The following is a 56543-nucleotide window of genomic DNA, read 5'->3' as shown; positions in this document are numbered from 1 at the left end:
CTCGTCGGCGGCGGAAACGGACTCCCCAGGCCCGGCGCGGTCTCCCTCGCACACCGAGGGATCCTCTTCCTCGACGAAGCCCCCGAATTCTCGGGCAAAGCGCTCGACGCGCTCCGCCAGCCCCTCGAATCCGGGCACGTCGTCATCGCCCGCGCCGCCGGCGTCGTCCGCCTCCCGGCCCGGTTCCTCCTGGCCCTCGCCGCCAATCCCTGCCCCTGCGGACGGCACACCCTGCACGGCGCCGGCTGCGAATGCCCGCCGTCGCTCGTCCGCCGCTACCAGGCGCGGCTCTCCGGGCCCCTGCTCGACCGGGTCGACCTCCGCGTCGAGGCCGAGCCCGTCACCCGCGCCGACCTCCTCGGGCAGGGCGGCAGGGGAGAGGCCACCGCCACCGTCGCCGCACGCGTCCGCGAGGCCCGCGACCGGGCCGCCGCCCGTCTCGCCGACACCCCCTGGAGGGTCAACAGCGAGATCCCCGGCCACGAGCTCCGCACCCGCTACCACACCGCGCCCGGAGCCCTCGCCGAAGCCGAACGCGACATCGAACGCGGACTCCTCACCGCCCGAGGCCTCGACCGCGTCCTGCGCGTCGCCTGGACCGTCGCCGACCTGGCGGGCCACGACCGGCCCGACGGCCGGGACGTCGCCCTCGCCCTGGAACTACGCACCGGCGTCACCCGAGGCGTACCGGTCGGAACGGGGGACCGCGCATGACCTCCACCGACCCCGCCACTCCCGTCACCCCCGCCACCTCTGTCGCCCCTACCGCTTCCACGGCCTCCACGGACGAGCGGCTCGCCCGTGTCGCCCTCACCCGCATCGTCGAGCCCGGCGACGAGCACGCCGGTCGCTGGATCCGTCGCTACGGGGCCGTCGGCTTCCTCGAACGGCTCCTTCGGCCCGACAGCGCCTCCGCCGCCTCTCCGGGTTCGCCGGGGTCGTCGGGCCCTCCCGGGGAAGAGCCCTTTCCCGGTACCGGCCGTAAGCGCGTCGCCTCCTGGCGGTTGCGCGCCACCGCCGCCGAACCCGCCCGCGACCTCGACGCCGTCCACGCCCTCGGCGGCCGCTTCCTCATCCCCGGCGACACCGAATGGCCCCGGCAGCTCGACGACCTCGGAGACGCCCGCCCCCTCGGCCTCTGGCTCCGGGGCCCCGCCGACCTGCGCACCTGGGCCCTGCGCTCCGTCGCCCTCGTCGGCGCCCGCGCCTGCACCCCCTACGGCGCCCACCTCGCCACCGACCTCGCCACCGGTCTCGCGAGAAAGGGCTGGGTCGTCGTCTCCGGAGCCGCCTACGGCATCGACGGTGCCGCCCACCGGGGAGCCCTCGCCGCCGACGGCGCCACCATCGCCGTGCTCGCCTGCGGCGTCGACGTCCCGTACCCCCGGGGCCACGACCGGCTCATCCGGCGCGTTACCGAACAAGGCCTCGTCGTCGGGGAGCTGCCGCCCGGAAGCCACCCGACCCCCAGCCGCTTCATCCTCCGCAACCGCGTCATCGCCGCCCTCACCCGGGGAACCGTCGTCGTCGAGGCGCGGCACCGCAGCGGCTCCCTCTCCACCGCCCGCGCCGCCACCCGGCTCGGCCGCCACACCATGGGCGTCCCCGGGCCGGCCACCAGCGCGCTCTCCGCCGGCGTCCACGAGATCCTGAGGGGCGACGCCACCCTCGTCACCGACGCCGAGGAGATCGTCGAACTTGTCGGGGACATGGGCCAGCTCGCCCCGGAGCGCCGGGGGCCCGTCCTGCCCCGCGACCTCCTCGCCCCCGCCACGGCCCACGTCCTGGAAGCCGTACCCGCCCGCGGGCCCACCCCCACCACCGCCATCGCCCGCCGGGCCGGGACCCACCCCGACGAGACCCTCGCCAAGCTGTACGAACTCCACTCCCTCGGCTTCGTCGAACGGCACGGGGAGGGCTGGCGGTTGACGAACACCGCCACACAAGCGTCGAACGCGCGGCGAGGCGGTACTTGACCCGGAGCATTCGGGTGAAAAGGTGATGACGATGAACAATCGAGTTCTCTCGGCCGCGCCCGAGGGGCCGACCCGCGCCACGGCCCCGGTTCGAAGATGTGGCCGACGGTGTCCACCCGGAGCGGCGCGATCCACCGTTGTTCGCTCACCGCGACGGCGCACTCACGCTACGCTCACCGGGATTCCCTCCAGGACACCCACACCGACACACCCGACAGCAGAACGGCTCAAGGCAACGAATGCCCCAGCACACCTCCGGGTCTGACCGCGCTGCGGTGCCCCCAGCAGCCCGGGGCACCGTGCGACCACCCGCACCGACCTCCCTCGACGAGCTGTGGCGCTCGTACAAGGACACGGGCGACGAGCGGCTGCGGGAGCAGCTGATCCTGCACTATTCGCCCCTCGTCAAGTACGTCGCGGGACGGGTCAGCGTCGGGCTGCCGTCCAACGTGGAACAGGCCGACTTCGTCTCCTCCGGAGTCTTCGGCCTCATCGACGCCATCGAGAAGTTCGACGTCGAGCGCGCCATCAAGTTCGAGACGTACGCCATCACCCGCATCCGCGGCGCCATGATCGACGAGCTCCGCGCCCTCGACTGGATCCCGCGCTCCGTCCGGCAGAAGGCGCGCAACGTCGAACGCGCCTACGCCACCCTGGAGGCCCAGCTCCGCCGCACCCCCTCCGAGAGCGAGGTCGCCGCGGAGATGGACATCACGCTGGAGGAACTGCACTCGGTTTTCAGCCAGTTGTCCCTGGCCAACGTGGTCGCCCTGGAGGAGCTGCTGCACGTCGGCGGCGAGGGCGGGGACCGGCTCTCTCTGATGGACACCCTGGAGGACACGGCCGCCGACAACCCCGTCGAGGTCGCCGAGGACCGCGAGCTGCGCCGCCTGCTCGCCCGCGCCATCAACACGCTCCCGGAACGGGAGAAGACGGTCGTCACCCTCTACTACTACGAGGGCCTCACGCTCGCCGAGATCGGCCACGTCCTCGGCGTCACCGAAAGCCGGGTCAGCCAGATCCACACCAAATCCGTGCTTCAGCTCCGGGCCAAGCTGGCCGACGTCGGACGCTGAGCGCCGCGGTCCGGTCGTACAGTGGAGCCGTGCCCAGGATTCGAGCGGCCTCCGTGGCCGAGCACCGGACGATGCAGCGCGGCGCCCTGCTGGACGCCGCGCGTTCCCTGCTGTCCGAGGGCGGGACGGAGGCGCTGACCTTCCCCGCACTCGCCGAGCGCACGGGCCTTGCCCGCTCGTCGGTCTACGAGTACTTCCGATCGCGCGCCGCCGTCGTCGAGGAACTGTGCGCCGTCGACTTCCCGGTCTGGGCCGCCGAGGTCGAGCTGGCCATGGCCGACGCCGGGACGCCCCAGGACAAGGTCGAGGCGTACGTCCGCAAGCAGCTGGAACTGGTCGGGGACCGGCGCCACCGCGCGGTCGTCGCCATCTCCGCCGGCGAGCTGGACGACGGCGCCCGCGAGAAGATCCGCGCCGCCCACGGCGGCCTCGTCTCCATGGTCGTCGAAGCGCTCGCCGCCCTGGGCCAGCCCCAGCCCCGCCTGGCGGCCATGCTCCTCCAGGGCGTCGTCGACGCCGCCGTCCGCCGCCTCGAACTCGGCGCGGCCGAGGACCCTGCGGAGATCACCGAGGCGGCGGTCACGATGGCCCTCCACGGCGTCAACGGCTCCCCGGCCTGAGCGCCCGAAGGAACTCCGGGGGCTTACCCGCCCTCCTCAGGGGCCCAGCGGCAGCAGCCGTGACGGGCCCCTTCTCAGCAGGAGCAAGGGGTTCAGGTACTGGTCGCCTCTGCGGAGGCCCCAGTGGAGGCAGGTCTCCGGGCAGTGGGTGCCGGGGGCGACCCGGGCGATCGGGGTGCCCGCCGGGACGGTGGTGCCGGCCGGGACCAGGGGGGTCACCGGGGAGAAGGTCGTGCGCAGCGGGGGAGCGCCCGTGCCCGGAAGGGTCAGGGTCAGGACGCCCCGGCCGCCGACCGGGCCCGCGAAGGTGACCGTGCCCGCGGCGGGGGCCACGACCGGGGCATCCGGCGGTGCGGCGAGGTCGACGCCGCGGTGGCCCGCCGCGTACGGGCCCGGCGGCGGCTGCCAGCCGCGGACGATCCCGGGCGGGGGCGGACCCACCGGCCAGAAGGAGCCGAGGGTCAGGAGCAGGGTCGTGAAGTACGCTGTGAAGTGCATGGGGGGAGGCTCTCCCGGCCGTCCGGTTCACGGGAGTCGCGGGCGGTTTCTGTGGACTGCTCACCGGTTGTGGACAGCGCCGTCACCCGCCGCCCCCCGGGTCCCGTACACTTCCTATGGCGACTCGGGTCACCGGGTCGACTTCGCACGCCCCGCCACAGTCCTCAGACGGTGGCAGCGCCTTTCGGTCCCTCGTGGGCATGGCGCGCCGGGGCGTCAGGAACACAACCGAGAAACCCAAGGAGATACGGCCATGGCCGTCGTCACGATGCGGGAGCTGCTGGAGAGCGGCGTCCACTTCGGTCACCAGACCCGTCGCTGGAACCCGAAGATGAAGCGCTTCATCTTCACCGAGCGCAACGGCATCTACATCATCGACCTGCTCCAGTCGCTGTCGTACATCGACCGCGCCTACGAGTTCGTCAAGGAGACCGTCGCGCACGGCGGCTCCATCATGTTCGTCGGCACGAAGAAGCAGGCCCAGGAGGCCATCGCCGAGCAGGCGACGCGCGTCGGGATGCCGTACGTCAACCAGCGGTGGCTCGGTGGAATGCTCACCAACTTCTCCACCGTCTACAAGCGTCTGCAGCGCCTCAAGGAGCTCGAGCAGATCGACTTCGAGGACGTCGCCGCCTCGGGTCTCACCAAGAAGGAGCTCCTGGTCCTCTCCCGCGAGAAGGCCAAGCTGGAGAAGACCCTCGGTGGTATCCGCGAGATGCAGAAGGTGCCGAGCGCCGTCTGGATCGTCGACACCAAGAAGGAGCACATCGCCGTCGGTGAGGCGCGCAAGCTCCACATCCCGGTCGTCGCGATCCTCGACACCAACTGCGACCCCGACGAGGTCGACTACAAGATCCCGGGCAACGACGACGCGATCCGCTCCGTCACCCTGCTCACCCGCGTGATCGCCGACGCCGTCGCCGAGGGCCTCATCGCCCGCTCCGGCGCCGCGACCGGCGACTCGAAGCCGGGCGAGAAGGCCCAGGGCGAGCCGCTCGCCGAGTGGGAGCGCGACCTGCTCGAGGGCGAGAAGAAGGCCGACGAGACCGAGGCCCCGGCCGCCGCCGAGGCCGCCGAGGTCCAGACCTCCGCCGAGACCGAGAAGGTCGCGGACGCCGAGGCCGCCGAGGCTCCGGCCGCCGCCGAGGCCGCCGAGCAGGCCTGACCCTTCAGGAACAGGACCTTCGGGTGACGACGGCGGGGGCCCACGAAGCCCCCGCCGTCCACCCGTGGACCCGCCCGATCTTTCAGACTTCGAGAGAGAAACAGACTCATGGCGAACTACACCGCCGCTGACGTCAAGAAGCTCCGCGAGCTCACCGGCGCCGGCATGATGGACTGCAAGAAGGCCCTGGACGAGGCCGACGGCGACGTTGACAAGGCCGTCGAGGCCCTGCGCATCAAGGGCCAGAAGGGTGTCGCCAAGCGTGAGGGCCGCTCCGCCGAGAACGGCGCCGTGGTCTCCCTCATCGCCGACGACAACACCTCCGGCGTCCTCGTCGAGCTGAAGTGCGAGACGGACTTCGTCGCCAAGGGCGACAAGTTCCTCGCCGTCGCCAACGCGCTCGCCGCCCACGTGGCCGCGACCGCCCCGGCCGACATCGAGGCCCTCCTCGCCTCCGAGATCGAGCCCGGCAAGACCGTGCAGGCCTTCGTGGACGAGGCCAACGCCAACCTCGGCGAGAAGATCGTCCTCGACCGCTTCGCGCAGTACGCCGACGGCTCCGTCTACGCGTACATGCACCGCACGATGCCCGACCTGCCGCCGCAGATCGGTGTCCTCGTCGAGTTCGACAAGGCCGACGCCGCCGTCGCCAAGGGCGTCGCCCAGCACATCGCCGCCTTCGCGCCGAAGTACCTCACCCGTGAGGACGTCCCGGCCGAGGTCGTCGAGTCCGAGCGCCGCATCGCCGAGGAGACCACCCGCGCCGAGGGCAAGCCCGAGGCCGCGATCGCCAAGATCGTCGAGGGTCGCGTCAACGGCTTCTTCAAGGACGCCACGCTGCTCGGCCAGCCGTACGCCCTGGACAACAAGAAGTCCGTCCAGCAGGTCCTGAACGAGGCCGGTGTCACCCTGAAGCGCTTCACCCGCATCAAGGTCGGCATCTGAGTCCGGTCGCGAACGCGACGGACACCGGACCCCGGTAGGGTCTGAAGCAGTCGTCCGCGCCCGCGCAGGACGACCGCAGATCTGACGAGGAGGCCATTGCCGCACGGGATACCGCGAGGACCCAAGGCAATGGCCTCCTTCGTATGTGCACGAGGAGAGCTCCATGAACCAGGGCGCCGTACAGGGCGACGACAACAACGGCAAAAAGGCCGGCCGCTACATGCTGAAGCTGTCCGGAGAAGCCTTCTCCGGCGGCACCGGCCTCGGCGTCGACCCCGATGTCGTGCACGCCATCGCGCGTGAGATCGCGGCCGTCGTCCGCGACGGCGCGGAGATCGCCATCGTGATCGGCGGAGGCAACTTCTTCCGCGGCGCCGAGCTCCAGCAGCGCGGCATGGACCGGGCCCGTTCCGACTACATGGGAATGCTCGGCACCGTGATGAACTGCCTCGCCCTCCAGGACTTCCTGGAGAAGGAGGGCATCGACTCCCGCGTGCAGACCGCCATCACCATGGGCCAGGTCGCCGAGCCGTACATCCCGCTGCGCGCCGTGCGCCACCTGGAGAAGGGCCGTGTGGTCATCTTCGGCGCGGGCATGGGAATGCCGTACTTCTCCACGGACACCACCGCCGCCCAGCGCGCCCTGGAGATCGACGCCGAGGCCCTGCTCATGGGCAAGAACGGCGTCGACGGCGTGTACGACTCCGACCCGAAGCGCAACCCCGACGCGGTCAAGTTCGACGCGCTCGAGTACGGCGAGGTGATCGCCCGCGACCTCAAGGTCGCCGACGCCACCGCCGTCACCCTGTGCCGGGACAACAACCTCCCGATCCTCGTCTTCGAACTGCTCGCCGAGGGCAATATCGCGCGCGCGGTGAAGGGTGAGAAGATCGGCACGCTCGTGAGCGACCAGGGCACCCGGGCCTGACCCGAACCGGGAACCGCCCCGCCAGGGGATGGACAGAGCCCTGCCGGTCGTACACCGTGCAGGACACAACGCGACGACACGCAGGAGCAAGTGGTGATCGAAGAGACCCTCCTCGAGGCCGAGGAGAAGATGGAGAAGGCCGTCGTGGTCGCCAAGGAGGACTTCGCCGCGATCCGCACCGGCCGTGCGCACCCGGCGATGTTCAACAAGATCGTGGCGGACTACTACGGCGCCATCACCCCCATCAACCAGCTGGCCTCCTTCTCCGTCCCGGAGCCGCGGATGGCCGTGGTGACCCCGTTCGACAAGAGCGCGCTGCGCAACATCGAGCAGGCGATCCGTGACTCGGACCTCGGCGTCAACCCGAGCAACGACGGCAACATCATCCGGGTGGTGTTCCCCGAGCTGACCGAGGAGCGCCGCCGCGAGTACATCAAGGTCGCCAAGGGCAAGGCCGAGGACTCGAAGATCTCGATCCGCTCGGTGCGCCGCAAGGCCAAGGAGTCCATCGACAAGCTCGTCAAGGACGGCGAGGTCGGCGAGGACGAGGGCCGCCGCGCGGAGAAGGAGCTCGACGACACCACCGCGAAGTACGTCACGCAGGTGGACGAGCTGCTCAAGCACAAGGAAGCCGAGCTGCTCGAGGTCTGATGAACGACTCTTCCTGGGATGCCCCGGCCGGTTCCGGCCGCGGGGGACCCCACCAGGGTCCCGCCCCGGCGGGTCCCGCACACGATCGGCACCGGGCGGCGCAGACTCGGCCCATGCCCATCGTGCCCGACGTTCCCACCGGCGGATTCCAGGACGGTCACGGCCGGGGGGCCGCTCACCCGAGCGGTCCCCTGTTCCGTGACGAGACGCCGCACGAGCACCCGCAGGAGCCCATGCCCAGCCCCACCCCGCCTCCGCCGCCCGCGCCGCCGGCGCCACGGCAGAAGAAGAGCGCGGGGCGGAACCTGGGCGCGGCCATAGGGGTCGGGGTCGGCCTCGGCGCCGTCATCATCGCCTCGCTGTACATCTGGGCGCCGGCGTTCGTCGGGGTGATCGCGATCGCCGTGGTCGTCGGGCTGTGGGAGCTGACGTCCCGGCTCCAGGAGCGCAAGCAGATCAAGGCGCCGCTGGTGCCGCTCGCGGTCGGCGGCGCGGCGATGGTCGTCGCCGGGTACGTGCGCGGTGCCGAGGGCGCCTGGGTCGCGATGGCCCTGACGGCGCTCGCGGTCCTGGTGTGGCGGATGACGGAGCCGCCCGAGGGCTATCTGAAGGACGTCACGGCGGGCGTGTTCGCCGCGTTCTACGTGCCGTTCCTGGCGACGTTCGTGGCGCTGCTGCTGACCGCGGACGACGGTCCGGAGCGGGTGCTCACCTTCCTGATCCTGACGGTGGTCAGCGACACCGGGGCGTACGCGATCGGCTGGCGCTTCGGCAAGCACAAGCTGGCGCCGAGGATCAGCCCCGGCAAGACCCGCGAGGGCCTGGTCGGCGCGGTGACGTTCGCGATGGCGGCGGGCGCGCTGTGTATGCAGTTCATGATCGACGACGGGATCTGGTGGCAGGGCCTGATCCTCGGTCTCGCGGTGGCGGCGAGCGCGACGCTCGGCGACCTCGGCGAGTCGATGATCAAGCGGGACCTGGGCATCAAGGACATGGGCACGCTGCTGCCCGGTCACGGCGGCATCATGGACCGCTTGGACTCGTTGCTGCCGACGGCGCCGGTGGTGTGGCTGCTGCTGGCGTTGTTCGTCGGAACCGGCTGACCGGTCACGGCGCCAGGCGGCGGAGCCGCACGTCGACACAGCATGGACCGCTTGGACTCGCTCCTGCCGACGGCGCCGGTGGTGTGGTTGCTGCTGGCGTTGTTCGTCGGAACCGGCTGACCTGCGGTTCTTCGGAGGAGGGACCCGTTGTCCACAGGGCGGCGGGTCCCTCTTCGTATCTCTGCGACACTGGTAGCACCATGCCCAAGCCCGGAGAACTCACTTTCGTCGCCCCCCGCGGAGCCAAGAAGCCGCCGCGGCACCTGGCCGACCTCACGCCCGCCGAGCGGAAGGAGGCCGTCGCCGCGATCGGCGAGAAGCCCTTCCGCGCCAAGCAGCTGTCCACGCACTACTTCGCGCGGTACGCGCACGACCCCGCCGAGTGGACCGACATCCCGGCCGCCTCGCGGGAGAAGCTGGCCGGGGAGCTGCTGCCCGACCTGATGTCCGTGGTGCGGCACATCTCGTGCGACGACGACACCACCCGCAAGACCCTGTGGCGGCTGCACGACGGCACGCTCGTCGAGTCGGTGCTCATGCGCTACCCGGACCGGGTGACCATGTGCATCTCCTCGCAGGCAGGCTGCGGGATGAACTGCCCGTTCTGCGCGACCGGGCAGGCCGGCCTCGACCGGAACCTGTCGACCGCCGAGATCGTGCACCAGATCGTGGACGGCATGAGGGCCCTGCGCGACGGCGAGGTCCCCGGCGGCCCGGCGCGGCTTTCGAACATCGTCTTCATGGGCATGGGCGAGCCGCTCGCCAACTACAAGCGGGTCGTCGGCGCCATCCGCCGTCTCACCGACCCCGAGCCGGACGGCCTGGGCCTGTCCCAGCGCGGCATCACCGTCTCCACCGTCGGACTCGTGCCCGCGATGCTCCGCTTCGCCGACGAGGGCTTCAAGTGCCGCCTCGCGGTCTCGCTGCACGCCCCCGACGACGAGCTGCGCGACACCCTCGTGCCCGTCAACACGCGCTGGAAGGTCCGGGAGGTCCTCGACGCGGCCTGGGAGTACGCGGAGAAGTCCGGCCGCCGGATCTCCATCGAGTACGCCCTCATCCGGGACATCAACGACCAGGCCTGGCGCGGCGACCTCCTCGGCCGGCTGCTCAAGGGCAAGCGGGTGCACGTCAACCTGATCCCGCTGAACCCGACGCCCGGTTCGAAGTGGACGGCGTCCCGCCCGGAGGACGAGAAGGCCTTCGTGGAGGCCATCGCGCGGCACGGCGTGCCGGTGACCGTGCGGGACACCCGAGGTCAGGAGATCGACGGTGCCTGTGGACAGCTGGCCGCCGCCGAGCGCTGAGCTTGTACTCTGAGCTCGAACACATCTCCATATTCCGACAGGGGAGCGCCACAGCGCTGAGAGTGCGGTGTCCGTCAGACCGCAGACCCTCTGAACCTCGCCCAGGTCATTCTGGGTAGGAAGTTCGGTCGTAACTCGAGCTGTTGCGCCCTGCCCGCGTCCGGTCCGCCGGTCGTGGGCGGGGCCGCGTCTCTTCCTGGTCCCACCCAGGAGGAAAACTTCAGTGAGCATCAAGAAGCAGGCCGCCGTCGCGGTCCTCGCGGCGCTCGGCGTCACCGCCCTCGCCGCCTGCGGCACCGACGGTGCCGGCGAGGACGCCGGCAAGACCGGCGCGCCCGCGCCGAAGACCGTGACCCTCGTGAGCCACGACTCGTTCAACGCCTCCAAGGAGGTCCTGGCCGAGTTCACGAAGCAGACCGGCTTCACCGTCAAGGTCCTCAAGGCCGGCGACGCGGGCGAGGCCGTCAACAAGGAGATCCTGACCAAGGGCTCCCCGCAGGGCGACGTCTTCTTCGGCGTCGACAACACCCTGCTGTCCCGCGCCCTCGACAACGGGATCTTCGTCGGGTACCAGGCGAAGGGGCTCGACCGGATTCCGGCGGAGTACCACCTGGACAAGGAGCACCGGGTCACCCCGATCGACTCCGGCGACATCTGCGTCAACTACGACAAGAAGTACTTCACGGACAAGAAGCTGGCGCCGCCGGTGACCTTCGACGACCTGGCGAAGCCCGCGTACAAGGACCTGCTGGTGGTCGAGAACCCGGAGCGGTCCTCCCCGGGCCTCGGCTTCCTCCTCGGCACCGCCGCGAAGTACGGCGACGACGGCTGGCAGGACTACTGGAAGAAGCTCAAGGCGAACGGCGTGAAGACCGTCGACAGCTGGGAGCTCGCCTACAACCAGGAGTTCTCCGGCTCGGCCGGCGGCAAGCAGGCCAAGGGCGACCGGCCGCTGGTCGTGTCGTACGCCTCCAGCCCGCCGGTCGAGGTGCTGTACGGCGAGCCGCAGCCGAAGGTCGCCCCGACCGGGGTGTCCACGGGGACCTGCTTCCGGCAGACGGAGTTCGCCGGCCTGCTGAACGGCGCGAAGAACCCCGAGGGCGGCAAGGCGCTGATCGACTTCCTGATCTCCAAGAAGTTCCAGGAGGACATGCCGCTCCAGATGTTCGTCAACCCGGTGGCGAAGGACGCGGTGCTGCCGGAGCTGTTCACGAAGCACGGCGTGGTCGTGGAGAAGCCGGAGACGATGGAGCCCGGGAAGATCGCCGAGAAGCGCGACGCGTGGATCCAGCAGTGGTCGTCGCTCGTCCTGAAGTAAGGCGCGCCGAAGCGGGGCGCGACCCGCGGGGGAACGCGGCGCGGCTGGGGCTCATGGCCCTGCCCGTCGCGTTCTTCGCGGTGTTCTTCGCCTGGCCCGTCGTGTCCATCGTGGACCGGGGGCTGCGGCCCGACGGCAGCTGGCGGTTCGGCGGGATCGGCGAGACGCTGGGCCGTCCGGACATCCTCGACGTGCTCGGCTTCACCGTCTGGCAGGCGCTCGCCTCCACCGGCCTCACGCTGCTCGTCGCCCTGCCCGGCGCGTACGTCTTCGCCCGCTTCGACTTCCCCGGCAAGAGCGTCCTGCGGGCCGTGGTCACGGTGCCGTTCGTGCTGCCCACCGTCCTGGTCGGCACCGCGTTCCTGGCCCTGGTCGGCCGGAACGGGCTCACCGACGAGCTGTGGGGGCTGCGGCTCGACACCAGCGTGTGGGCGATCCTCCTCGCCCACGTCTTCTTCAACTACGCGGTCGTCGTCCGGACCGTCGGCGGCCTCTGGGCGCAGCTCGACCCGCGCCAGGAGGAGGCCGCCCGGGTCCTCGGCGCCTCCCGCTTCACGGCCTGGCGGACGGTGACGCTGCCCGCGCTCGTCCCGGCGGTGTCGGCGGCGGCCCTGATGGTCTTCCTCTTCACCTTCACCTCCTTCGGCGTCGTGCAGATCCTCGGCGGGGACGCGTACACGACCCTGGAGGCGGAGATCTACCGGCAGACCGCCCGGCTGCTCGACCTGCGGACGGCCGCCGTCCTCACCCTCGTGCAGTTCGTCGCGGTCGGCGCGATCCTCGCCCTGCACGCGTGGACGGTACGGCGGCGGGAGACCGCGCTGCGGCTCGTGCCGCCGGAGCGGACCGCGCGCCGGCCGCGCGGCGCCGGGCAGTGGGCGCTGCTCGGCGGCGTCCTCGCCTCGGTGGCGCTGCTGATCCTGCTGCCGCTGGGCGTGCTCGTGGAGCGCTCGTTCGCCGGTCCCGGGGGGTACGGGCTCGGCTACTACCGGGCGCTCGGCTCGCTCGACGAGAGCGGGACCTTCCTGGTGCCGCCCCTGGAGGCGATCGGCAACTCGCTGCGGTACGCGCTGGCCGCCACCGCCATCGCCGTCGTGATCGGCGGGCTCGCGGCGGCGGCGCTCACCCGGCGGGCCGGACGGCTCGTCCGGGGCTTCGACGCGCTCCTGATGCTGCCGCTCGGGGTCTCCGCCGTCACCGTCGGCTTCGGCTTCCTCATCACGCTCGACGAGCCGCCGCTCGACCTGCGGGCCAGCTGGATCCTCGTCCCGCTCGCGCAGGCCCTCGTCGGCGTGCCCTTCGTCGTCCGGACGATGCTGCCGGTGCTGCGCGCGGTCGACGAGCGGCTGCGGGAGGCGGCGGCCGTGCTCGGCGCCTCGCCGTGGCGGGCCTGGCGGGAGGTGGACCTGCCGCTGGTGCGGCGGGCGCTGCTGATCGCGGCCGGGTTCGCGTTCGCGGTCTCGCTCGGCGAGTTCGGCGCGACCGTGTTCATCGCCCGGCCCGACAGCCCGACGCTGCCGGTCGCGGTGGCCCGGCTGCTCGGCCGGCCCGGCGAGCTCAACTACAGCCAGGCGATGGCCCTCTCGACGATTCTGATGGTGGTGTGCGCGGTGTCCCTGCTGCTGCTCGAACGGCTCCGCACCGACCGGACCTCCGGGGAGTTCTGATGCTGAGACTCGACGGGGCGACCGTACGGTTCGGGGCGCGGGCCGTGCTCGACGCCGTGGACCTGGAGGTCGCCGACCACGAGACCGTGTGCGTGCTCGGCCCCAGCGGCAGCGGCAAGTCCACGCTGCTGCGGGCCGTCGCGGGCCTCCAGGCGCTCGACGCCGGCCGGGTGCTCCTCGATGGGGCCGACCAGGCCGGGGTGCCGACGCACCGGCGGGGCGTCGGCCTGATGTTCCAGGACCACCAGCTGTTCCCGCAGCGGGACGTCGCGGGGAACGTCTCCTTCGGGCTGCGGATGCGGGGGGACGGGAGGGCCGAGCGGACGGAGCGGGTGCGGGAGCTGCTCGACCTCGTCGGCCTTCCGGGCGCCGGGCGGCGGTCCGTCGCCGCGCTCTCCGGCGGCGAGCAGCAGCGGGTGGCGCTGGCCCGGGCGCTCGCGCCCCGGCCCCGGCTCCTCATGCTCGACGAGCCGCTCGGCCAGCTCGACCGGGGCCTGCGGGAGCGGCTCGTGGTGGAGCTGCGGCAGCTCTTCGGGCGGCTCGGGACGACGGTCCTCGCGGTCACCCACGACCAGGGCGAGGCCTTCGCGCTCGCCGACCGGGTCGTGGTCATGCGGGACGGCCGGATCGCCCAGTCGGGGACGCCCGTCGAGGTGTGGGGCCGCCCGGCCTCCGAGTTCGTCGCCCGCTTCCTCGGCTTCGACAACGTGGTGGCCGCCCGGGTCACCGGGACGGTCGCGGAGACCGTCTGGGGGAAGGTGCCGGTGCCGGAGGGCTCCCCGCAGGGCGAGCGGCGGCTCCTCGTCCGCCCCGGCGGAGTGCGGCCGGTTCCCGCCGGGGACGCGCCGGCCTGGACGGTGGAGTCCCGGACCTTCCGGGGCAGCCACGTCGTCGTACGGCTCCGCCCGGCCGACGGCCCGCCCCTGGAGGCCGAGCTCCCGTTGCGGGACGCGCCGGAGGAGGGCGCGGGGACGGGCGTCGCCTTCCGGACGGAGGACGTGGTGGTGCTGGGCGACGACACGCCGTAGGGCAGGGGCGGGGCCGATGAGTTCCGCCCGCCGGGGGAGTCTCCCGTACGTACGGCGTCTTCGCCGCCCGCACGTCCCGCAGGTTCCGCACGGGAGGAACACCATGGCCCAGCTGCTCAGAGTCCAGAACTTCAACGTCTCGTCCGACGGGTACGGCGCCGGGGAGGGCCAGACCCTCGAACGGCCCTTCGGGCACGCGGATCCGGAGGCGATGTTCGCCTGGGCCGGTGCCACGGCGAGTTGGCCCCGGCGCACCGCGCCCGGCGGCAGCCGGGGCCTCGACGACTACCTGACGCGGGACTACGGGCGGAACATCGGCGCCGAGATCATGGGCCGCAACAAGTTCGGGCCCCAGCGCGGTCCCTGGCGGGACCACGAGTGGCGCGGCTGGTGGGGCGACGAGCCGCCGTTCCACACCCCGGTCTTCGTCCTGACCCACCACCCGCGCCCCTCGTTCGCGCTCGGCGACACCACGTTCCACTTCCTCGACGCCGACCCGGCTACCGCCCTCGCGACGGCCCGGGAGGCGGCGGACGGCAAGGACGTGCGGCTCGGCGGCGGGGCCGCCACCGTCCGCGCCTTCCTCGACGCCGGTCTGGTCGACACCCTGCACGTCGCCGTCTCGCCGGTGGCGCTCGGCGGCGGATCGCGGCTCTGGGAGTCGCCCGACGAACTCCTCGACCGCTACCACCGCGACGTCGTGCCCAGCCCGGGCGGCACGGTCACGCACCACCTGTTCTGGCGGAGGTGAGCGCGGGAACCCGGTCCGGCTCCGCCGCGCGGCGGAGCCGGACCGGGGTTCCGTCAGCCCTTGAGGGGCAGCGCCGCCAGGGCCGCCACCAGCCAGGTCAGGGGGAGGAAGAGGGCGAGCAGGGCGCCCGTGCGCAGGAGGGCGGCCGCGCGGAGGGTCGCGGGCGGGGCGCCGGCGAGGAGGAGGGCCCCGGTGACCGGGGCGCGGCTCTGCCGGGACTCCAGGGCCGCGGTCAGGAGCGTGGCGCAGGTGCAGGCCAGGATCAGGGTGGCGCCCAGGCCGGTGAGCGGCCCGAAGGCGCCGGAGCCGGTGTCCGAGGCGTACAGCGTGGTCGCCGCGATCATGCCGGAGAGCACCGCGCAGACCACGCCGAGCGGCCGGCCGATGCGGCGGGCCTCCGCCGTCAGGACGCGGCCCGCGAGCAGCCGGACGGCGCCCGGGCGGACCGCCTGGAGGAGGCGGCCGCAGCCGTGGACGAGGCCGGGGCCCGCCATGGCGAGGCCGATCGCGGTGAGGACCCAGCCGGCCAGGACGGCCGCCGGGCTGCCGTCGAAGCGGCCCGGCAGCGGGAGGCCGTCCCCGCCGCCGCCCCGGCCCGCGTACGACTCCACCGCGAGGCCGATCGCGACCAGGGCGACGCCCCACGGAAGGCCGGACGGCATGGTCTCGTCCACGCCTTCGGAGTCCTCCGCGGGCGGCGCGGTGCGCGGGCGCAGGGCCAGGGCCGCCGCCGCGGCGGCGGTGACGGGGACGAGCGCGAGCAGGGTGAGGACGGCCGCGAGCGGCACCGGCCGGTCGGCGGCGAGCAGTCCGGCGGCCGCCCCGTCGAAGGGCAGTCCGGTGAGGTCGCCGCGCAGGTGCAGGTAGAGCAGGAGCGCGATCGCGGAGCCGAGCGCGCAGGTGACGGCCGTCGAGGCGGCGGCGAGCAGGGCGAGCCGGGCCGGTCCGAGGCCGATCGCGGAGAGCCCGGGGCGCGGCCGGGTGCTGGGGTCGGTGCGGGCCACCGCGACCGCGAACTGGACGGTGGCGGCGAGCGGCAGGACGCACCAGAGGAGCCGGAGCGTCGAGGCGGAGGACTGTTCCGGGTGCCCGAGGGCGTGGCCGAGGGTGCAGAGGAGGAGGAAGCCCACCCCGGCGGACGCGGCGGCGACGAGCAGCCGGCGCGTCAGGACGAGGGGGTGGGTGCCCCGGGTCAGACGGAGAGCGAGCACGCGGCGACGCCCTCCGCCCCGGTCGGGGGTACGGCACCGGCCCGGCGCCCGTCGAGGAGCGCGACCGCGCGGTCGGCGAGCGCCGCGACCTCCTCGTCGTGGGTGGCGAGGACCACGGTGATGCCGTGCGAGCGGGCGGCGGCCGTCAGGGTGCGCAGCACCTGGGAGCCGTCGGCGCGGTGCAGGGCGGCGGTGGGCTCGTCGGCGAAGAGCACCGGGGGAGTGGTGACGAGGGCGCGGGCGATCGAGATCCGCTGGCGCTGGGACCGGGTGAGGGCGCCCGGGCGCTTGCGGGCGCACGCCCCGGTGTCGAGCCGGTCCAGCCATTCCAGGGCGGCGGTCTTCGCGGCGCGGCGGGGGACCCCGCGCAGCAGCAGCGGCAGGGCGGTGTTCTCCCAGCCGGTGAGTTCGGGGACGAGCCCGGACTCGGGGCCGATCCAGCCGAAGCGCTCGCGGCGGAGCCGTTCGCGCTGGGCGGGGCCCAGGGTGTGCACGGGGCCGCTGTTGAACCAGACCTCGCCCTTCTGGGGGACGAGCTGGCCGGAGAGACAGCGCAGGAGGGTGGTCTTGCCGCTGCCCCGGGGGCCGGTCAGGGCGAGGATCTCGCCCTCGCGGACGCCGAGGGAGACGCCGCTGAGGGCCTCCGCGCCGCCCAGGGTGCAGTGCAGGGAACGCGCCCAGAGCACGTCGTTGTCCGGTGGGGCCATCGCGTACACCTCTGTCGGATCCGATCTGTGTTCCCCCGCGCGGGGGGATTCCCCCGTACGGGTGAACGAAGGACGGGCCTGTCGGTCACTCGGCACCGTAAGTATTCGGATCGGTTCGTACGGACAGCACACGGCCCGGGCCGCCGCCATCCACTCGGATGGCGGGCAGACCCGGGCCGGGGTCACGCCGTGAGGGCGGCGTGAGGTCCTGCTAGAGCTTGGTCCACGCCTCGGTGAGCACCGAGCGCAGGATGCCTTCGATCTCGTCGAAGGTGCCCTGGTCGGCGATCAGCGGCGGGGCCAGCTGGATGACCGGGTCGCCGCGGTCGTCGGCACGGCAGTACAGGCCGTTCTCGAACAGCGCCTTGGACAGGAAGCCGTACAGGACGCGCTCGGTCTCCTCGTCCGTGAAGGACTCCTTGGTGACCTTGTCCTTGACGAGCTCGATGCCGTAGAAGAAGCCGTTGCCGCGGACGTCGCCGACGATCGGCAGGTCGTGCAGCTTCTTCAGCGTCGAGAAGAAGGCGTCCTCGTTGTCCAGGACGTGCTGGTTGAGGCCCTCCTTGTCGAAGATGTCGAGGTTGGCGATGGCGACCGCCGACGACACCGGGTGGCCGCCGAAGGTGTAGCCGTGCAGGAAGGTGTTGTCGCCCTTGTAGAACGGCTCCGCGATGCGGTCGGAGACGATGCAGGCGCCGATCGGGGAGTAGCCCGAGGTCATGCCCTTGGCGCAGGTGATCATGTCCGGGACGTAGCCGAACTTGTCGCAGGCGAACATCGTGCCGAGGCGGCCGAAGGCGCAGATCGTCTCGTCGGAGACGAGCAGCACGTCGTACTGGTCGCAGATCTCGCGGACCCGCTGGAAGTACCCGGGCGGCGGCGGGAAGCAGCCGCCGGCGTTCTGTACCGGCTCCAGGAAGACGGCCGCGACGGTGTCGGGGCCCTCGAAGAGGATCTGCTGCTCGATCTGGTCGGCGGCCCAGCGGCCGAAGGCCTCGGGGTCGTCGCCGTGGATCGGGGCGCGGTAGATGTTGGTGTTCGGCACCTTGTGCGCGCCGGGGACCAGCGGCTCGAAGGGGGCCTTGAGGGCCGGCAGACCGGTGATGGACAGGGCGCCCTGCGGGGTGCCGTGGTAGGCGACCGCGCGCGAGATGACCTTGTACTTGGTGTGCTTGCCCTGCAGCTTGAAGTACTGCTTGGCCAGCTTCCAGGCGGTCTCGACGGCCTCTCCGCCACCGGTGGTGAAGAAGACCTTGTTCAGGTCGCCCGGGGCGTAGTCCGCGAGGCGCTCGGCCAGCTCGACGGCCTTGGGGTGCGCGTACGACCACACGGGGAAGAACGCGAGCTCCTGGGCCTGCTTGTACGCGACCTCGGCCAGCTCCTGGCGGCCGTGTCCGGCGTTGACCACGAAGAGGCCCGCGAGACCGTCGAGGTAGCGCTTGCCCTTGTCGTCGAAGATGTAGGTGCCCTCGCCCCGCACGATGGTGGGAACGGGCGAGTTCTCGTACGACGACATGCGGGTGAAGTGCATCCACAGGTGGTCGTACGCGGTCTTGGAGAGGTCCTTGCTCACGGCTATCGGGTTCCCCACATATAGGTCTGCTTCTTGAGCTTGAGGTAGACGAAGCTCTCGGTGGAGCGCACGCCGGGGAGGGTGCGGATGCGCTTGTTGATCACATCCAGCAGGTGGTCGTCGTCCTCGCAGACGATCTCCACCATGAGGTCGAAGGAGCCCGCGGTCATCACCACGTACTCGCATTCGGCCATGGCCGTCAGGGCTTCCGCAACCGGATCGAGGTCGCCCTCGACGTTGATGCCGACCATCGCCTGCCGCCGGAAGCCCACGGTGAGCGGGTCGGTGACGGCGACGATCTGCATGACGCCCTGGTCGAGCAGCTTCTGGACGCGCTGCCGCACGGCGGCTTCGGAGAGGCCGACGGCCTTGCCGATCGCCGCGTAGGGACGGCGACCGTCCTCCTGGAGCTGTTCGATGATCGCCAGGGAGACGGCGTCGATCGTCGGGGACGAACCGGTTCCGGTTCTGGAGTCTGCGCTTCGACTGGCCACACCTCACTGTGCACCGAGACTCGTCGGTCTCGCAACCCCGGAGCGATGTAATTCGTTGTGTTAGGGGTCTGATCTCACTGAATCCGAAGTTGTGGGGGGTCGGGCCTGTTGAAAGCGTCAGCCGAGCGATTAGGCTGGGGTGTCTCACCCATCGGGACAGCGCACGAGGACGTGCGAAGTCAGAACGTGACAGGAGGGGTGGCAAGTGACCACCGAGCTGCGCCGGCTGCGTAACTACATCAACGGGGAGTTCCGCGACGCGGCCGACGGCCGCACGATCGACGTGATCAACCCGGCCACCGGCGAGGTGTACGCGACCTCCCCGCTCTCCGGCCAGGCCGACGTCGACGCCGCCATGGAGGCCGCCGCGGCCGCCTTCCCCGCCTGGCGCGACACCACCCCGGCCGAGCGCCAGAAGGTACTCCTCAAGATCGCGGACGCCTTCGAGGAGCGCGCCGAGGACCTGATCGCCGCCGAGGTCGAGAACACCGGCAAGCCGATCGCCCTCACCGCGAGCGAGGAGATCCCGCCGATGGTGGACCAGATCCGCTTCTTCGCGGGTGCCGCCCGGCTCCTGGAGGGCCGCTCGGCCGGCGAGTACATGGAGGGCCTGACCTCCATCGTCCGCCGCGAGCCCGTCGGCGTCTGCGCCCAGGTCGCCCCCTGGAACTACCCGATGATGATGGGCGTCTGGAAGTTCGCCCCGGCCCTCGCCGCGGGCAACACCGTCGTCCTCAAGCCCTCGGACACGACCCCCGCGTCGACCGTCCTGATGGCCGAGATCATCGGGCAGATCGTCCCCAAGGGCGTCTTCAACGTCGTCTGCGGCGACCGCGACACCGGCCGCGCGATGGTCGAGCACCCGACCCCCGCCATGGCCTCCATCACCGGCTCCGTCCGCGCCGGTATGCAGGTCGCCGAGTCGGCCGCCAAGGACGTCAAGCGCGTCCACCTGGAGCTGGGCGGCAAGGCCCCCGTCGTGGTCTTCGAGGACGTCGACATCGACAAGGCCGTCGAGGACATCTCCGTCGCGGGCTTCTTCAACGCGGGCCAGGACTGTACGGCCGCCACCCGCGTCCTGGTCCACGAGTCGATCCACGACGAGTTCGTCTCCGCCCTCGCCAAGGCCGCCGCCGCGACCAAGACCGGACAGCCGGACGACGAGGACGTGCTGTACGGCCCGCTCAACAACGCCAACCAGCTGAAGCAGGTCTCCGGCTTCATCGACCGCCTCCCGGCCCACGCCAAGGTCGAGGCCGGCGGTCAGCGCGTCGGTGACAAGGGCTACTTCTACGCCCCGACCGTCGTCTCCGGCCTCAAGCAGGACGACGAGATCATCCAGAACGAGGTCTTCGGCCCGGTCATCACCGTCCAGTCCTTCACGGACGAGGCCCAGGCCCTGGCGTACGCGAACGGCGTCGAGTACGCCCTCGCCTCCTCCGTCTGGACCAAGGACCACGCGCGCGCGATGCGCATGTCCAAGGCGCTCGACTTCGGCTGCGTGTGGATCAACACCCACATCCCGCTGGTCGCCGAGATGCCCCACGGCGGCTTCAAGAAGTCCGGCTACGGCAAGGACCTCTCGGCCTACGGCTTCGAGGACTACACGCGCGTCAAGCACGTCATGACCTCCCTCGGCTAGTCACCGGGAAATCCGGCCGCGGCCCCGGCACCCCGCTCGACAGGGTGTCGGGGCCGCGCCGTGCCGCCCGCACGGACCGTCCATTGCCGTGGACACCGACCGGCCGGGATGCTGCCCGGATGAGAGCGACAGCCAGGAAGAACATGTCCCGCCGGTCCCTGCTGCGCGGCATCGGCGGCGCCGGGACCGCGGCCCTGCTCGCCGGGTGCGGGGTGCCCGCCGCCTTCGTCGAGGAGGGGGACCGGGCCGCCGCCCGGGACCTCTCGGCCCGCGACCGGATCCTCGACTTCGCCAACTGGCCGCTCTACATCGACACCGACGAGGACGAGGCGTCCCGGCGCCCCACCCTGGAGTCCTTCCGGAAGCGGACCGGGATATCCGTCCGCTACACCGAGGAGATCAACGACAACGACGAGTTCTTCGGCAAGATCAGCCCCTCCCTGATGAACCACCAGGAGACCGGCCGCGACCTGATCGTCCTCAGCGACTGGATGGCCGCCCGCTTCGTCCGCCTCGGCTGGGTCCAGGAGATGGACCGCGCCGCCCAGCCGAACGTCACGGCCCACCTCGACCCGCAGCTGCGCTCGCCCGCCTTCGACCCCGGCCGGCTGCACACCGTGCCCTGGCAGTCCGGCATCACCGGCATCGCCTACAACCGCCGGAAGCTGGGCCGGGAGCTGCGCTCGGTGAAGGAGCTGTGGGCCGACGACCTGCGCGGGAAGGTCACCCTGCTGTCCGGGCTCGACGAGTCCTTCGCCCTGCTCATGATGGGCGAGGGCGTCGACGTGACCCGCTGGAGGGAGGACGACTTCCACGCCCTGTGCGAGCGGGTCGAGCGGCTCGTCCGCGCCAAGCACATCCGCCGCTTCACCGGCAACGACTACATCAAGGACCTCTCCTCCGGCGACGTCCTGGCCTGCCAGGCGTACTCCGGGGACGTCATCCAGCTCCAGGCCGACAACCCCGACATCGAGTTCGTCGTCCCCGAGGAGGGCGCCGAACTCTGGGCCGAGTCCCTCATGGTCCCCAACCTCGCCCGGCACAAGACCAACGCCGAGAAGCTGGTCGACCACTACTACGAGCCCGAGGTCGCCGCCGAGCTGGCCGCCTGGGTCAACTACGTCTGTCCCGTCCCGGCCGCGCAGAAGGTCCTCGCGGACTCCGGCGACGAGGAACTGGCCGCGCTCGCCGAGGACCCGCTGATCTTCCCCGACTCCGCCATGCGGAGCAGGCTCGCCATCGCCCGGGACATCACCGCCGAGGAGCGCCTGACCTTCGCGAAGAAGTGGAACTCGATCGTGGGGTTGTGAGTTGGACCGGTCATGACGGAGACGCGCCTCAACCCCCTTGCCACGTACGGCCTGTTCCTCGCCTGGGCCGTCCACGACGTCGAGGAGCTCGCGTACGGACCGCGCTGGCTCCGGGAGAACCTGCCCGCCCTGCGCGAGCGGTTCCCCGGGGTGCCGGAGGGGGTGTGGCGGGCGGCCGGGAAGGTCGACGAGCGCGCATTCGCCGCGGCCGTGGGGGTGATGGGCGTGATCGTCGGCGCCGCCGCCGTCGCCGGGGCGCGCTCCGGCGGGCGTTCCGCCTTCTACCAGGGCGCGGTCGACGGCTTCGGGCTGCACGGCCTCGTCCACCTCGCCGCTCGTCGTCGTCCCCTTCTGCCTGTGGGCGCGCGGCCGGCTGCGCCGCGCCGGGGTGCTGCGGCCCGCCAGGGCCCGGGACGTGGTGGCGGGGCTCGCCCTCGCGGCCGGGGCGACCGTGGTCGCGCACGGTGCGGGGCGGCGGCTGGCCCGCGCTTTTTGAACGCGTTCCAAAAAATGCCACCCCGGCTTTTGAACGCGTTCAGAGCGGGCGTACGCTGTCCCCATGAGCGACACGAACGGGCCGAGAGCCCTTATCGAGCGCATCCGCCGCTGGCTGGTCCTCTTCGTCGTCTGTCTGGTCCTGAGCGGGCTCACCGCCTTCCCGCTCGTCACCGAACTCCGGCTCCTCGACTCGGCGTTGACCGGCTGGGCCGCGCCCGTCGCCGACGCCCTCCCCGGGCTCGCCGAGTGGATCCACCGGGTGCGGGGCGGCCTGGAGACCGCCGACCGGGACGCCCCCTACCTCCTCTACGGCAACGACTGGCTGGCCTTCGCCCACCTCGTCATCGCCGTCGCCTTCTACGGCGTCTGGCGCGACCCCGTCCGCAACGTCTGGGTCGTCGAGTTCGGCATGATCGCCTGCGTCGGCATCGTCCCGCTCGCCCTGATCTGCGGCCCGATCCGGGACATCCCCTTCTGGTGGTCGGTCGTCGACATGTCCTTCGGCGTCTTCGGGATCCTGCCGCTGCTCCTCGTCCGGCGGCTGATCAAGCGCCTGGAGGCCGTCACGGCGACGGCGGCGGCTCCGGAGGCCGTACCCGCGTAGCCGCCTCGCGGACCGCCGCCGCCACCCGGTCCAGGGGGACGCCGGTGGGGACGGTCACGCCGAGCGCGGCGACCGGCCCCGCCGGGCCGCGCAGCGGGGCCGCCACCGTCACCTCGCCGAGCCGGTGCTCCTCCGCGCAGACCGCGAGACCCGCCGCGCGGACCCGGTCGAGCTGCCGGGCCAGGACTCCCGGCACCACCACCGTGTGGCGGGTGTGGCGGGGAAGTCCCGCCGGGGGCGCGGAGATCGCGGCGAGCTCCGCCGGGAAAGCCGCCAGCAGCACCTTCCCGTACGCCGTCGCGTGGGCCGGCAACCGCTCCCCGCTCACCAGGCACAGCACCCCGCCGGCCGCCGGGCCCTGGAACACCGCCACGTCCGCGTGACCGCCCGTCCGGGCCCCGAGGGCCCGCAGCGCGGGCAGCGCCGCGTCCAGGAGGCCGCGCGGACAGGGCGCCGCCGCGCCCAGCGCCCGCAGCCGCAGTCCCAGCCGGTACGTGCCGTCCGCGCCCCGCTCCAGACCGCCCCAGGCCACCAGCTCCCGCACCATGCGCAGCGCCGTCGGCGCCGGGAGCCCCGTCCGCGCCGCGATGTCGGTGAGCCGCAGCGCCACCGGACCGGCGCCCCCGGAAGCGCCGCCCTCGAAGGCGTCGAGCACCGAGAAGAGCCGCCCCGCCACGCTCTCGCCCATGTCCCGGCCGTGCCTTTCACTCAGTGGAAGCCCGGCCTTCCCGCTCCGGCCCGGCCCGTACGAGGCTCAACGCATGAACCTCGGTCTCGCTTCCGACGCCCTGCTCTCCACCACCCGCGCCGTCCGCCACCGGCTCGACCTCACCCGGCCCGTGCCCCGCGCGCTCCTGGAGGAGTGCGTCGACCTCGCCGTCCAGGCCCCCACCGGCCGCAACCGGCAGCGCTGGCACTTCGTGATCGTCACCGACCCGGCCCGCCGCGCCGTCCTCGCCGACCTGTGGCGGGCCTCCCTCACCGTGCCCGGCGCCCACCAGCCGCTGCCCGACCGGGACGTGCGCCGGGCCGAGGTCGCGCCCGGCGTGATGGACCGGGTGTACTCGGGCGTCGGACACCTGCACCGGCACCTGCACGAGGTGCCCGCCTACGTCATCCCCTGCGTCGAGGGCCGGACCGAGGGCGCCTCCGTCACCCACCAGGCCGGCACCTGGGGCTCGATCCTGCCCGCTGCCTGGAGCTTCATGCTCGCCGCCCGCGAGCGCGGCCTCGGCACGGTGTGGACCACCGGGAACCTGCCCCTGGAGAGGGAGTTCGCGCGCTTCCTCGGCATCCCGTACGAGGAGGTCATGCAGGCCGCGTTCATCCCGGTCGCGTACACGATCGGCACCGACTTCAAGCCCGCCCGCCGCATCCCCCGCGAGCAGGTCCTCCACTGGGACGGGTGGTGACCGGGGCCCCGTACGCCCCTACGGCTTGCGGCCCACCGCGCCGAACTGCGCCACCACGTCGCCCTCCTCGGAGCGCCAGCGGGAGCAGGAGACGATGCCCGGGGCGAGGAGGTCGAGGCCGTCCAGGAAGGAGGCGAACTCGGCGCGGGTGCGGGCGGTGATCGGCGGGGTCGCGTTCTCGTTCCAGAAGGCCATCGCGGCCTCGTTGCCCTCGCCGCCGAGCTCCGGCTCCAGGGTCGGGTGGGTGAGGACCAGGAAGCTGCCGGAGGGGACGGCGTCCATCAGGGTCCGCACGATCGAACGGGCCTCGTCGGTGTCCATCACGAAGTTGAGGATGCCGAGCATCATCACCGCGACCGGCCGGGAGAGGTCGAGGGTGGCCGAGGCCGCCGCCAGGATCCGCTCCGGGTCGTGCGCGTCGGCGTCCACGTACTCGGTGACGCCCTCCGGGGCGCTCGTCAGGAGCGCGCGGGCGTGGGTGAGGACGATCGGGTCGTTGTCGACGTAGACGATCCGGGCCTCGGAGGCGATCCGCTGCGCCACCTCGTGGGTGTTGTCGGCGGTCGGCAGGCCGGTGCCGATGTCCAGGAACTGCCGGACGCCCTCCTCCGCGGCCAGGTGCGTCACCGCCCGGCCGAGGAACGCCCGGTCCGCGCGCGCCACTTCGCCGATGCTCGGGTAGAAGCCGGTGACCTGCGCGCCGACCGCCCGGTCCACCGGATAGTTGTCCTTGCCGCCCAGCCAGTAGTTCCAGACGCGGGCGTTGTGGGCGATGTCGGTGCGGATGCGGTCGTTGACGCTGTCGTTCGTCGGCTCGTTCACTTCAGAGGTCCTCTCGCAGGACGGCGGCGAGGGCGTCGACGCGGTTCGTGGTGATCGCGTCCGCCCCGTTCATGATCAGCTTACGCATGGTGCGCTTCGTGTCCGCCGTCCAGGCCGACAGGAGCAGCCCGTCCCGGTGCACCCGCTCGGCCAGCTCCCGACTCACCAGGCCGAAGCGGTAGTTGAGCCAGCGCGGGCGCACGGCGTCGAGGAGCGCGCGGCGGGGCGGGGCGAGCGTGGTCCAGGTCAGGGCGATCTCGGCGGCCGGGTCGGCGGCCCGCACCTGGAGCATGGCGACGGTCCCGGCGCAGTAGTAGACCCGCTCCCCGGCCCCGCACTCGCGGACCGTGCCGACGATCTTCCGGACCGATTGCTCGTTCCCGCCCGGCAGGTCCAGCATCAGCCGGTGGTCCCCGGCGGTGAGCAGCGCCTCCCGCAGGGTCGGCACCCCGCCCGCCGTCACCTCCTCCAGCTCCGCGTACGAGAACGCGGAGAGCGCCCGGTCCCGGCCCCACAGGCGCTTGAGGGTGTCGTCGTGCAGGAGGACGGGCACCCCGTCCCGCGTCAGCCGGACGTCGACCTCGACCGCGTCCGCGCCCCGTTCGATCGCGGAGGAGATCGAACGGAGCGTGTTCTCGCGGAAGCGGTACGGGTCCCCGCGGTGGCCTACGGCAGTGACGGATCGCATGGGGCCATTGTGGCCGGGGACCACCGCCCGTGTCGTCGGCGGCGCGGGGCCCCGACGGCCTCCCGTGCCGTCGGCGCTTCAGCGCGCCAGCCACTCCTCGGTGTACGCGTCGATCTCGCCGTTGATCCGGGCCTTGCCGGCCGCGTCCAGGAAGGAGGCCTCCACCGCGTTCTTGGCGAGGGCGGCGAGACCGCGCTCGTCGAGGCCGAGGAGACGGGCGGCGACCGCGTACTCGCTGTTCAGGTCGGTGCCGAACATCGGCGGGTCGTCGCTGTTGACGGTGACGAGGACCCCCGCGTCCACCATCCGCCCGATCGGGTGCTCGTCGAGGGTGGCGACGGCCCGGGTGGCGATGTTGGAGGTCGGGCAGACCTCCAGGGCGATGCGGTGCTCGGCCAGGTACGCGAGGAGCTGGGGGTCCCGGACGGAGCTGGTGCCGTGGCCGATGCGCTCGGCGCCCAGCTCGCGGATCGCGTCCCAGACGGTCTCCGGTCCCGTCGTCTCGCCCGCGTGCGGGACGGAGCGCAGTCCGGCCGCCCGGGCCCGGTCGAAGTACGGCTTGAACTGCGGGCGCGGCACCCCGATCTCGGGGCCGCCGAGGCCGAAGGAGACCAGGCCCTCCGGGCGCAGCCCGTCGGTCGTGGCGAGCCGCGCGGTCTCCTCGGCGGCTTCCAGCCCGGCCTCGCCGGGGATGTCGAAGCACCAGCGCAGGACCGTGCCGAACTCGGCCTCGGCCGCCTTGCGGGCGTCCTCGATCGCGGCCATGAAGGCGCGCTCCTCGATGCCCCGGCGGGTCGAGGAGTAGGGGGTGACGGTCAGCTCGGCGTAGCGGATGTTTTGCCGGGCCATGTCCCGGGCGACCTCGAAGGTCAGCAGCCGGACGTCCTCGGGGGTGCGGACCAGGTCGACGACCGACAGGTAGACGTCGATGAAGTGCGCGAAGTCGGTGAACGTGAAGTAGTCGGCCAGCGCCTCCGGGTCCGTGGGGACCTTGGAGTCCGGGTGACGGGCCGCGAGCTCGGCGACGATCCGGGGCGAGGCGGAGCCCACGTGGTGGACGTGCAGCTCGGCCTTGGGAAGGCCCGCGATGAAGGGGTGCAGATCGGTCATCGGGTCATCGTAGGCCGGACGGTTCCCCCGCAGGAGTGAGGTCGTAGCATGACGTGACCACGATGGGGGAGGCCCATGTCTGACAACCGAGACCAGCAGCCGGGCGGGTACGACCCGGCGGACCCGTGGGCTCCGCCGAACCGCGACGGGGTGGAACTGAGCAAGCCGGCGGAGCCGTCGCCCCCGCCGGTGCACGACCAGCGGACGGTCACGTCGATGCCGGCGGCGTCCGGCCCCGGCGGCGACGTCCCGCCGCCCCCGGTCGCGCCCGGCGGCCCGGCGGCGCCCGGCGCGTACGGCTATCCGGCGGACACGTCCGGTGGCTACGGCTACCCGGCGGATACCTCCGGGGGGTACGGCTACCCGACGGCCCCGGGCGCCCCGGCGCCCATGGCGACCTCCGGGTACGGCTACCCCGGTTATCCGGGGTACGCGGGCCAGCCCGGCTGGCAGCAGCCACCCTCCAACGGCACGGGCACGGCCGCGATGGTGCTCGGCATCATCTCGGTCGCGGGCTTCTGCCTGTACGGCCTGGGGGCGCTCCTCGGCATCCTGGCCCTGATCCTCGGCATCGTCGGGGTGAAGAAGGCGGGCCGGGGCGAGGCGACGAACCGGGGCATGGCAGTCGCCGGCATCGTGCTCGGCGCCATCGGCACCCTGATCGGCGCGGTCTTCCTCGCCTTCCTCGTGTGGGCGATCAACCAGGACCCCTCGACCTTCGAGGACTCCGGCTACGAGGACGACCCGTTCGCGTCGTCCCTGGTGGTGGAGAGCACCCGCTGAGGACCCGTACGCGCAAAGAGGGCCCCGCACCGGCCGGTTCCGGTGCGGGGCCCTCCCCGTGGCGTCAGGCGCCCCTGAGCCGCTCCCGCGCCTCCATGAGGGCGAAGCCCAGGAGGTTGAGGCCGCGCCAGCGGGCCGGGTCGTGGGCGCCGGGGTCGGTCGCGGCGAGCCCGATGCCCCAGATCCGGTCCACCGGACTGGCCTCCACCAGGACCCGGTCGCCGGTGCCGAGCAGATACGCGCGCAGGGCCCCGTCCGAGGAGAACTTGTGCACGCTCCCCTCGACGACGATCCCGAACCGCTCCCGCTCCCACACCGCGTCGTCGAAGCCCCGCACGAGGCGGCCCGCCTTCTTGGCCTCGGCGGGGGTACGGGCGCCCAGCGCGGCCCGCTCGGCGTCCGCGTCCCCGAAGAGCCGGGCCTTGCCGGCCATCATCCAGTGCTCGGCCGTCGCGTACGCCACCCCGTCGACCGTGAACGGGGACGGCCACCACTGGCTCAGGCAGCTCGCCGAAAGGTGTCCGTCCGGGTGCGGACGGTGACCCCAGAAGTGCAGCCACTTCACCGTGTCACCCCTGCTGACCTGCTGTGTCAGCTCCTCGATCGCGCTCATGCATGGGAGTCTGGCATCCGCCACGGACACTCCGTACGGAGATTTTCCGGCGACCTCGACACATGGTCGACCGAATCCGTCGCGTAACCAAAAGGCAACAACGGAATCACTTGTTGGGTAGTCGTCCCTCTGTCAGGATCGGCACTCAATTCGAGCTGGGACAACGGAGAGCGTCATGGGCAACCGCTTCCAGGTGACGGACCGCTTCGCGGACGGCGCACAGTACATCGGCGGTCGGCTCCGCCCCGGAACGTCCGGCGAGGACCACGAGGTGATCGACCCGGCGACCGGGAAGAGCGTGTACACCTACGCGCTCGCCTCCACCGCCGACGTGGACGCGGCCGTGGCCGCCGCCAAGGCCGCCTTCCCGGGCTGGGCGGGCGCCACCCCCGGCGAGCGCTCCGACGCCCTGCACCGCTTCGCCGCCGTCCTCGCCGAGCGGGCCGAGGACTTCGCCCGCGTGGAGTCCCTCCAGTGCGGCAAGCCGCTGAAGCTCACCACCGAGTTCGACGTGCCCGGCACGGTCGACAACACCGCCTTCTTCGCCGGGGCCGCCCGCCACCTCCAGGGCCAGGCCGCCGCCGAGTACTCCGGCGACCACACCTCCTACGTGCGGCGCGAGGCCCTCGGCGTCGTCGGCTCCATCGCCCCCTGGAACTACCCCCTCCAGATGGCCGCCTGGAAGATCCTCCCGGCCGTCGCCGCCGGCAACACGATCGTCCTGAAGCCCGCCGAGCTCACCCCGCTCACCTCCCTGATGTTCGCGCAGGCCGCCACCGACGCCGGCATCCCCGACGGCGTGATCAACATCGTCAACGGCGCGGGCCGGACCGTCGGCGAGCACCTCGTCGGCCACCCCGACGTCGTCATGACCTCCTTCACCGGCTCCACCTCGGTCGGCAAGCGGGTCGCCGAGATCGCCACCGCCACCGTCAAGCGCCTCCACCTCGAACTCGGCGGCAAGGCCCCCTTCGTCGTCTTCGACGACGCCGACCTGGAGGCCGCCGCCCACGGCGCCGTCGCCGCCTCCCTCATCAACAGCGGCCAGGACTGCACCGCCGCCACGCGCGCGTACGTCCAGCGCCCCCTCTTCGACGCCTTCACCGCCCGCGTCGCCGCACTCATGGAGTCCGTACGGCTCGGCGACCCCTTCGCCCCGGACACCGACCTCGGCCCGCTGATCAGCCACGCCCAGCGCGACCGGGTCGCCGGCTTCGTCGACCGCGCCCGCGGCTACGCCACCGTCGTCACCGGCGGCGAGGCCCCCGGCGGGGACCTGGAGGACGGCGCGTACTACCGTCCGACCCTGATCACCGGCGCCGCGCAGGACAGCGAGGTCGTCCAGTCGGAGATCTTCGGCCCGGTCCTGGTCGCCCTGCCCTTCGACACCGACGACGAGGGCATCGCGCTCGCCAACGACACCCCCTACGGCCTCGCCGCCTCCGCCTGGAGCCGCGACGTCTACCGGACGGGCCGCGCCACCCGGGAGATCAAGGCCGGCTGCGTCTGGGTCAACGACCACATCCCGATCATCAGCGAGATGCCCCACGGGGGAACCCGGGCCTCGGGCTACGGGAAGGACATGTCGGTGTACTCCTTCGAGGAGTACACGCAGGTCAAGCACGTCATGTACGACAACACCGCGGTCGCCGCGAAGGACTGGCACCGCACGATCTTCGGGGACCGATAGCCGACCGTCGCCCGACCGGCGACGCAACCCTCCCGAAAGGGCACAGCGCATGGAGCAGTACGAGCCCGACAGCCTGTCCGCCGCGCAGCTCGCGGCGATACGCCGCAGCATGACGAGCGGCCGGGGCGCCCTCAGCCGCCGTTCGATGCTGCGCGCGGGCGGCGTCGGCGCGCTCACCGTCGGCGGCCTCGCGTCCCTGAGCGCCTGCGGCATCCCGCCCGCCAAGCGGGAGGGCCCGGGCACCGCCTCCACGGACGACTCGGCCAAGGAGAAGACCGTCGCCTTCTCCAACTGGACCGAGTACATGGACGTCGGCGAGGACGAGAAGTCCCGCCCCACCCTGGAGGCGTTCCAGAAGCGCACCGGGATCAAGGTCAAGTACACCGAGGACATCAACGACAACGTCGAGTTCTTCGGCAAGATCAAGCCGCAGCTCGCCGCCGGCCAGGACACCGGCCGCGACCTCATATGCGTCACCGACTGGCTCGCCGCCCGGATGATCCGGCTCGGCTGGGTGCAGAAGCTCGACCCCTCGAACCTGCCCCACGCCTACACCAACCTCTCCGCCCAGTTCCGCAACCCCGACTGGGACCCGGGCCGCGCCCACTCGTACCCCTGGACCGGCATCTCCACCGTCATCGCGTACAACGTGAAGGCGACCGGCGGGAAGAAGGTCGACTCGGTCACCCAGCTCCTGGACGACCCCTCCCTCAAGGGCCGGGTCGGCTTCCTCACCGAGATGCGCGACACCGTCGGCATGACCCTGCTCGACCTCGGCAAGGACCCCGGCGACTTCACGGACGCCGACTTCGACGCGGCGATCGGACGCCTCCGGAAGGGCGTCGACAAGAAGCAGATACGCCGCTTCACCGGCAACGACTACACGTCCGACCTCGACAAGGGCGACATCGCGGCCTGTCTCGCCTGGGCCGGCGACATCATCCAGCTCCAGGCGGACAACCCCGACATCCGCTACTCCATACCGGCGGCCGGCTACATCACCTCCACCGACAACCTGCTGGTCCCCGCGCAGTCCCGGCACAAGACCAACGCCGAGAAGCTCATCGACCACTACTACGAGCTCCCCGTCGCCGCCCAGCTCGCCGCGTACATCAACTACGTCTGCCCCGTCGACGGGGTGAAGGACGAGCTCACCAAGATCGACCCCGAGCTCGCGGACAACACGCTGATCCTCCCCGACAAGGCCATGGCGAAGAAGTCGCGCGCCTTCCGCTCGCTCACCGGCGCGGAGGAGACGGCGTACGAGGAGAAGTTCGCCAAGCTCATCGGCGCCTGAGTCCGGCCTCGTCCACCCCTCTCACTCCCCGGGACCACGACCCATGACTGACAAGACTGCTCACACCGGAAAGAACACGGGCGGCGACGTCCGTCTCACCGGGATCAGCAAGACGTACGGCTCCTTCACCGCCGTCCACCCGCTCGACCTGACCGTCCCGCAGGGCTCCTTCTTCGCCCTCCTCGGCGCCTCCGGCTGCGGCAAGACCACCACCCTGCGCATGATCGCCGGCCTGGAGGACCCCAGCACCGGCACCGTCTTCCTCGGCGACACCGACGTCACCGACCTCCCGCCCTACAAGCGGCCGGTCAACACCGTCTTCCAGTCCTACGCGCTCTTCCCGCACATGGACATCACCGAGAACATCGCCTTCGGCCTGCGCCGCCGGGGCATCAAGTCGGTCAAGAAGCAGGTCGACGAGATGCTGGAGCTGGTCCAGCTCGGCGACAAGGCCCGGCACAAGCCGCACCAGCTCTCCGGCGGCCAGCAGCAGCGCGTCGCCGTGGCCCGCGCCCTCATCAACCACCCGCAGGTGCTCCTCCTCGACGAGCCGCTCGGCGCCCTCGACCTCAAGCTGCGCCGCCAGATGCAGCTGGAGCTCAAGCGCATCCAGACCGAGGTCGGCATCACCTTCGTGCACGTCACCCACGACCAGGAGGAGGCCATGACCATGGCCGACCAGGTCGCGGTGATGAACGGCGGCCGGGTCGAGCAGCTCGGCGCCCCCGCCGACCTGTACGAGAACCCGCGGACCACCTTCGTCGCCAACTTCCTGGGGACCTCCAACCTGATCGAGGCCGAGGTCCTGGAGACCGGTTCCGACGTGCTCGTCACGGCGGGCGGCGGCAAGCTCAGGGTCCCCGGCGAGCGCTGTACCCCCGCCGTCCGCGCGGGCGGCAGGCTGCTCGTGGGCGTCCGCCCCGAGAAGATCTCCCTGACGCACGCGGACGACGCCGGCGCGATAGCCGACGGCCGCAACCGCGTCACCGGCCGGATCGCCGACTCCTCCTTCATCGGCGTCTCCACCCAGTACGTGGTGAACTCGCCCGCCGGGGCCGAACTCCAGGTGTACGAGCAGAACATCGAGCGCGACACGCGGCTCGTTCCCGGCGCCGAGGTGGTCCTGCACTGGAACCCGGCCCATACGTTCGGACTCGACGCGGACCAGGACATCGACGCGGGTGTGGAGAGCGTGGAGGACGCCGGATGAGCGCGACCCTCGTGAAGGAAGCCCCGCCGACGGAAGACCTTCCCGTACGCAAGCCCGCCACCCGCAAGCGGCTCGTCCCCTACTGGCTGCTGCTCCCCGGTATCGTCTGGCTGCTCGTCTTCTTCGCGCTGCCGCTGGTCTACCAGGCCTCCACCTCGGTCCAGACCGGCTCCCTCGAAGCAGGCTTCCAGGTCACCTGGCACTTCCCGACCTACTGGGAGGCCCTCCAGGAGTACTGGCCGCAGTTCGTCCGCTCCCTGCTCTACGCCGGGACCGCGACCGTCCTCTGCCTGCTGCTCGGCTACCCGCTCGCGTACCTGATCGCCTTCCGGGCCGGCCGCTGGCGCAACCTGATCCTCGTCCTGGTCATCGCCCCCTTCTTCACCAGCTTCCTCATCCGGACCCTGGCGTGGAAGACGATCCTGGCCGACGACAGCATCGTGGTCGGCGTCCTGAACGCGCTGCACGTCCTCGACGTGACGAGCTGGCTCGGCTGGACCGAGGGCGACCGCGTGCTCGCCACCCCGATGGCGGTCGTCTGCGGCCTCACGTACAACTTCCTGCCCTTCATGATCCTGCCCCTCTACACTTCCCTGGAGCGGATCGACGGGCGGCTCCACGAGGCCGCGCGGGACCTGTACGCCTCCCCGGCCACCACCTTCCGCAAGGTGACCTTCCCGCTGTCGATGCCCGGCGTCGTCTCCGGCACCCTGCTCACCTTCATCCCGGCGAGCGGCGACTACGTCAACTCCGAACTGCTCGGCTCGACCGACACCAAGATGGTCGGCAACGTCATCCAGTCGCAGTTCCTGCGGGTCCTCGACTACCCGACGGCCGCCGCCCTCTCCTTCATCCTCATGGCGATCGTCCTGGTCATGGTCACCGTCTACATCCGCCGCGCCGGAACGGAGGACCTCGTCTGATGCGCTGGATCCGCAAGAACCTCGTCGTCGTCGCGGGCCTGCTGACGCTCGCGTACATGATCCTGCCGAACCTCGTCGTGATGGCGTTCTCGTTCAACAAGCCGAACGGGCGCTTCAACTACTCCTGGCAGAAGTTCTCCCTGGACGCCTGGAAGGACCCCTGCGGCGTCGCCGACATGTGCCAGTCGTTGTCGCTCTCGCTCCAGCTCGCCGCCTGGGCCACCCTCGGCGCCGTCGCCCTCGGCACGGCGATCGCCTTCGCGCTGGTCCGCTACCGCTTCCGGGCGCGCGGCGCGATCAACTCGCTGATCTTCCTGCCGATGGCGATGCCCGAGGTCGTCATGGCCGCCTCGCTGCTCACCCTCTTCCTCAACATGGGGATCGAGCTGGGCTTCTGGACGGTCCTGATCGCCCACATCACCTTCTGCCTGTCGTTCGTCGTGACGGCGGTCAAGGCCAGGGTCATGTCCATGGACCCGCGCCTGGAGGAGGCCGCCCGCGACCTCTACGCGGGGCCCGCGCAGACCTTCCTGCGCGTCACCCTGCCGATCGCCGCCCCCGGCATCGCCGCCGGCGGACTGCTCGCCTTCGCGCTCTCGTTCGACGACTTCATCATCACCAACTTCAACGCGGGACCCTCCACGGTCACCTTCCCCATGTTCGTCTGGGGCTCGGCGCAGCGCGGAACACCCGTTCAGATCAACGTCATCGGCACCGCGATGTTCGTCCTCGCGGTACTGGTGGTCATGGCCGGACAGATCATCACGAACCGGCGCAAGAAAACAGCAACAGCCTGAGCGAAGGCCGCCCAGGCACCGAAGGAGTTGGAAACCATGGCCCCAGTCGCCATGCGTCTCGCCGCCCAATCTCTCTCCGACGCCCAGCCCGTCCCCTTCTGGCTGGAAGACCCCGGCAAGCCCGGCGCCCTGCCCGCCCTCACCGGCACCGAGACGTGCGACCTCCTCGTGGTCGGCGGCGGCTACAGCGGACTGTGGACCGCGCTCCTCGCCAAGGAGCGCGACCCCTCCCGGGACGTCGTCCTCATCGAGGGGCGCGAGGTGGGCTGGGCCGCCTCGGGCCGCAACGGGGGCTTCTGCGCGGCCTCCCTCACCCACGGCTTCGGCAACGGGCTCGCCCGCTGGCCGGGCGAGCTGCCGAAGCTGGAGGAGCTGGGCGAGCGGAACCTCGACGCCATCGAGGAGGCCGTCGCCCGCTACTCCCTGGACTGCGACTTCGAGCGCACCGGCGAGATCGACGTCGCCACCGAGCCGTACCAGGTCGAGGAGCTCCACGAGGTGTACGGGGAGCTCGACCGGCTCGGCCTCGCCGACGGCGTCGACCTCCTCGACCGGGACGCCGTGCGCGCCGAGGTCGACTCGCCGACCTTCCTCGGCGGCCTCTGGGACCGCCGGGGCGTCGCCATGCTGAACCCCGCCAAGCTGGCCTGGGGCCTCAAGCGGGCCTGCCTCGGCCTGGGCGTCCGGATCTACGAGAACACCCCGGGCCTCGACCTGGTCTCCGTCGGCGCCGGCACGGGCGTGCGCACCCCGTACGGCAAGGTCCTCGCCCGCCGGGTCGCGCTCGGCACCAACGTCTTCCCGTCCCTGGTCAAGCGCGTCCGGGCCTACACGGTCCCGGTCTACGACTACGCCCTGACGACCGAGCCGCTCAGCCCCGAGCAGCTCGCCTCGATCGGCTGGAAGAACCGGCAGGGGCTCGGCGACTCCGCCAACCAGTTCCACTACTTCCGGATCACCGCCGACCACCGGATCCTGTGGGGCGGCTACGACGCGATCTACCCCTTCGGCGGCAAGGTCAGCGCCGAGATGGACCACCGCCCGGAGACGTACCTCAAGCTGGCCGAGCACTTCTTCCACTGCTTCCCGCAGCTCGAAGGGCTCCGCTTCAGCCACGCCTGGGGCGGCGCGATCGACACCTGCTCCCGCTTCTCGGCCTTCTTCGGCACGGCGCACAAGGGGAAGGTGGCGTACGCGGCCGGGTTCACCGGCCTCGGCGTCGGCGCCACCCGCTTCGGCGCCGACGTGATGCTCGACCTGCTCGCGGGGGAGCGCACCCAGCGCACCGAGCTGGAGATGGTCCGCTCCAAGCCGCTGCCGTTCCCGCCCGAGCCGGTCGCCTGGGCCGGCATCGGCCTCACCAAGTGGTCCCTCGCCCGCGCCGACGAGAACGGCGGCCGGCGCAACCTGTGGCTGAAGGCCATGGACCGCCTGGGCCTGGGCTTCGACAGCTGATCGGGGTGAAGTGATGTACATCACAACCGACGAGTAGGCGAAACCGCGTAAGAGAAGCCGCCCTCCCCGCTCTCTCCGTGTGGACACCGTGTCCACACGGAAGGAGAACCTCGCGATGACTGGTACGGGGGCCGCGGGCGCCAGGAGTGCGGTGGAGTGGCTGGTCTCGGCCGCGCCCGATCCCGACGCCTGCCGGTGGGAGTGGGAGCGCAGCCCGCACGGGGTCGCGCTGCTGCCCGCCGGCGTGCGCTGGGACGTGCTGATCCTGCCGGCCGAGCTCGGCTATCCCACGCTCGACGTGCTGACCCGCCTGGTGGGCCGCCCCGGCCCGGTCCTGGCCGACTTCGGCGACTCCCGGATGGGCTTCTTCGTGCCGCCGGGCACCGCCGCCCGCTGGCTCGGCACCGGGATCCGCAGCGCGGGCGCCGGGACCTGGATCGTCGTCCCGTATCCGGGCCGGACCACCGGCGCGGTGCGCTGGCTGGTGGTGCCGGACGGCACCGGGACCCTCACCGACGCCCCGCTCCTGGAGCTGGCGATGCACGAGGCGGCGGGCCAACTGGCCCGGGGGGAGGGGGTGGTGGACGGGGACTGAACGAAGGGGTCGTGCGTACAGAGGTCTTGACCACTCGATTGGTCTGGACCATGCTGTGGCGCGCTCCCTTCGATTCCCCCACCTCCCCTCTCCCCTTCCCGGAGGCAGTCGTGGCCCGCTCCAGACCCCTCACCCTGATACTGGCGGGCGCCCTCGCCGCCGGTGGACTCCTCGCGCTCACCCCCGGCGCCCAGGCCGCCGACGCCGAACTCGCCCGCAACGGCGGCTTCGAGGCCGGACTCGACGGCTGGACCTGTACGGCGGGCAGCGGCGCCGTCGTCACGTCGCCCGTGCACGGCGGGACGAAGGCGCTCCGGGCCACCCCGGCCGGCAGCGACAACGCCCGCTGCTCCCAGACCGTCACCGTGAAGCCCGGCTCCACGTACGCGCTCAGCGGCTGGGTGCGCGGCAGCTACGTCTACCTGGGCGCCACCGGCACCGGCACCACCGACGTCTCCACCTGGACGGGCTCGGCCCCCGACTGGCAGAAGCTCTCGACCTCGTTCACCACGGGCCCCTCCACCACCTCGGTCACGATCTACACCCACGGTTGGTACGGCACCCCCGCCTACCAGGCCGACGACCTCTCCCTGTACGGCCCCGGCGGCGACCCGGTCCAGCTCCCCACCGCCCCCACCGGGCTCGCGGCCGGCTCCCCGACCTCCACCACCGTGCCGCTGACCTGGAGCGCGGTCTCCGGCGCCACCTCGTACCACGTCTACCGGGGCGCCACGAAGATCCAGACGGTCACCGGCACCTCCGCCACCGCGACCGGTCTGACCGCCTCCACCGCCTACACCTTCCAGGTCAGCGCCGTGAACGCGGCCGGCGAGTCCCCGAAGTCCGCCGCCGTCACCGCGACCACGACCAACGGCGGCGGCGGGGACGGCGGCAACCAGGGCCTGCCCGCGCACGCCCTCGTCGGCTACCTCCACGCCAGCTTCGCCAACGGCTCCGGCTACACCCGCATGGCCGACGTCCCCGACTCCTGGGACGTCATCAACCTGGCCTTCGGCGAGCCGACCTCGGTGACCTCGGGCGACATCCGCTTCAGCCTCTGCCCGGCCACCGAGTGCCCGAACGTCGAGTCCGTCGCCGAGTTCAAGGCGGCGATCAAGGCCAAGCAGGCCGCCGGCAAGAAGGTCCTCATCTCCATCGGCGGCCAGAACGGCCAGGTCCAGCTCTCCTCGACGGCCGCCCGCGACGCCTTCGTCACCTCCGTCTCGAAGATCATCGACGAGTACGGGCTCGACGGCCTGGACATCGACTTCGAGGGCCACTCCCTCTCGCTCCAGACCGGCGACACCGACTTCCGGAACCCGACCAGCCCGGTCGTCGTCAACCTGATCCAGGCGGTCAAGACCCTCAAGGCCAAGTACGGCGCGAAGTTCGTCCTGACCATGGCCCCGGAGACCTTCTTCGTCCAGCTCGGCTACCAGTTCTACGGCTCCGGCCCCTGGGGCGGCCAGGACCCGCGCGCCGGCGCGTACCTGCCGGTCATCCACGCCCTGCGCGACGACCTCACCCTGCTGCACGTCCAGGACTACAACTCGGGCCCGATCATGGGCCTGGACAACCAGTACCACTCGATGGGCGGCGCGGACTTCCACATCGCGATGACCGACATGCTCCTCGCCGGCTTCCCGGTGGCGGGCAACGCCGACCGCTTCTTCCCCGGCCTCCGCGCCGACCAGGTGGCCATCGGCCTCCCGGCCTCCACCCAGGCGGGCAACGGCCACACGACCCCGTCCGAGGTCAACAAGGCCCTGGACTGCCTCACGAAGAAGGTCAACTGCGGCTCGTACCAGACCCACGGCACCTGGCCCGCCCTGCGCGGCCTGATGACCTGGTCGATCAACTGGGACCGCTTCAACCAGTGGGAGTTCTCGAAGAACTTCGACGCGTACAACTGGAGCTGACGGCCAGGATCCACAGCCCCAGACAGAGACTGGCCACCACGTCCAGCGGCCAGTGGTAGCCCCGCAGCACCAGCCCGGTCCCCGTCACCGCCGTCAGCACGGCGGCGACGGGGACCAGGCGGTTCGAGACGAGGAAGGCCGCGCCGAAGTAGGCGACCATCGCGGTGGCCGTGTGGCCCGACGGGTAGTAGCCGTGCGCCCACGGCTCCAGGGGCCCGGGACGTCCGGTCCACACCTTCAGCGGAATCACGAGCAGCGGTACGGCGGCCATGGCGAGGCCCGCGCACAGGGCGGCCCGCCACCGCCCGCGCCACACCGCGTACGCCATGGCGCAGCCGAGGACGGGCAGGGCGACGGAGACGTTGCCGAGGTCGGAGGCGAGGTCGCTCAGGGGCCGGGGGACCGTGTCCACCAGGGCCCGGGACACCCGCTCGTCGAGCCTGGCCAGAGGGCCGTGGACGAGCACCTGCCAGGTCACGACGGCGAAGGCGACGAGCGCCGAGAAGAGAGCCGGCCGCCCTGGAACAGGGGGGGTGGTTCCAGGGCGGCCGAGGGGACCGGGCTGCCGCCCGCCCCGGGGGGTGTGGGGCGTGCGGCCATCCGATCGGTGAGGAGTGCCGGGGCACGAGGCGCCGGCGTCGTGCTCCGAGGCACGAGGTGGACGGGGCTGGGGAGGCTCCGCCCGGGGTGTTTCTCTCATCTGTGGGAACCGTACGCCAGAGAAGAGGGGACCGACAGCGCGAAACGCGTCCCGCCATCGGCCCCCCACAGAGTCTTCACACCGCGGCCCTCACGGGCCGGCGCGTCAGATCCCGGCGAACGCGTTCTCCAGGATGTCGAGGCCCTCGTTCAGCAGCTCCTCGCCGATGACCAGCGGCGGCAGGAAGCGGAGCACGTTGCCGTAGGTGCCGCAGGTCAGGACCAGGAGGCCCTCCGCGTGGCAGGCCTTCGCCAGGGCGCCGGCGGCCTCCGCGTACGGCTCCTTGGTGGCGGGGTCCTTCACCAGCTCGATGGCGATCATGGCGCCGCGGCCGCGGATGTCGCCGATGACCGGGAACTTCTCCTGCATGGCGGTGAGGCGGGTCTTCATGACCTCCTCGATGCGCTTGGCCTTCCCGTTGAGGTCGAGCTCCTTCATCGTCTCGATGGAGCCCAGCGCACCGGCGCAGGCCACCGGGTTGCCGCCGTAGGTGCCGCCCAGGCCGCCGCCGTGGACGGAGTCCATGATCTCGGCGCGGCCGGTGACGGCGGCGAGCGGCAGACCGCCCGCGATGCCCTTGGCGGTGGTGATGAGGTCCGGGACGACGCCCTCGTCCTCGCAGGCGAACCACTGGCCGGTGCGGCAGAAGCCGGACTGGATCTCGTCCGCGACGAAGACGATGCCGTTGTCGTTGGCGAACTTGGCGATCGCCGGCAGGAAGCCCTTGGCCGGCTCGATGAAGCCGCCCTCGCCGAGGACCGGCTCGATGATGATCGCGGCGACGTTGTCGGCGCCGATCTGCTTGCCGATCTGGTCGATCGCCTGGGCGGCGGCCTCGGGGCCGCAGTTCTCGGCACCGGTGGGCCAGCGGTAGCCGTAGGCCACCGGCACGCGGTACACCTCGGGCGCGAACGGCCCGAAGCCCTGCTTGTACGGCATGTTCTTCGAGGTGAGCGCCATCGTCAGGTTCGTACGGCCGTGGTAGCCGTGGTCGAAGACGACGACGGCCTGGCGCTTGGTGTACGAACGGGCGATCTTCACCGCGTTCTCGACGGCCTCGGCGCCCGAGTTGAACAGCGCCGACTTCTTGGCGTGGTCGCCCGGGGTCAGCTCGGCGAGCGCCTCGCAGACCTCCACGTAGCCCTCGTACGGCGTCACCATGAAACAGGTGTGGGTGAAGTCCTGGAGCTGCGCGGAGGCGCGGCGCACGACGGCCTCGGCGGAGGCGCCGACCGAGGTCACGGCGATGCCGGAGCCGAAGTCGATCAGACGGTTCCCGTCGACGTCCTCGATGATGCCGCCGCCGGCCCGCTTGGTGAACACCGGCAGCGTGGAGCCCACGCCACCGGCGACCGCGTCGAGACGGCGGGCCTGAAGCTCCTGCGACTTCGGACCGGGGATGGCGGTGACGACGCGCCGCTCCTGCGGGACAGCGTTCATGCGGGGCTCCTGGGGGTGTTCTGGACGCACTTGTGGGTTTCCTCCGCAGGCTAGGCGCGGCGGCGGGGGAGAGGCACGCGCCGATCGGGAGTGATGGAGGGTGTGTCGTTGTCCGGGATGGACAGGAAGCGGTGACGGGAGGGCCCGGCGCCGCGCACCGATGGGCATCCGGCCGCACGGGTGGTCGAAATCCCTCCGGGGCGCCGCGGGCCCACTAGATTGACGGTGGCACAGACGCGGCGACCTGGCTGGTCAGGGGGCGGGGATTCATGGAGACCGACGGCACGTACGAGTCACGCGACACGAGGGGGGGCGGGGTGCCGCGCCCGGCGGGACCACCGCCCGCCCGCCCGCCCGCGGCGCCGCCGACTCCGCCCGCGCAATCGGTGCCGCCCGTGCCTCCCTCGCCGCCGGTCGTCCCGCCCCGCCCGCACGCGGCGCCCGGCGCGGCCGCCGCGCCGGCGGTCGCCTGGCTCGACGCCCCGCGACCCGAGGCCCCGCCCGGCGTCTGGCGGTTCCGGCACGTGCCGCCGTCGCCGCCCCGGGAGGCCCGCCGACTCCCGCCCGTCACCGTGGCCGGACTCCTCATCCCCCTGGTGGTGGGACTGCTCCTGTGGTCGGCCTGGCGGCGCGGCGCCGTTCCGTACCAGTCGGTCCCGCTGATCGCCTTCACCCCCGCCGACTGGTGGTACGCGGGGACCACCTCACCCCGGGACTGGCACGGCGAGGAGGCCCGGGCCGTCTACGAGGGCGTCTTCTTCGCGGTCCTCCTCTACGCGATCGCCCGGCTCGGAGCCTGGGCCGAACTCGCCCGCCATCTGCTGGCGGACCGCCGTCCTCCCGTGCGTGCCGGAATCACCGCCGGAGCGGCCCTGATCGCCCTGACGCTCGTCTGGCCCCGTGCCTTTCCCGGCGTCGGCTGGGAAGCGCTGCCGATCGCCGGACCGGTCTTCTCCCTCGTGACGTTGATCGGCGGTGGGTACGACGTCCTCACCTCGCCGGTCCTCGTGTACACCGTCTACGCGCTGATCGGTGCGGCCGTCCTCTGGCCCTTCGCCCGTCTCGGCGCCTGGCCCGCCCTCGTCCGGGAACGGCTGCGCTCCCGTGCCGACACCGCCGCCCCGCCGCGCGACCAGGCCGTGCCCGTGCCCCTCTCGCAGTGGCCCGAGCTGAGGGCGGCGGGGGAGTGGCGGACGGCGGACCTGCTCTTCGCCGAACTCGCCGCCGGACGCATGAACGACGTGGACTGCGCGCGCATCCGCCGGAACCTGGACCGGGGACGGACCGACGCGGGCGGGTTCGCCTCCTTCGTCGACACCGTGCTGCGCCAGGGCGCGGCGGCCTGGACGCACCCGTCGGGCGACCGGGACCTGCCGGCCCGCGCCGCCGCCCACGACCTCCTCCTGGGCCAGGTACGCATCGGGCGCTGCGCGACCGAAGAGCGGAACCCGGCCGCCTACCGGGGCGCAGGCCTGGCCCTCGACCCGGCCGCCCTCGGCACCTCGCTGCTCGTCGTGGGACCCTCCGGCACCGGCGGGACGGGCCGTCCCGTCGGTCAGGTCGTCGAGTCCCTCACCCTCCAGGCACTCACCGGCACCTGCGCGGTCGTCGCCGTCGGCACGGCGGAAGCGCGGTTCGGCCCCGACGCCGCGTACGACGTGGTGATCCGGCCGGGCGACCCGTCCTCGCCGTACGACCTCGACCTGTACGCCGGCCTCACCGACCCCGACGAGGCGGCGGCCCTGCTCGCCGAGGGGCTGGCGGGGGACATCGAGAACGTCGACGCCCGGCGCGCCGCCACCGTCCTCGCCCAGCTCGTCGGCCCCTACCGGGCGGTGCACGGCCGCTTCCCGTCCGTGCCGGTCCTCCGCGAACTGCTCGAAGCGGGCCCGGGGGCGCTGACGGCGCTGCTCGACCGGCTGCCGGCAGACGCCGCCGCGATGCGACGCGAGCTGGAGGCGCGCATCCGGCAGGCCGGCACCGCGGCCGACGCGGGGCCGCTCCTCGCGGACCGCCTGTCGCTCCTCGACCGGCCGGCGTTCGCCGAGTTCTTCGGCGCCGACGGGGGAGCCGTACGCCCCTTCTCGCTGAAGTCCGTCGCGCACCATCCGCTGCGCGTCCGGATCGAGCTGCCCGAGCACGGGCACGAGGAGGCGTCACGGCTCCTCGCCCGGCTGATCCTCGCCCAGTTCCTGACGGCGGCCCGGGCCGGCACCGGCCGCACGCACTTCGTCTCCCTCGTGCTCGACGACGCCACCGGGGCACTCACCCCGGGCACCGTCCGCTCCCTCCAGCGGCTGCGTCCGCACCACGCCGGAGTCGTCCTCGGTCTCCGCACCCTCGGCGAGGTGCCCGAGCCGCTGCACGGCCCGCTGCTCGGCGCCGTCGGCTGCCGCGTGGCGCTCTCGGGCATCAGCACCTGGGACGGCCGGGGCTTCGCCGAGACCTGGGGCAAGGAGTGGGTGGAGACCACCGAGGTGGCGCACCACACGGTCTTCGCCGACCAGCCCATGACCCGGTTCATCCACGCCCTGCGCAAGAAGATCACGGGCAAGGCCGTCACCACCGACGCCGTCACGACACGGAAGGTGGAGCGCGAACGCTGGTCCGCCTCCGAACTCGCCCACTCCGTGCCGCCCGGCCACGCGGTCGTCTCCCTGAGCACGATCACCGGCGCGCACACCCCTCCCCTCCTCGTGGACCTCCACAACTGACGCACCCACCCCCCACCCCTGGCACAATCGGGGACGCCGCTCGGCTGAGCGGCGGCCCCTCCCCCCAAAGGTCCGACGGTCCCCAATGCCGCCCACCCTCGCCTCGCTCGCGCAGCACTCCGCCCTCAAGCTCGTCGTCCGCGCAGGGGAGGACCGTCTCGACACCCCCGTGCGCTGGGCGCACGTCAGTGAGCTCGCCGATCCCGTGCCGTACATGGAGGGGGGCGAGCTGCTGCTCACCACCGCGCTCACCCTCGACGCGGAGGACCTGGAGGCGATGCGCCGCTACGTGCGGCGGCTGCTCGGGGCCGGGGTCGTCGGGCTCGGGTTCGCCGTGGGGGTGAACTACGAGGAGATCCCGGCGGCGCTGCTCGAAGCGGCCCGCGAGGAGCACCTGCCGCTCCTCGAAGTGCCGCGCCGCACCCCGTTCCTCGCCATCAGCAAGGCCGTCTCCGCCGCCATCTCCGCCGACCAGTACCGCGCCGTCACCGCCGGCTTCGAGGTCCAGCGCGAGCTGACCCGCGCCGCGCTCGCCGAGGGCCCCGACGCCGTCGTCGCCCGGCTCGCCGCCCACGTCGACGGCTGGGCCGCCCTCTACGACACCTCCGGCAAGCCCGTCGCCGTCTCGCCCGAGTGGGCCGCCCGCCGGGCCGCCCGCCTCACCCCCGACGTGGAGCGGCTGCGCGAGCGCCCCGCCCCCGCCAGCGCCGTCGTCGGCGGCACCGACGACCGCGTCGAACTCCAGTCGCTCGGCACCGGCCGCCGCGTCCGGGGCGCCCTCGCCGTCGGCACCGGCGCCCCCCTCGGCACCGCCGAGCGGTACGCCGTCCACTCGGCCATCGCCCTGCTCACCCTCACCACGGAACGCTCCCGTTCCCTCCAGGCCGCCGAGCAGCGCCTCGGCGCCGCCGTCCTGCGCATGTTGCTCGCCGGACAGCCCGACCACGCCCGCGCGGTGGCCGGCGACGTGTACGGCGGGCTGCTCGACGCCCCCTTCCGGCTCCTCGTCGCCGAACCCGCCGGCGGCGAACCGGCCGCCGAACCGCCCCTCCCCGTCCTCGCCGAGGCCCTGGAGGCCGCCGCCGCCCGCGCCGGGGAGGCGGTCCTCGCCGTCCCCGAGGGCGAGCAGCGGCTCGTCGTCCTCGCCGGTGACGGCGGCGCGGTCGTCGCCGCCTGCGAGGGGTACGCGGAGCGCGAGGCCGAGGAGGCCGGCCTCGCCGTCGGCCTCTCCGCCCCGGCGGGTCCGATCGCCGCCGCCGCCGCGTACAAGCAGGCCGAACAGGCGCTCTCGGTCGCCCGCCGCCGGGGCCGGGCGCTCGTCGAGCACGAGGACCTCGCGGCCGGCTCGGTCCTGCCGCTCCTCGCCGACGACGCCGTCCGCGCCTTCGCCGACGGAATGCTCCGGGCCCTGCGCGACCACGACGCCACCGGCCGCGGCGACCTCGTGGTCTCCCTGCGCGCCTGGCTCTCCCGGCACGGCCAGTGGGACGCGGCGGCGACCGACCTGGGCGTCCACCGGCACACCCTGCGCTACCGGATGCGCCGCGTGGAGGAGATCCTCGGCCGCTCCCTGGACGACCCGGACGTACGGATGGAGCTGTGGCTCGCCCTGAAGGCCACGGGGGAGGGGGGCGAATAGCCCCGGGCGTTCCCGGGTGTTAGGGAGGCCTCGCCCCCCGGCCCCGCCCTCAGCCGTCCGAGCCGCCCCCGCCGTCCGAACTCCGCGATCCCTGCCCGGACGCGGGCAAATTTTTGGCCGTACCGCCCCCCGCTCCCTACTCTCCTGCTCATGACAAAACCCGCCGCCGACCCCGCCCCCGGCACCCGCGCCGTTCTCCCCGCCGCGCCCCCGGCCCCCGCCCGCCGCATCACCGGCGCCGTCTGGGCCGCGCTCGGCATCGTGTACGTCGTGTGGGGGTCCACCTACCTCGGCATCCGGGTCGTCGTCGAGACCCTGCCGCCGTTCCTCTCCGGCGGCGCCCGCTTCGTCACCGCCGGACTGCTGCTCGCCGGGATCATCGCCTGGCGCCAGGGCCCCGCCGCCCTCAAGGTCACCCGCAGGCAGCTCGGTTCGGCCGTCCTCGTCGGTCTGCTCCTCGTCCTCGGCGGCAACGGCCTCGTCGTCCTCGCCGAGACCTCCGTCCCCTCCGGTCTCGCCGCGCTGCTCATCGCCGTCGTCCCCGCCTGGGTCGTCGTCCTGCGCGCCGTCGCGGGCGAGCGCCCCGGCCCCGGCGCGATCGGCGGCGTCCTGCTCGGCCTCGCCGGGCTCGGCGTCCTCACCCTGCCGGGCCTGACCGGCGAGGTGCGGATCGGCGGCGTCCTCCTCGTGATCGCCGCCGCCCTCAGCTGGTCCGTGGGCTCCTTCACCTCCTCGCGCCTCCCGATGCCCGCCAACCCCTTCACCGCCAGTGCGTACGAGATGGTCGCGGGCGGCCTCGCCGGGGTCGCCGTCGGCCTGCTGCGCGGCGAGCACCACGGGCTCGACCTCGCCGAGGTCTCCACCCGTTCCTGGACGGCCCTCGCCTACCTGGTCGTCTTCGGCTCGCTGGTCGCCTTCACCGCCTACGCCTGGCTCCTCCAGGCGGCCCCGATCTCCCTCGTCGCGACCTACGCGTACGTCAACCCCGTCGTCGCGGTCGCCCTCGGCGCCCTCGTCCTCAACGAGGCCCTGACCCGGCCCGTCCTCCTTGGCGGCGCGATCGTCGTGGCCGGCGTCTGTCTGATCGTGTCGACCGAGCGGAGGGGCTGAGCCGGCACCCCGGACGGCCGCCCCGGATCCCCTTCGGCCAATTCGGACAGGGGTCCCGCCCCACCACTCCACACCGGACAAGCCCACACCCGCCGCCCCGGCCCTAACGTGTCACGAGAGCAACCGCTCGCACCCCCCGATACGGAAAGGGCCGGGACGCAATGACGACCACCCACGCCTTCTGGCTCGCCGGCCGCGAGGCCACCGGCGAGGCCGCCTTCGACGTCACGAACTCGTACGACGGACGTCTGGTCGGCAAGGTCAGCGTGCCCACCGAGGCCCAGGTCGAGGAGGCCGTCGCCGCCGCGCACGCCGTCGTCGACGAGTTCGCCGCCACCCCGGCGCACGTCCGCGCCGCCGCCCTCGACCACGTGTCGAAGCGCCTCGCCGAGCGCACCGAGGAGATCGCCCAGCTGATCTCCGCCGAGAACGGCAAGCCCATCAAGTGGGCCCGCGGCGAGGTCGGCCGCGCCGTCTCCGTCTTCCGTTTCGCCGCCGAGGAGGCCCGCCGCTTCAACGGCGGCGAGGCCCAGCGCCTCGACACCGAGGCCGGCGGCGTGGGCCGGCTCGCGCTGACCCGCCGCATCCCCAAGGGCGTCGTCCTCGGCATCGCGCCGTTCAACTTCCCGCTGAACCTCAGCGCCCACAAGGTCGCCCCGGCCATCGCCGTCGGCGCCCCGATCATCCTCAAGCCGGCCCCGTCGACCCCGATCTCTTCCCTGGTCCTGGGCGAGATCCTGGCCGAGACCGACCTGCCGGCCGGCTCCTGGTCGATCCTCACCGTGCCGAACGACCGGATGCCCGCCCTCGTGCAGGACGAGCGCCTCCCGGTCATCTCCTTCACCGGCTCCGACACCGTCGGCTACGCCATCCAGGAGTCCGTGCCGCACAAGCACTGCACCCTGGAGCTCGGCGGCAACGCCGCGGCCGTCGTCCTGCCCGACTGGTCCTCCGAGGCCGACCTGGACTGGGCCGCGACCCGCATCGCCACCTTCTCCAACTACCAGGGCGGCCAGTCCTGCATCTCCGTCCAGCGCGTGATCGTCGACTCCTCCGTCCACGACCGCCTGCTGCCGAAGATCGTCGCCGCCGTCGAGGCCCAGGTCACCGGCGACCCGGCGGACGACGCCACCGACGTCGGCCCGCTCGTCGACGAGGCCGCCGCCAAGCGCGTCGAGTCCTGGGTGGACGAGGCCGTCGCGGCCGGTGCCACGCTCCTGGCCGGCGGCAAGCGCGAGGGCGCCACCTACGCCCCGACCGTCCTCGCCGACCTCCCGGCCGGCGTCACCCTGGCCCGCGCCGAGGTCTTCGGCCCGGTCCTGACCATCGCGAAGGTCGACGGCGAGGCCGAGGCGTTCGCCGCGGTCAACGACTCCGACTTCGGCCTCCAGGCCGGCGTCTTCACCCACGACCTGCAGGCCGCCTTCCGCGCCCACCGCGCCCTGGAGGTCGGCGGCGTGATCGTCGGCGACGTCCCCTCGTACCGCGCCGACCAGATGCCGTACGGCGGCGCCAAGCGCTCCGGCGTGGGCCGCGAGGGCGTCAAGTACGCGATGGACGACTACACCTACGAGCGCGTCCTGGTCCTGACCGGCCTGGCCCTCTAGGACGCGGGGCCGTACGGCCCCGGGGCGCGCGCCCCACCCGGACCGGGCGGTCCGGCTCCACTGTGCGGGGAGCCGGACCGCCTTTCCCCCTGCCCGGAGAGCTGTCCGGAAGCTGCCCGGAGAGTCCCGTTCCGGCATCCGGGACGTTGGTCCGTGCACCCCCGCCGAGACGGCAGGATGGTGCCCGTGACCGTCATAGACATTCCCGGCTCCAAGTCCGTCACCGCCCGCGCGCTCTTCCTCGCGGCCGCCGCCGAGGGCACCACCACCCTCCTGCGGCCCCTCGTCTCCGACGACACCGAGGGCTTCGCCGAAGGGCTCGCCGCCCTCGGCTACGCCGTCCGCCGCGAGCCCGGCGCCTGGCACATCGAGGGCAGGCCCGCCGGACCCGGAGCGGAGACCGCCGACGTCTACTGCCGCGACGGCGCCACCACCGCCCGCTTCCTGCCCACCCTCGCCGCCGCCGGCCACGGCACGTACCGCTTCGACGCCTCCGCCCAGATGCGCAGGCGCCCCCTCGGCCCGCTCACCACCGCCCTGCGCACCCTCGGCGTCGACCTCCGGCACGGCGGCGAGGAGGGCCACCACCCGCTCGACGTGCACGCCCGCGGCGTCAAGGGCGGCGCGCTCACCCTGGACGCCGGGCAGTCCTCCCAGTACCTCACCGCCCTGCTCCTGCTCGGCCCGCTCACCGCCGAGGGCCTCGACGTCACCGTCACCGACCTGGTCTCGGAGCCGTACGTCGAGATCACCCTCGCCATGATGCGGAGCTTCGGCGCCGAGGTCCGGCAGGAGGGCCGCACCTACCGCGTCGCCCCCACCGGCTACCGGGCCAGGACGTACGGCATCGAGCCCGACGCCTCCACCGCCAGCTACTTCTTCGCGGCCGCCGCCCTCGAACCCGGCCGCTCCGTCACCGTCCCCGGCCTCGGCACCGGCGCCCTCCAGGGCGACCTCGCCTTCGTCGACGTGCTGCGCCGCATGGGCGCCGACGTCGAGATCGGCGCGGACGCCACCACCGTCCGCTCCACCGGCACCCTGCGCGGGCTCACCGTCAACATGCGGGACATCTCCGACACCATGCCGACCCTCGCCGCGATCGCGCCGTTCGCCGACGGCCCGGTCCGCATCGAGGACGTCGCCAACACCCGGGTCAAGGAGTGCGACCGCCTCGACGCCTGCGCCGAGAACCTGCGGCGCCTCGGGATCACCGTCCGCACCGGCCCCGACTGGATCGAGATCCACCCCGGCACGCCCGCCGGACCGGTCGAGATCGCCACCCACGGCGACCACCGGATCGTCATGTCCTTCGCGGTCACCGCCCTGCGCACCCCCGGCGTCACCTTCGACGACCCCGGCTGCGTGAAGAAGACGTTCCCCGACTTCCACCGGGCCTTCGACACGTTCGTCCGCACCCCGTGAAGACCGCGCCGCGTTTGACGCAAGAATGGGGGGCATGACCGACCGCCCCTCACCCCTCGCCGACCCGCACGTCGCCTTCGACGTCTCCGAAGGACGCCGGGACATCGTCGTCCTCGGCTCGACCGGGTCCATCGGCACCCAGGCCATCGATCTGGTGCTGCGCAACCCCGACCGCTTCCGGGTCACCGCCCTGGCCGCCTCCGGCGGCCGGATCGGACTGCTCGCCGAGCAGGCGCACCGGCTGGGGGTCGCCGCGGTCGCGGTCGCCCGCGAGGAGGCGCTGCCCGAGCTGCGCGAGGCACTGAAGGCGCTGTACGGCTCCGAGCCCCTGCCGGAACTCCTGGCGGGGCCGGACGCCGCCACCCGGCTCGCCGCCTCCCCGTGCCACACCGTCCTCAACGGCATCACCGGCTCCATCGGCCTCGCGCCCACCCTCGCCGCCCTCGAAGCCGGCCGCACCCTCGCCCTCGCCAACAAGGAGTCGCTGATCGTCGGCGGCCCCCTGGTGAAGGCGCTGGCCCAGCCGGGCCAGATCATCCCGGTCGACTCCGAGCACGCGGCCCTCTTCCAGGCGCTCGCCGCCGGCACCCGCGCCGACGTCCGCAAGCTGGTCGTCACCGCCTCCGGCGGCCCCTTCCGCGGCCGTACGAGGGAGCAGCTGGCCCACGTCACCCGCGAGGACGCGCTCGCCCACCCCACCTGGGCCATGGGCCCGGTGATCACGGTGAACAGCGCGACCCTGGTCAACAAGGGCCTGGAGGTCATCGAGGCCCACCTGCTCTACGACATCCCCTTCGACCGCATCGAGGTCGTCGTCCACCCCCAGTCGTACGTCCACTCGATGGTCGAGTTCACGGACGGCTCCACGCTCGCGCAGGCCACCCCGCCCGACATGCGCGGCCCGATCGCCATCGGCATCGGCTGGCCCGAGCGGGTCCCGGACGCGGCTCCCGCCTTCGACTGGAGCAAGGCCTCCACCTGGGAGTTCTTCCCGCTCGACACCGAGGCCTTCCCGTCCGTCGGCCTGGCCCGGCACGTCGGCGAGCTGGGCGGCACCGCCCCCGCCGTCTTCAACGCCGCCAACGAGGAGTGCGTCGAGGCGTTCCTGGCCGGGCGGCTGCCGTTCAACGGCATCATGGACACGGTCACGGCGGTCGTGGCGGAGCACGGCGTTCCCGCCGCGGGAACCTCCCTCACCGTGCCGGACGTCCTCGAAGCGGAGACCTGGGCACGGGCCCGGGCCCGAGAGCTCGCAGCGAAGGCAACAGCGGAGGCCCGCGCATGAACGAAACGCTCCTGTACGTCCTGGGCATCGTGCTGTTCGCGTTCGGACTGCTCGTCTCCATCGCCTGGCACGAACTCGGCCACCTCTCCACGGCCAAGCTCTTCGGCATCCGCGTGCCGCAGTACATGGTCGGCTTCGGCCCCACGCTCTGGTCGAAGAAGCGCGGCGAGACCGAGTACGGCATCAAGGCCATCCCGGCCGGCGGCTACATCCGCATGATCGGCATGTTCCCGCCGGGCGACGACGGACGGATCGAGGCCCGCTCCACCTCGCCGTGGCGCTCCATGATCGAGGACGCCCGCGAGGCCTCGTACGAGGAGCTCCAGCCCGGCGACGAGACCCGGCTCTTCTACACGCGCAAGCCGTGGAAGCGCGTCATCGTGATGTTCGCCGGGCCGTTCATGAACCTGGTCCTGGCGGCGGCGCTGTTCTTCGGCTCGATGATGACGCTGGGCATCGAGGGCCAGACGACCGGGGTCGCCGGCGTCCAGAAGTGCGTCATCAAGCAGAGCGAGAAGCGCGAGAAGTGCGCGGCGGGCGACCCCGTCTCCCCGGCGTTCAAGGCCGGCCTGAAGGAGGGCGACCGGATCGTCGCCTTCAACGGCACCCCGGTGAATGACTGGGACACCCTCTCCGACCGCATCCGCGACACCATCGGCCCCGCCACGGTCACCGTCGAGCGGGCCGGGCAGCGGATCGACCTGCACCCCACCCTCGTCACCAACGAGGTGCCCCTGAAGGACGAGGACGGCCGGGTCGTCCAGCCGGTCGCCTACGGGCCCGCCGGCTACCTCGGCTTCGCCTCCAAGACCGAGGTCGCGCCCCTCACCTTCGGCGAGAGCGCCGACCGGATGACCGACCTCCTGGAGAACGGCGTCCACTCGGTCATCGCCCTCCCGGGCAAGATCCCCGGCCTGTGGGACGCCACCTTCGGCGACGGCGAGCGCGCCGACGACTCGCCCGTCGGCGTCCTCGGCGCCGCCCGGCTCACCGGTGAGCTGATGACCGTCGAGGCCCCGCCGGAGCGGATCCTCGTGTGGTTCATGAACATCCTGGTGATGTTCAACGTGTCACTCTTCCTCTTCAACATGCTCCCGCTGCTGCCGCTCGACGGCGGCCACATCGCGGGCGCCCTGTGGGAGTCCGTGCGCCGCCACACGGCACGGATCTTCAAGCGCCCCGACCCCGGCCCGTTCGACGTGGCCAGGCTGATGCCCGCCGCGTACGTGGTGGCCGGCGTCTTCGTCTGCTTCACCCTGCTCGTCCTCGCCGCCGACATCGTCAACCCGGTGAAGCTGACGTGAACCCCCGGAGGGCCGGACCCGGTGGTGTCCGGCCCTCCACCGCCGGGGCGGTAACCTCGGAGACCTGAGCCCGCCGACGCACAACCTTGAGGTTGCACAACAGATGACCGCGATTTCTCTCGGTATCCCTACCGTCCCGACCCGGCTCGCCGAGCGGCGCAAGAGCCGCAAGATCCAGGTCGGCACCGTGGCCGTCGGCGGTGACGCACCCGTCTCCGTGCAGTCGATGACCACCACTCGTACGTCCGACATCGGCGCCACGCTCCAGCAGATCGCCGAGCTGACGGCCTCCGGCTGCCAGATCGTGCGCGTGGCCTGCCCGACCCAGGACGACGCCGACGCCCTCTCGACGATCGCCCGGAAGTCCCAGATCCCGGTCATCGCCGACATCCACTTCCAGCCCAAGTACGTCTTCGCCGCGATCGACGCGGGCTGCGCGGCCGTCCGCGTCAACCCGGGCAACATCAAGCAGTTCGACGACAAGGTCAAGGAGATCGCGCGGGCCGCCAACGACGCGGGCACCCCGATCCGGATCGGCGTCAACGCCGGCTCCCTCGACGCGCGGCTCCTCAAGAAGTACGGCAAGGCCACCCCCGAGGCGCTCGTCGAGTCCGCCCTCTGGGAGGCGTCCCTCTTCGAGGAGCACGACTTCCGCGACATCAAGATCTCGGTCAAGCACAACGACCCGGTCGTCATGGTCGAGGCCTACCGCCAGCTCGCCGCCCAGTGCGACTACCCGCTGCACCTCGGCGTCACCGAGGCGGGCCCGGCCTTCCAGGGCACCATCAAGTCCGCCGTCGCCTTCGGCGCGCTGCTCTCCCAGGGCATCGGCGACACCATCCGCGTCTCGCTCTCCGCGCCCCCGGCCGAGGAGATCAAGGTCGGCATCCAGATCCTGGAGTCGCTGAACCTGCGCCAGCGGCGCCTGGAGATCGTCTCCTGCCCGTCCTGCGGCCGCGCCCAGGTCGACGTCTACAAGCTCGCCGAGGAGGTCACCGCCGGCCTCGACGGCATGACCGTCCCGCTGCGCGTCGCCGTCATGGGCTGCGTCGTCAACGGCCCCGGCGAGGCCCGCGAGGCCGACCTCGGCGTCGCCTCCGGCAACGGCAAGGGCCAGATCTTCGTCAAGGGCGAGGTCATCAAGACCGTGCCCGAGTCGAAGATCGTCGAGACCCTCATCGAGGAGGCGCTGAAGATCGCCGAGCAGATGGAGAAGGACGGCGTCGCCAGCGGCGAGCCGTCGGTCGCCGTCGCCGGCTGACGGCCCGGACCGCTTCCGGAAAGCACCCGGAAAGCACCCGCGAAGCCCTTGGAAAGCCCTTGGGAAGCCCCGCCGCCCGCTCCGGGAGGCGGGGCTTCCCGCTGCCGGAGGCGTGCCCCGGGGCCCTCCGGGTAAAGTGCGTGGAATCAGCGGAACCGCACGGTGAGGCCCCCTCGTGTTGACAGAGACCACCACTCGGGTCCTCGAACCCACCGACCTCGGCGCCGCCCTCGCCGTCCTGGAGAGCGCCCCCGTCGAGAACGCCTTCGTGACCGCCCGCGTCCAGCTCGCCGGGCTCGACCCCTGGCGCCTCGGCGGCGAGATGTGGGGCTGGTACAGCGAGGGACGTCTGCGCTCGCTCTGCTACTCGGGCGCCAACCTGGTCCCGATCTGCGCCACCCCCCAGGCCGTCCGCGCCTTCGCCGACCGGGCCCGCAGGACCGGCCGCCGCTGCTCCTCCATCGTCGGCCCCGCCGAGGCCACCACCGAGCTGTGGCGGCTCCTGGAGCCCAGCTGGGGCCCCGCCAGGGACGTCAGGGCCAACCAGCCCCTGATGGTCGCCGAGGAGCCCTCCACCACCGTCGAGCCCGACCCGCTGGTGCGCCGCGTCCGCAAGGACGAGATGGAGGTGATCATGCCCGCCTGCGTCGCCATGTTCACCGAGGAGGTCGGCGTCTCCCCGCTCGCCAACGACGGCGGCCTGCTCTACCAGGCCCGGGTCGCCGAACTCGTCGGCGCCGGCCGCTCCTTCGCCCGCGTCGAGGACGGCAAGGTCGTCTTCAAGGCCGAGATCGGCGCCGCCACCCGCCAGGCCTGCCAGATCCAGGGCGTCTGGGTCGCCCCCGAGCACCGCGGCAAGGGCCTCTCCGAGACCGGCATGGCCGCCGTCCTCCGGTACGCCCTGGCCGACGTCGCCCCCGTGGTCAGCCTGTACGTCAACGACTACAACACCCCCGCCAGGGCCGCGTACCGCCGCGTCGGCTTCCGGGAGACCGGGGCCTTCATGAGCGTGCTGTTCTGAGGGGCCCGGCCGCTTGTAAGGTGCGCCGCATGGATGACGCGGAGATCGTGATCGGACCGGTCGACCTCGCCGCCCGGGTGGACGAGGCCCTCGCCGTGCAGGCGGTCGCCTTCGGCCTGGACGCCGACGAGGTCGCCGTGCGCCGCCACATCGTGCTGCGCCACCTGCTCGCCCCCGGCGCCCGCGCCTACGGGGCCACCACCCCCGGCGGACGGCTCGTCGGCTTCGTGTACGGGATGCCCAACGACCGCTCCCACTGGTGGTCCACCGTCGTCGAGGCGTACCTGCGCACCACCGGCACCGCCGACTGGCTCGACGGCTCCTTCACCATCACCGAGCTCCACGTCCACCCCGACTTCCAGGGCCGGGGCGCGGGCCGCTCCCTGATCACCACCATCACCGACACGGCCGACGAGCCGCGCTCGATCCTCTCCGCGATCGACACCGAGAGCCCCGCCCGCGCCCTCTACCGCTCCCTCGGCTACCGGGACCTCGCCCGCCGGGTGCACTTCCCCAGCGCCCCCCGCCCGTACGCCGTGATGGGCGCCCCGCTGCCGCTGCCGCGCCGGAACTGATTTCCCGTCCCCGGGGCCGCCCGGCTAACCTCGGGCCCATCAACCGCAGTCCCGGCAGGAGTACGAGAACCATGGCCAACGCACCGGTCCAGCGCATGTCGAAGTTGATGGCGAAGACGCTGCGCGACGACCCGGCGGACGCCGAGGTCCTCAGTCACAAGCTCCTCGTCCGCGCGGGATACGTGCGCCGCACCGCCGCCGGCATCTGGAGCTGGCTGCCCCTCGGCAAGAAGGTCCTCTCCAACGTGGAGCGGATCGTCCGCGAGGAGATGGACGCCATCGGCGCCCAGGAGGTCTCCCTGCCGGCCCTGCTGCCCCGCGAGCCCTACGACGCGACCGGCCGCTGGGACGAGTACGGCGCGGAGCTCTTCCGCCTCCAGGACCGCAAGGGCGGCGACTACCTCCTCGGCCCCACCCACGAGGAGATCTTCACCCTCCTGGTGAAGGACCAGGCGTCCTCCTACAAGGACCTGCCGGTCATCCTCTACCAGATCCAGAACAAGTTCCGCGACGAGGCCCGCCCCCGCGCCGGCATCCTGCGCGGCCGCGAGTTCCTCATGAAGGACTCGTACTCCTTCGACACCGAGGACGAGGGCCTCGCCCACGCGTACGCCCTGCACCGCCAGGCCTACCAGCGGGTCTTCGAGCGCCTCGGCCTCGACTACCGCATCTGCGCCGCCACGGCGGGCGCGATGGGCGGCTCGAAGTCCGAGGAGTTCCTCGCCCCGGCCGAGGCCGGCGAGGACACCTTCGCCGACTGCCCGAACTGCGACTTCGCCGCCAACACCGAGGCGGTCTCCTTCGCGCTGACGGCCGTGGACGGCTCCGCCGTGCCCGCCGCCGAGGAGATCCCCACCCCGGACACCCCGACCATCGAGACCCTCGCGGCCTCCCTCGGCGTCCCGGCCTCCGCCACCCTCAAGAACCTCCTGGTGAAGGTCGACGGCGAGATCGTCGCCGTGGGCGTCCCCGGCGACCGCGAGGTCGACCTCGGCAAGGTCGAGGCGCACTTCGCGCCGACCGCCGTCGAGATGGTCACCGAGACCGACTTCGCCGCCCGCCCCGACCTCGTGCGCGGCTACGTCGGCCCGCAGGGCCTCGACAAGGTCACGTACCTCGCGGACCCGCGCGTGGCCCCGGGCACGGCCTGGATCACGGGTGCCAACAAGGAGCACACCCACGCGAAGAACGTGGTCGCCGGGCGCGACTTCGAGGTCACCGAGTACGTCGACGTGGTCGTCGTCGAGGAGGGCGACCCCTGCCCGAAGTGCGGCACCGGCCTCAAGCTGGACCGCGCCATCGAGATCGGCCACATCTTCCAGCTGGGCCGCAAGTACGCCGACGCCCTCAAGCTCGACGTCCTCGGCCAGAACGGCAAGCCGGTCCGCGTGACCATGGGCTCCTACGGCATCGGCGTCTCGCGCGCCGTGGCCGCGCTCGCCGAGCAGACCGCCGACGAGAAGGGCCTGTGCTGGCCCGCCGAGGTCGCCCCGGCCGACGTCCACGTGGTCGCCGCCGGCAAGGCCCTCCAGATCGAGCTGGCCCTGGAGGTCTCCGACAAGCTGTCCGCCGCGGGCCTGCGCGTCCTGGTCGACGACCGCGCGGGCGTCTCCCCGGGCGTCAAGTTCACCGACGCGGAGCTGATCGGCGTCCCGAAGATCCTCGTCGCGGGCCGCCGCTCCGGCGAGGGCGTCGTGGAGCTGAAGGACCGCCGCACGGGCGAGCGCGAGGAGCTGACGGTGGACGAGGCGATCGCCCGCCTGACCGCCTGATCACGCCGTACGCGACGGCCCCGCCCCCTGCGCAGGGGGCGGGGCCGTCGCGGTGTTCCTCAGTCCTCCCGGGGCGCGGGCTCCACCGACGTGCCCGTCAGGTCCTCGATGGCGTCCTCCGCCGCCGCCCGGCTCCTCGGGTACGCGTCGCCGAGCAGCGGCGGTATCTCCACCTCCGCGCCCCGGTGCGCCGTGTGCGCCGCGCCCGGCTTGGCGTCCGGGGTCGCGCGCTCCAGGAAGCGGAGCAGCTCCACCGGGAACGGCAGCACCAGCGTGGAGTTCTTCTCGGCGGCCACCGCCACCACCG

General features: G+C 72.3%; 51 protein-coding genes, 1 pseudogene and 1 riboswitch (2 of these 53 cut by a window edge). Of the genes and pseudogenes, 39 read left to right on the top strand and 13 right to left on the bottom strand.

The features are described from left to right. The 4 genes from ACIQVI_RS30800 to ACIQVI_RS30785 form a co-directional block, all read left to right on the top strand. Window positions 1–714, top strand: the final stretch of a protein-coding gene (locus ACIQVI_RS30800; protein ID WP_403601838.1) for a YifB family Mg chelatase-like AAA ATPase. The gene continues 900 nt to the left of window position 1, outside the view; 714 of the gene's 1614 nt are visible here — the last part of the coding sequence; its start codon lies off the left edge, out of view; the stop codon is at window positions 712–714. Then, window positions 711–1976, top strand: coding sequence for a DNA-processing protein DprA (gene dprA, locus ACIQVI_RS30795; RefSeq protein WP_403601835.1), 1266 nt, complete (start codon window positions 711–713; stop codon window positions 1974–1976). Before ACIQVI_RS30800 ends, dprA begins: the two co-directional genes overlap by 4 nt. A gap of 239 nt (window positions 1977–2215) precedes the next feature. Next, window positions 2216–3052, top strand: a complete 837-nt coding sequence (whiG, locus tag ACIQVI_RS30790) for an RNA polymerase sigma factor WhiG (protein WP_351970001.1) — start codon at window positions 2216–2218, stop codon at window positions 3050–3052. 53 nt (window positions 3053–3105) lie between these two features. Then, the gene (locus tag ACIQVI_RS30785; RefSeq protein WP_403601944.1) at window positions 3106–3672 is read left to right on the top strand and encodes a TetR/AcrR family transcriptional regulator; all 567 of its coding nucleotides are present in this window, start codon (window positions 3106–3108) and stop codon (window positions 3670–3672) included. A gap of 36 nt (window positions 3673–3708) precedes the next feature. Here the strand turns inward: ACIQVI_RS30785 and ACIQVI_RS30780 are convergent, their stop codons facing one another. Next, window positions 3709–4170: a murein hydrolase activator EnvC family protein gene (locus ACIQVI_RS30780; protein ID WP_403601831.1), complete on the bottom strand. Its 462-nt coding sequence runs from the start codon at window positions 4168–4170 to the stop codon at window positions 3709–3711. Window positions 4171–4423: 253 nt separating this feature from the next. Between ACIQVI_RS30780 and rpsB the strand changes: the two genes are divergently transcribed. From rpsB to ACIQVI_RS30730, 10 genes are all read left to right on the top strand, one after another. Then, window positions 4424–5335 (top strand): 30S ribosomal protein S2, encoded by a 912-nt coding sequence (rpsB, locus tag ACIQVI_RS30775; RefSeq protein ID WP_351970003.1) that lies wholly within the window; start codon window positions 4424–4426, stop codon window positions 5333–5335. Between the two features lie 108 nt (window positions 5336–5443). Further along, complete coding sequence (gene tsf, locus ACIQVI_RS30770) at window positions 5444–6280, top strand: translation elongation factor Ts (RefSeq protein ID WP_351970004.1); 837 nt, start codon at window positions 5444–5446, stop codon at window positions 6278–6280. 163 nt (window positions 6281–6443) lie between these two features. Beyond that, window positions 6444–7208, top strand: coding sequence for a UMP kinase (pyrH, locus tag ACIQVI_RS30765; protein ID WP_030217948.1), 765 nt, complete (start codon window positions 6444–6446; stop codon window positions 7206–7208). 93 nt (window positions 7209–7301) lie between these two features. Next, a complete protein-coding gene (frr, locus tag ACIQVI_RS30760) occupies window positions 7302–7859 on the top strand; it encodes a ribosome recycling factor (protein ID WP_053646719.1) in 558 nt (185 codons plus the stop codon). Then, window positions 7859–8962, top strand: coding sequence for a phosphatidate cytidylyltransferase (locus ACIQVI_RS30755; RefSeq protein ID WP_351970005.1), 1104 nt, complete (start codon window positions 7859–7861; stop codon window positions 8960–8962). The genes frr and ACIQVI_RS30755 overlap by 1 nt, the downstream gene beginning before the upstream one ends. A 200-nt stretch (window positions 8963–9162) precedes the next feature. Continuing rightward, window positions 9163–10269 (top strand): 23S rRNA (adenine(2503)-C(2))-methyltransferase RlmN, encoded by a 1107-nt coding sequence (gene rlmN / locus ACIQVI_RS30750; RefSeq protein WP_125661713.1) that lies wholly within the window; start codon window positions 9163–9165, stop codon window positions 10267–10269. 29 nt (window positions 10270–10298) lie between these two features. Beyond that, a riboswitch (TPP riboswitch) is annotated at window positions 10299–10409 on the top strand. Between the two features lie 83 nt (window positions 10410–10492). Then, window positions 10493–11587: a thiamine ABC transporter substrate binding subunit gene (locus ACIQVI_RS30745; RefSeq protein WP_403601825.1), complete on the top strand. Its 1095-nt coding sequence runs from the start codon at window positions 10493–10495 to the stop codon at window positions 11585–11587. Between the two features lie 53 nt (window positions 11588–11640). Then, complete coding sequence (locus tag ACIQVI_RS30740) at window positions 11641–13254, top strand: ABC transporter permease (protein WP_403601822.1); 1614 nt, start codon at window positions 11641–11643, stop codon at window positions 13252–13254. Continuing rightward, window positions 13254–14282, top strand: coding sequence for an ABC transporter ATP-binding protein (locus tag ACIQVI_RS30735; RefSeq protein ID WP_403601819.1), 1029 nt, complete (start codon window positions 13254–13256; stop codon window positions 14280–14282). The genes ACIQVI_RS30740 and ACIQVI_RS30735 overlap by 1 nt, the downstream gene beginning before the upstream one ends. Before the next feature lie 103 nt (window positions 14283–14385). Beyond that, window positions 14386–15033: a dihydrofolate reductase family protein gene (locus tag ACIQVI_RS30730; protein ID WP_351970009.1), complete on the top strand. Its 648-nt coding sequence runs from the start codon at window positions 14386–14388 to the stop codon at window positions 15031–15033. A gap of 53 nt (window positions 15034–15086) precedes the next feature. Here the strand turns inward: ACIQVI_RS30730 and ACIQVI_RS30725 are convergent, their stop codons facing one another. From ACIQVI_RS30725 to ACIQVI_RS30710, 4 genes are all read right to left on the bottom strand, one after another. Beyond that, window positions 15087–16244, bottom strand: coding sequence for a hypothetical protein (locus ACIQVI_RS30725; protein WP_403601816.1), 1158 nt, complete (start codon window positions 16242–16244; stop codon window positions 15087–15089). Further along, window positions 16226–16951, bottom strand: a complete 726-nt coding sequence (locus tag ACIQVI_RS30720) for an ABC transporter ATP-binding protein (protein WP_403601813.1) — start codon at window positions 16949–16951, stop codon at window positions 16226–16228. The genes ACIQVI_RS30725 and ACIQVI_RS30720 overlap by 19 nt, the downstream gene beginning before the upstream one ends. A gap of 211 nt (window positions 16952–17162) precedes the next feature. Further along, window positions 17163–18542 carry an aspartate aminotransferase family protein gene (locus tag ACIQVI_RS30715; RefSeq protein ID WP_205613978.1) on the bottom strand — a complete coding sequence of 460 codons (1380 nt, stop codon included), beginning with the start codon at window positions 18540–18542 and terminating at the stop codon, window positions 17163–17165. Next, the gene (locus ACIQVI_RS30710; RefSeq protein ID WP_030217913.1) at window positions 18527–19018 is read right to left on the bottom strand and encodes an Lrp/AsnC family transcriptional regulator; all 492 of its coding nucleotides are present in this window, start codon (window positions 19016–19018) and stop codon (window positions 18527–18529) included. The genes ACIQVI_RS30715 and ACIQVI_RS30710 overlap by 16 nt, the downstream gene beginning before the upstream one ends. 205 nt (window positions 19019–19223) lie before the next feature. Between ACIQVI_RS30710 and ACIQVI_RS30705 the strand changes: the two genes are divergently transcribed. From ACIQVI_RS30705 to ACIQVI_RS30690, 4 genes and pseudogenes are all read left to right on the top strand, one after another. Further along, complete coding sequence (locus tag ACIQVI_RS30705) at window positions 19224–20660, top strand: gamma-aminobutyraldehyde dehydrogenase (RefSeq protein ID WP_351974194.1); 1437 nt, start codon at window positions 19224–19226, stop codon at window positions 20658–20660. A 143-nt stretch (window positions 20661–20803) separates the two neighbouring features. Next, window positions 20804–21970, top strand: a complete 1167-nt coding sequence (locus ACIQVI_RS30700; RefSeq protein ID WP_403601941.1) for a PotD/PotF family extracellular solute-binding protein — start codon at window positions 20804–20806, stop codon at window positions 21968–21970. A 12-nt stretch (window positions 21971–21982) separates the two neighbouring features. After that, window positions 21983–22466, top strand: a pseudogene (locus ACIQVI_RS30695) (HXXEE domain-containing protein). 63 nt (window positions 22467–22529) lie between these two features. Next, window positions 22530–23072: a hypothetical protein gene (locus ACIQVI_RS30690; RefSeq protein WP_403601808.1), complete on the top strand. Its 543-nt coding sequence runs from the start codon at window positions 22530–22532 to the stop codon at window positions 23070–23072. On the opposite strand, the gene ACIQVI_RS30685 is transcribed toward ACIQVI_RS30690, so the two are convergent. Next, window positions 23032–23760, bottom strand: a complete 729-nt coding sequence (locus ACIQVI_RS30685; protein WP_403601805.1) for an IclR family transcriptional regulator — start codon at window positions 23758–23760, stop codon at window positions 23032–23034. The genes ACIQVI_RS30690 and ACIQVI_RS30685 overlap by 41 nt on opposite strands. Before the next feature lie 73 nt (window positions 23761–23833). Here ACIQVI_RS30685 and ACIQVI_RS30680 point away from each other — a divergent pair, with 73 nt between their 5' ends. Further along, window positions 23834–24484 carry a nitroreductase family protein gene (locus ACIQVI_RS30680; RefSeq protein ID WP_403601802.1) on the top strand — a complete coding sequence of 217 codons (651 nt, stop codon included), beginning with the start codon at window positions 23834–23836 and terminating at the stop codon, window positions 24482–24484. Between the two features lie 18 nt (window positions 24485–24502). On the opposite strand, the gene ACIQVI_RS30675 is transcribed toward ACIQVI_RS30680, so the two are convergent. The 3 genes from ACIQVI_RS30675 to ACIQVI_RS30665 form a co-directional block, all read right to left on the bottom strand. Then, window positions 24503–25306 (bottom strand): SAM-dependent methyltransferase, encoded by an 804-nt coding sequence (locus tag ACIQVI_RS30675; protein ID WP_403601799.1) that lies wholly within the window; start codon window positions 25304–25306, stop codon window positions 24503–24505. A 1-nt stretch (window position 25307) separates the two neighbouring features. After that, window positions 25308–25994, bottom strand: coding sequence for a glycerophosphodiester phosphodiesterase (locus ACIQVI_RS30670; RefSeq protein ID WP_403601796.1), 687 nt, complete (start codon window positions 25992–25994; stop codon window positions 25308–25310). 78 nt (window positions 25995–26072) lie between these two features. After that, window positions 26073–27104: an adenosine deaminase gene (locus tag ACIQVI_RS30665; protein WP_403601793.1), complete on the bottom strand. Its 1032-nt coding sequence runs from the start codon at window positions 27102–27104 to the stop codon at window positions 26073–26075. A gap of 75 nt (window positions 27105–27179) precedes the next feature. Here ACIQVI_RS30665 and ACIQVI_RS30660 point away from each other — a divergent pair, with 75 nt between their 5' ends. Beyond that, window positions 27180–27887: a DUF4190 domain-containing protein gene (locus tag ACIQVI_RS30660; protein ID WP_403601790.1), complete on the top strand. Its 708-nt coding sequence runs from the start codon at window positions 27180–27182 to the stop codon at window positions 27885–27887. A gap of 64 nt (window positions 27888–27951) precedes the next feature. On the opposite strand, the gene ACIQVI_RS30655 is transcribed toward ACIQVI_RS30660, so the two are convergent. Next, on the bottom strand, window positions 27952–28500 hold the full coding sequence (locus ACIQVI_RS30655) for an NADAR family protein (RefSeq protein WP_403601787.1): 549 nt from the start codon (window positions 28498–28500) through the stop codon (window positions 27952–27954). A gap of 175 nt (window positions 28501–28675) precedes the next feature. On the opposite strand from ACIQVI_RS30655, the gene ACIQVI_RS30650 reads away from it, so the two are divergent. The 8 genes from ACIQVI_RS30650 to ACIQVI_RS30615 all read left to right on the top strand — a co-directional run bounded on the left by ACIQVI_RS30650 (window position 28676) and on the right by ACIQVI_RS30615 (window position 38386). Continuing rightward, window positions 28676–30190: a gamma-aminobutyraldehyde dehydrogenase gene (locus ACIQVI_RS30650; RefSeq protein WP_403601784.1), complete on the top strand. Its 1515-nt coding sequence runs from the start codon at window positions 28676–28678 to the stop codon at window positions 30188–30190. Between the two features lie 49 nt (window positions 30191–30239). After that, window positions 30240–31487 carry a spermidine/putrescine ABC transporter substrate-binding protein gene (locus ACIQVI_RS30645; RefSeq protein WP_403601781.1) on the top strand — a complete coding sequence of 416 codons (1248 nt, stop codon included), beginning with the start codon at window positions 30240–30242 and terminating at the stop codon, window positions 31485–31487. A 43-nt stretch (window positions 31488–31530) separates the two neighbouring features. After that, complete coding sequence (locus ACIQVI_RS30640) at window positions 31531–32697, top strand: ABC transporter ATP-binding protein (protein ID WP_351973043.1); 1167 nt, start codon at window positions 31531–31533, stop codon at window positions 32695–32697. After that, the gene (locus ACIQVI_RS30635) at window positions 32694–33620 is read left to right on the top strand and encodes an ABC transporter permease (protein WP_403601777.1); all 927 of its coding nucleotides are present in this window, start codon (window positions 32694–32696) and stop codon (window positions 33618–33620) included. Before ACIQVI_RS30640 ends, ACIQVI_RS30635 begins: the two co-directional genes overlap by 4 nt. Further along, window positions 33620–34417: an ABC transporter permease gene (locus tag ACIQVI_RS30630; protein ID WP_351973045.1), complete on the top strand. Its 798-nt coding sequence runs from the start codon at window positions 33620–33622 to the stop codon at window positions 34415–34417. Before ACIQVI_RS30635 ends, ACIQVI_RS30630 begins: the two co-directional genes overlap by 1 nt. Before the next feature lie 36 nt (window positions 34418–34453). Continuing rightward, window positions 34454–35872 (top strand): NAD(P)/FAD-dependent oxidoreductase, encoded by a 1419-nt coding sequence (locus ACIQVI_RS30625; RefSeq protein ID WP_403601773.1) that lies wholly within the window; start codon window positions 34454–34456, stop codon window positions 35870–35872. Window positions 35873–35987: 115 nt separating this feature from the next. After that, entirely contained in the window at window positions 35988–36467 is a 480-nt protein-coding gene (locus ACIQVI_RS30620; RefSeq protein ID WP_403601770.1) for a hypothetical protein, read from the top strand. A 110-nt stretch (window positions 36468–36577) separates the two neighbouring features. After that, the gene (locus ACIQVI_RS30615; protein ID WP_403601767.1) at window positions 36578–38386 is read left to right on the top strand and encodes a chitinase; all 1809 of its coding nucleotides are present in this window, start codon (window positions 36578–36580) and stop codon (window positions 38384–38386) included. Here ACIQVI_RS30615 and ACIQVI_RS30610 read toward each other — a convergent pair. Next, window positions 38337–39086, bottom strand: coding sequence for a phosphatase PAP2 family protein (locus ACIQVI_RS30610; protein ID WP_403601764.1), 750 nt, complete (start codon window positions 39084–39086; stop codon window positions 38337–38339). The genes ACIQVI_RS30615 and ACIQVI_RS30610 overlap by 50 nt on opposite strands. 105 nt (window positions 39087–39191) lie before the next feature. Next, complete coding sequence (gabT, locus tag ACIQVI_RS30605; protein ID WP_403601761.1) at window positions 39192–40526, bottom strand: 4-aminobutyrate--2-oxoglutarate transaminase; 1335 nt, start codon at window positions 40524–40526, stop codon at window positions 39192–39194. A 269-nt stretch (window positions 40527–40795) separates the two neighbouring features. Here gabT and ACIQVI_RS30600 point away from each other — a divergent pair, with 269 nt between their 5' ends. The 11 genes from ACIQVI_RS30600 to ACIQVI_RS30550 all read left to right on the top strand — a co-directional run bounded on the left by ACIQVI_RS30600 (window position 40796) and on the right by ACIQVI_RS30550 (window position 56236). Continuing rightward, window positions 40796–43240 (top strand): ATP/GTP-binding protein, encoded by a 2445-nt coding sequence (locus ACIQVI_RS30600; RefSeq protein WP_403601758.1) that lies wholly within the window; start codon window positions 40796–40798, stop codon window positions 43238–43240. A gap of 85 nt (window positions 43241–43325) precedes the next feature. Then, window positions 43326–44879 (top strand): PucR family transcriptional regulator, encoded by a 1554-nt coding sequence (locus tag ACIQVI_RS30595; protein ID WP_351973507.1) that lies wholly within the window; start codon window positions 43326–43328, stop codon window positions 44877–44879. 150 nt (window positions 44880–45029) lie between these two features. Further along, complete coding sequence (locus ACIQVI_RS30590) at window positions 45030–45989, top strand: EamA family transporter (protein ID WP_403601754.1); 960 nt, start codon at window positions 45030–45032, stop codon at window positions 45987–45989. Between the two features lie 161 nt (window positions 45990–46150). Continuing rightward, window positions 46151–47596 (top strand): aldehyde dehydrogenase family protein, encoded by a 1446-nt coding sequence (locus ACIQVI_RS30585; protein ID WP_403601751.1) that lies wholly within the window; start codon window positions 46151–46153, stop codon window positions 47594–47596. A gap of 186 nt (window positions 47597–47782) precedes the next feature. Continuing rightward, a complete protein-coding gene (gene aroA, locus ACIQVI_RS30580) occupies window positions 47783–49018 on the top strand; it encodes a 3-phosphoshikimate 1-carboxyvinyltransferase (protein WP_403601748.1) in 1236 nt (411 codons plus the stop codon). A 34-nt stretch (window positions 49019–49052) separates the two neighbouring features. Next, a complete protein-coding gene (gene dxr / locus ACIQVI_RS30575) occupies window positions 49053–50303 on the top strand; it encodes a 1-deoxy-D-xylulose-5-phosphate reductoisomerase (protein ID WP_351972365.1) in 1251 nt (416 codons plus the stop codon). Then, complete coding sequence (locus ACIQVI_RS30570) at window positions 50300–51607, top strand: M50 family metallopeptidase (RefSeq protein ID WP_403601744.1); 1308 nt, start codon at window positions 50300–50302, stop codon at window positions 51605–51607. Before dxr ends, ACIQVI_RS30570 begins: the two co-directional genes overlap by 4 nt. 103 nt (window positions 51608–51710) lie before the next feature. Next, on the top strand, window positions 51711–52868 hold the full coding sequence (gene ispG / locus ACIQVI_RS30565; protein ID WP_053643365.1) for a flavodoxin-dependent (E)-4-hydroxy-3-methylbut-2-enyl-diphosphate synthase: 1158 nt from the start codon (window positions 51711–51713) through the stop codon (window positions 52866–52868). A gap of 175 nt (window positions 52869–53043) precedes the next feature. Continuing rightward, on the top strand, window positions 53044–53889 hold the full coding sequence (locus ACIQVI_RS30560; RefSeq protein WP_343308307.1) for a GNAT family N-acetyltransferase: 846 nt from the start codon (window positions 53044–53046) through the stop codon (window positions 53887–53889). 29 nt (window positions 53890–53918) lie between these two features. Beyond that, the gene (locus tag ACIQVI_RS30555; RefSeq protein ID WP_351972363.1) at window positions 53919–54464 is read left to right on the top strand and encodes a GNAT family N-acetyltransferase; all 546 of its coding nucleotides are present in this window, start codon (window positions 53919–53921) and stop codon (window positions 54462–54464) included. Between the two features lie 71 nt (window positions 54465–54535). Further along, complete coding sequence (locus ACIQVI_RS30550) at window positions 54536–56236, top strand: proline--tRNA ligase (RefSeq protein WP_403601739.1); 1701 nt, start codon at window positions 54536–54538, stop codon at window positions 56234–56236. A gap of 59 nt (window positions 56237–56295) precedes the next feature. Here the strand turns inward: ACIQVI_RS30550 and ACIQVI_RS30545 are convergent, their stop codons facing one another. Beyond that, window positions 56296–56543, bottom strand: partial view of a slipin family protein gene (locus ACIQVI_RS30545; protein WP_403601736.1) — the end only. 670 nt of this gene lie beyond the right edge of the window; only the last 248 of its 918 coding nucleotides appear in the window; its start codon lies beyond the right edge, outside the window; it ends in the stop codon at window positions 56296–56298.

It is taken from the genome of Streptomyces sp. NPDC098101 (assembly GCF_044760185.1).
Classification (GTDB): Bacteria; Actinomycetota; Actinomycetes; order Streptomycetales; family Streptomycetaceae; genus Streptomyces.
Note: the sequence above shows the minus strand (reverse complement) of the source record. Positions and strands in the feature narration are given on the sequence as shown.

Coding starts and splice junctions, on each gene's coding strand:
- ACIQVI_RS30690 (WP_403601808.1), top strand. CDS start 22,530: ATGAGCGACACGAACGGGCCGAGAGCCCTTATCGAGCGCATCCGCCGC.
- tsf (WP_351970004.1), top strand. CDS start 5,444: ATGGCGAACTACACCGCCGCTGACGTCAAGAAGCTCCGCGAGCTCACC.
- ACIQVI_RS30780 (WP_403601831.1), bottom strand. CDS start 4,170: ATGCACTTCACAGCGTACTTCACGACCCTGCTCCTGACCCTCGGCTCC.
- ACIQVI_RS30625 (WP_403601773.1), top strand. CDS start 34,454: ATGGCCCCAGTCGCCATGCGTCTCGCCGCCCAATCTCTCTCCGACGCC.
- ACIQVI_RS30570 (WP_403601744.1), top strand. CDS start 50,300: ATGAACGAAACGCTCCTGTACGTCCTGGGCATCGTGCTGTTCGCGTTC.
- ACIQVI_RS30660 (WP_403601790.1), top strand. CDS start 27,180: ATGTCTGACAACCGAGACCAGCAGCCGGGCGGGTACGACCCGGCGGAC.
- ACIQVI_RS30610 (WP_403601764.1), bottom strand. CDS start 39,086: ATGAGAGAAACACCCCGGGCGGAGCCTCCCCAGCCCCGTCCACCTCGT.
- ACIQVI_RS30600 (WP_403601758.1), top strand. CDS start 40,796: ATGGAGACCGACGGCACGTACGAGTCACGCGACACGAGGGGGGGCGGG.
- ACIQVI_RS30730 (WP_351970009.1), top strand. CDS start 14,386: ATGGCCCAGCTGCTCAGAGTCCAGAACTTCAACGTCTCGTCCGACGGG.
- ACIQVI_RS30655 (WP_403601787.1), bottom strand. CDS start 28,500: ATGAGCGCGATCGAGGAGCTGACACAGCAGGTCAGCAGGGGTGACACG.
- ACIQVI_RS30665 (WP_403601793.1), bottom strand. CDS start 27,104: ATGACCGATCTGCACCCCTTCATCGCGGGCCTTCCCAAGGCCGAGCTG.
- ACIQVI_RS30640 (WP_351973043.1), top strand. CDS start 31,531: ATGACTGACAAGACTGCTCACACCGGAAAGAACACGGGCGGCGACGTC.
- ACIQVI_RS30630 (WP_351973045.1), top strand. CDS start 33,620: ATGCGCTGGATCCGCAAGAACCTCGTCGTCGTCGCGGGCCTGCTGACG.
- ACIQVI_RS30700 (WP_403601941.1), top strand. CDS start 20,804: ATGTCCCGCCGGTCCCTGCTGCGCGGCATCGGCGGCGCCGGGACCGCG.
- ACIQVI_RS30635 (WP_403601777.1), top strand. CDS start 32,694: ATGAGCGCGACCCTCGTGAAGGAAGCCCCGCCGACGGAAGACCTTCCC.
- ACIQVI_RS30620 (WP_403601770.1), top strand. CDS start 35,988: ATGACTGGTACGGGGGCCGCGGGCGCCAGGAGTGCGGTGGAGTGGCTG.
- ACIQVI_RS30735 (WP_403601819.1), top strand. CDS start 13,254: ATGCTGAGACTCGACGGGGCGACCGTACGGTTCGGGGCGCGGGCCGTG.
- rpsB (WP_351970003.1), top strand. CDS start 4,424: ATGGCCGTCGTCACGATGCGGGAGCTGCTGGAGAGCGGCGTCCACTTC.
- ACIQVI_RS30555 (WP_351972363.1), top strand. CDS start 53,919: ATGGATGACGCGGAGATCGTGATCGGACCGGTCGACCTCGCCGCCCGG.
- ACIQVI_RS30720 (WP_403601813.1), bottom strand. CDS start 16,951: ATGGCCCCACCGGACAACGACGTGCTCTGGGCGCGTTCCCTGCACTGC.
- pyrH (WP_030217948.1), top strand. CDS start 6,444: ATGAACCAGGGCGCCGTACAGGGCGACGACAACAACGGCAAAAAGGCC.
- ACIQVI_RS30685 (WP_403601805.1), bottom strand. CDS start 23,760: ATGGGCGAGAGCGTGGCGGGGCGGCTCTTCTCGGTGCTCGACGCCTTC.
- dprA (WP_403601835.1), top strand. CDS start 711: ATGACCTCCACCGACCCCGCCACTCCCGTCACCCCCGCCACCTCTGTC.
- ACIQVI_RS30590 (WP_403601754.1), top strand. CDS start 45,030: ATGACAAAACCCGCCGCCGACCCCGCCCCCGGCACCCGCGCCGTTCTC.
- ACIQVI_RS30755 (WP_351970005.1), top strand. CDS start 7,859: ATGAACGACTCTTCCTGGGATGCCCCGGCCGGTTCCGGCCGCGGGGGA.
- ACIQVI_RS30650 (WP_403601784.1), top strand. CDS start 28,676: ATGGGCAACCGCTTCCAGGTGACGGACCGCTTCGCGGACGGCGCACAG.
- whiG (WP_351970001.1), top strand. CDS start 2,216: ATGCCCCAGCACACCTCCGGGTCTGACCGCGCTGCGGTGCCCCCAGCA.
- dxr (WP_351972365.1), top strand. CDS start 49,053: ATGACCGACCGCCCCTCACCCCTCGCCGACCCGCACGTCGCCTTCGAC.
- gabT (WP_403601761.1), bottom strand. CDS start 40,526: ATGAACGCTGTCCCGCAGGAGCGGCGCGTCGTCACCGCCATCCCCGGT.
- ACIQVI_RS30585 (WP_403601751.1), top strand. CDS start 46,151: ATGACGACCACCCACGCCTTCTGGCTCGCCGGCCGCGAGGCCACCGGC.
- ACIQVI_RS30740 (WP_403601822.1), top strand. CDS start 11,641: ATGGCCCTGCCCGTCGCGTTCTTCGCGGTGTTCTTCGCCTGGCCCGTC.
- ispG (WP_053643365.1), top strand. CDS start 51,711: ATGACCGCGATTTCTCTCGGTATCCCTACCGTCCCGACCCGGCTCGCC.
- ACIQVI_RS30550 (WP_403601739.1), top strand. CDS start 54,536: ATGGCCAACGCACCGGTCCAGCGCATGTCGAAGTTGATGGCGAAGACG.
- rlmN (WP_125661713.1), top strand. CDS start 9,163: ATGCCCAAGCCCGGAGAACTCACTTTCGTCGCCCCCCGCGGAGCCAAG.
- ACIQVI_RS30595 (WP_351973507.1), top strand. CDS start 43,326: ATGCCGCCCACCCTCGCCTCGCTCGCGCAGCACTCCGCCCTCAAGCTC.
- ACIQVI_RS30645 (WP_403601781.1), top strand. CDS start 30,240: ATGGAGCAGTACGAGCCCGACAGCCTGTCCGCCGCGCAGCTCGCGGCG.
- ACIQVI_RS30680 (WP_403601802.1), top strand. CDS start 23,834: ATGAACCTCGGTCTCGCTTCCGACGCCCTGCTCTCCACCACCCGCGCC.
- ACIQVI_RS30670 (WP_403601796.1), bottom strand. CDS start 25,994: ATGCGATCCGTCACTGCCGTAGGCCACCGCGGGGACCCGTACCGCTTC.